Source organism: Kocuria flava (assembly GCF_001482365.1).
GTDB classification, from domain to species: domain Bacteria; phylum Actinomycetota; class Actinomycetes; order Actinomycetales; family Micrococcaceae; genus Kocuria; species Kocuria flava.
Map to the genome: position 1 here is coordinate 2,569,330 of NZ_CP013254.1, position 57,671 is coordinate 2,627,000.

At 67.3% G+C, this 57,671-nt stretch carries 49 protein-coding genes and 2 pseudogenes (1 of these 51 running past the window's edge); 17 read left to right on the top strand and 34 right to left on the bottom strand.

Features of this window, described 5'->3' with window-relative positions:
- Both AS188_RS11470 and AS188_RS11475 read left to right on the top strand, forming a co-directional pair.
- On the top strand, positions 1 to 491 hold the 3' portion of the coding sequence (locus AS188_RS11470) for a malonic semialdehyde reductase (protein WP_058858969.1). Its footprint begins 148 nt before the window's first position; only the last 491 of its 639 coding nucleotides appear in the window; its start codon lies beyond the left edge, outside the window; the stop codon is at positions 489 to 491.
- 117 nt (positions 492 to 608) lie between these two features.
- Entirely contained in the window at positions 609 to 827 is a 219-nt protein-coding gene (locus AS188_RS11475; RefSeq protein ID WP_058858970.1) for a hypothetical protein, read from the top strand.
- A 357-nt stretch (positions 828 to 1,184) separates the two neighbouring features.
- Here AS188_RS11475 and AS188_RS11480 read toward each other — a convergent pair whose 3' ends face one another.
- On the bottom strand, positions 1,185 to 2,648 hold the full coding sequence (locus AS188_RS11480; RefSeq protein WP_058858971.1) for a protein adenylyltransferase SelO: 1,464 nt from the start codon (positions 2,646 to 2,648) through the stop codon (positions 1,185 to 1,187).
- 10 nt (positions 2,649 to 2,658) lie between these two features.
- A complete protein-coding gene (locus AS188_RS11485) occupies positions 2,659 to 3,267 on the bottom strand; it encodes a class I SAM-dependent methyltransferase (protein WP_058858972.1) in 609 nt (202 codons plus the stop codon).
- A 208-nt stretch (positions 3,268 to 3,475) separates the two neighbouring features.
- On the opposite strand from AS188_RS11485, the gene AS188_RS11490 reads away from it, so the two are divergent.
- The 8 genes from AS188_RS11490 (at position 3,476) to AS188_RS11520 (ending at position 13,090) form a co-directional block, all read left to right on the top strand.
- Entirely contained in the window at positions 3,476 to 3,955 is a 480-nt protein-coding gene (locus tag AS188_RS11490) for a DUF2975 domain-containing protein (RefSeq protein WP_058858973.1), read from the top strand.
- A complete protein-coding gene (locus AS188_RS11495) occupies positions 3,955 to 4,161 on the top strand; it encodes a helix-turn-helix domain-containing protein (protein ID WP_058858974.1) in 207 nt (68 codons plus the stop codon). Before AS188_RS11490 ends, AS188_RS11495 begins: the two co-directional genes overlap by 1 nt.
- Before the next feature lie 120 nt (positions 4,162 to 4,281).
- Positions 4,282 to 4,461, top strand: a complete 180-nt coding sequence (locus AS188_RS11500; protein ID WP_058858975.1) for a hypothetical protein — start codon at positions 4,282 to 4,284, stop codon at positions 4,459 to 4,461.
- A gap of 676 nt (positions 4,462 to 5,137) precedes the next feature.
- Entirely contained in the window at positions 5,138 to 6,877 is a 1,740-nt protein-coding gene (locus AS188_RS11505; protein ID WP_169797998.1) for an HNH endonuclease signature motif containing protein, read from the top strand.
- 233 nt (positions 6,878 to 7,110) lie between these two features.
- The gene (locus AS188_RS11510) at positions 7,111 to 7,464 is read left to right on the top strand and encodes an MmcQ/YjbR family DNA-binding protein (protein WP_058858977.1); all 354 of its coding nucleotides are present in this window, start codon (positions 7,111 to 7,113) and stop codon (positions 7,462 to 7,464) included.
- Positions 7,465 to 7,588: 124 nt separating this feature from the next.
- Positions 7,589 to 8,209: a dihydrofolate reductase family protein gene (locus AS188_RS11515; RefSeq protein WP_058858978.1), complete on the top strand. Its 621-nt coding sequence runs from the start codon at positions 7,589 to 7,591 to the stop codon at positions 8,207 to 8,209.
- 695 nt (positions 8,210 to 8,904) lie between these two features.
- Entirely contained in the window at positions 8,905 to 9,600 is a 696-nt protein-coding gene (locus AS188_RS16550) for a Hachiman antiphage defense system protein HamA (RefSeq protein ID WP_229745277.1), read from the top strand.
- Positions 9,593 to 13,090, top strand: coding sequence for a DEAD/DEAH box helicase (locus AS188_RS11520; RefSeq protein ID WP_058858979.1), 3,498 nt, complete (start codon positions 9,593 to 9,595; stop codon positions 13,088 to 13,090). The genes AS188_RS16550 and AS188_RS11520 overlap by 8 nt, the downstream gene beginning before the upstream one ends.
- A gap of 289 nt (positions 13,091 to 13,379) precedes the next feature.
- Here the strand turns inward: AS188_RS11520 and AS188_RS11525 are convergent, their stop codons facing one another.
- From AS188_RS11525 to AS188_RS17850, 11 genes and pseudogenes are all read right to left on the bottom strand, one after another.
- On the bottom strand, positions 13,380 to 14,114 hold the full coding sequence (locus AS188_RS11525; RefSeq protein WP_058858980.1) for a DUF1192 family protein: 735 nt from the start codon (positions 14,112 to 14,114) through the stop codon (positions 13,380 to 13,382).
- Between the two features lie 64 nt (positions 14,115 to 14,178).
- A protein-coding gene (locus tag AS188_RS16555; protein ID WP_371212492.1) for an IS5 family transposase occupies positions 14,179 to 14,987 on the bottom strand; the annotation gives its coding sequence in 2 pieces (ribosomal slippage) (positions 14,179 to 14,666 and positions 14,666 to 14,987; 810 coding nt in all).
- Between the two features lie 20 nt (positions 14,988 to 15,007).
- Positions 15,008 to 16,855, bottom strand: a complete 1,848-nt coding sequence (locus AS188_RS11540) for an AAA family ATPase (protein ID WP_058858981.1) — start codon at positions 16,853 to 16,855, stop codon at positions 15,008 to 15,010.
- The gene (locus tag AS188_RS16560) at positions 16,852 to 18,657 is read right to left on the bottom strand and encodes an ATP-dependent nuclease (protein ID WP_236944975.1); all 1,806 of its coding nucleotides are present in this window, start codon (positions 18,655 to 18,657) and stop codon (positions 16,852 to 16,854) included. Before AS188_RS16560 ends, AS188_RS11540 begins: the two co-directional genes overlap by 4 nt.
- Before the next feature lie 39 nt (positions 18,658 to 18,696).
- Positions 18,697 to 18,792: pseudogene (locus AS188_RS17845) on the bottom strand (hypothetical protein); the annotation flags it as partial.
- A gap of 921 nt (positions 18,793 to 19,713) precedes the next feature.
- On the bottom strand, positions 19,714 to 20,676 hold the full coding sequence (locus AS188_RS17780; RefSeq protein ID WP_083529421.1) for an AEC family transporter: 963 nt from the start codon (positions 20,674 to 20,676) through the stop codon (positions 19,714 to 19,716).
- 39 nt (positions 20,677 to 20,715) lie between these two features.
- Positions 20,716 to 21,261: a CGNR zinc finger domain-containing protein gene (locus AS188_RS16570; RefSeq protein WP_083529422.1), complete on the bottom strand. Its 546-nt coding sequence runs from the start codon at positions 21,259 to 21,261 to the stop codon at positions 20,716 to 20,718.
- Between the two features lie 36 nt (positions 21,262 to 21,297).
- Positions 21,298 to 22,227 carry a ketopantoate reductase family protein gene (locus tag AS188_RS11560; protein ID WP_058858985.1) on the bottom strand — a complete coding sequence of 310 codons (930 nt, stop codon included), beginning with the start codon at positions 22,225 to 22,227 and terminating at the stop codon, positions 21,298 to 21,300.
- Positions 22,224 to 23,489, bottom strand: coding sequence for a beta/alpha barrel domain-containing protein (locus AS188_RS11565; RefSeq protein ID WP_058858986.1), 1,266 nt, complete (start codon positions 23,487 to 23,489; stop codon positions 22,224 to 22,226). Before AS188_RS11565 ends, AS188_RS11560 begins: the two co-directional genes overlap by 4 nt.
- Positions 23,490 to 23,821: 332 nt before the next feature.
- Positions 23,822 to 24,979, bottom strand: a complete 1,158-nt coding sequence (locus AS188_RS11570; RefSeq protein ID WP_058858987.1) for an IS30 family transposase — start codon at positions 24,977 to 24,979, stop codon at positions 23,822 to 23,824.
- 292 nt (positions 24,980 to 25,271) lie between these two features.
- Positions 25,272 to 25,523 (bottom strand): Lsr2 family DNA-binding protein, encoded by a 252-nt coding sequence (locus tag AS188_RS17850; protein ID WP_083529423.1) that lies wholly within the window; start codon positions 25,521 to 25,523, stop codon positions 25,272 to 25,274.
- Positions 25,524 to 25,545: 22 nt separating this feature from the next.
- Between AS188_RS17850 and AS188_RS16580 the strand changes: the two genes are divergently transcribed.
- Together AS188_RS16580 and AS188_RS11585 are read left to right on the top strand one after the other, a co-directional pair.
- Positions 25,546 to 26,354 (top strand): IS5 family transposase gene (locus AS188_RS16580; RefSeq protein WP_371212492.1). Its coding sequence is split into 2 segments (ribosomal slippage): positions 25,546 to 25,867 and positions 25,867 to 26,354, totalling 810 coding nucleotides; the frame shifts between segments, so codons are not numbered across the junction.
- A gap of 62 nt (positions 26,355 to 26,416) precedes the next feature.
- A complete protein-coding gene (locus AS188_RS11585) occupies positions 26,417 to 27,598 on the top strand; it encodes an IS701 family transposase (RefSeq protein WP_058858988.1) in 1,182 nt (393 codons plus the stop codon).
- A 163-nt stretch (positions 27,599 to 27,761) separates the two neighbouring features.
- On the opposite strand, the gene AS188_RS16585 is transcribed toward AS188_RS11585, so the two are convergent.
- From AS188_RS16585 to fdhA, 10 genes are all read right to left on the bottom strand, one after another.
- Positions 27,762 to 27,923, bottom strand: a complete 162-nt coding sequence (locus AS188_RS16585) for an Lsr2 dimerization domain-containing protein (RefSeq protein ID WP_083529424.1) — start codon at positions 27,921 to 27,923, stop codon at positions 27,762 to 27,764.
- A gap of 175 nt (positions 27,924 to 28,098) precedes the next feature.
- The gene (locus AS188_RS16590; RefSeq protein ID WP_169797999.1) at positions 28,099 to 28,305 is read right to left on the bottom strand and encodes a helix-turn-helix domain-containing protein; all 207 of its coding nucleotides are present in this window, start codon (positions 28,303 to 28,305) and stop codon (positions 28,099 to 28,101) included.
- Positions 28,306 to 28,387: 82 nt separating this feature from the next.
- Positions 28,388 to 29,656 (bottom strand): tyrosine-type recombinase/integrase, encoded by a 1,269-nt coding sequence (locus AS188_RS11590; RefSeq protein ID WP_058858989.1) that lies wholly within the window; start codon positions 29,654 to 29,656, stop codon positions 28,388 to 28,390.
- Between the two features lie 365 nt (positions 29,657 to 30,021).
- A complete protein-coding gene (gene nrdF / locus AS188_RS11595) occupies positions 30,022 to 31,020 on the bottom strand; it encodes a class 1b ribonucleoside-diphosphate reductase subunit beta (RefSeq protein WP_058858990.1) in 999 nt (332 codons plus the stop codon).
- Between the two features lie 83 nt (positions 31,021 to 31,103).
- On the bottom strand, positions 31,104 to 33,281 hold the full coding sequence (gene nrdE, locus AS188_RS11600; RefSeq protein WP_058858991.1) for a class 1b ribonucleoside-diphosphate reductase subunit alpha: 2,178 nt from the start codon (positions 33,279 to 33,281) through the stop codon (positions 31,104 to 31,106).
- On the bottom strand, positions 33,260 to 33,745 hold the full coding sequence (gene nrdI, locus AS188_RS11605; RefSeq protein WP_058858992.1) for a class Ib ribonucleoside-diphosphate reductase assembly flavoprotein NrdI: 486 nt from the start codon (positions 33,743 to 33,745) through the stop codon (positions 33,260 to 33,262). The genes nrdE and nrdI overlap by 22 nt, the downstream gene beginning before the upstream one ends.
- 90 nt (positions 33,746 to 33,835) lie before the next feature.
- A complete protein-coding gene (nrdH, locus tag AS188_RS11610) occupies positions 33,836 to 34,072 on the bottom strand; it encodes a glutaredoxin-like protein NrdH (RefSeq protein ID WP_058858993.1) in 237 nt (78 codons plus the stop codon).
- Positions 34,073 to 34,418: 346 nt separating this feature from the next.
- Positions 34,419 to 35,939 carry an aldehyde dehydrogenase family protein gene (locus AS188_RS11615; protein WP_083529425.1) on the bottom strand — a complete coding sequence of 507 codons (1,521 nt, stop codon included), beginning with the start codon at positions 35,937 to 35,939 and terminating at the stop codon, positions 34,419 to 34,421.
- A gap of 118 nt (positions 35,940 to 36,057) precedes the next feature.
- Positions 36,058 to 37,128, bottom strand: coding sequence for an App1 family protein (locus AS188_RS11620; RefSeq protein WP_058858995.1), 1,071 nt, complete (start codon positions 37,126 to 37,128; stop codon positions 36,058 to 36,060).
- 134 nt (positions 37,129 to 37,262) lie between these two features.
- Positions 37,263 to 38,483, bottom strand: coding sequence for a formaldehyde dehydrogenase, glutathione-independent (gene fdhA, locus AS188_RS11625; RefSeq protein WP_058858996.1), 1,221 nt, complete (start codon positions 38,481 to 38,483; stop codon positions 37,263 to 37,265).
- A 668-nt stretch (positions 38,484 to 39,151) separates the two neighbouring features.
- Here fdhA and AS188_RS11630 point away from each other — a divergent pair.
- Complete coding sequence (locus AS188_RS11630; protein WP_236944977.1) at positions 39,152 to 39,457, top strand: helix-turn-helix domain-containing protein; 306 nt, start codon at positions 39,152 to 39,154, stop codon at positions 39,455 to 39,457.
- 55 nt (positions 39,458 to 39,512) lie between these two features.
- On the opposite strand, the gene AS188_RS11635 is transcribed toward AS188_RS11630, so the two are convergent.
- The 7 genes from AS188_RS11635 to mobF form a co-directional block, all read right to left on the bottom strand.
- The gene (locus AS188_RS11635) at positions 39,513 to 42,059 is read right to left on the bottom strand and encodes a S8 family peptidase (protein ID WP_058858997.1); all 2,547 of its coding nucleotides are present in this window, start codon (positions 42,057 to 42,059) and stop codon (positions 39,513 to 39,515) included.
- Positions 42,052 to 43,017: an AAA family ATPase gene (locus AS188_RS11640; protein ID WP_034228238.1), complete on the bottom strand. Its 966-nt coding sequence runs from the start codon at positions 43,015 to 43,017 to the stop codon at positions 42,052 to 42,054. The genes AS188_RS11635 and AS188_RS11640 overlap by 8 nt, the downstream gene beginning before the upstream one ends.
- A gap of 549 nt (positions 43,018 to 43,566) precedes the next feature.
- Positions 43,567 to 43,947, bottom strand: coding sequence for a hypothetical protein (locus AS188_RS11645; protein ID WP_005049385.1), 381 nt, complete (start codon positions 43,945 to 43,947; stop codon positions 43,567 to 43,569).
- 154 nt (positions 43,948 to 44,101) lie between these two features.
- Complete coding sequence (locus AS188_RS11650) at positions 44,102 to 45,856, bottom strand: ThiF family adenylyltransferase (protein WP_005049384.1); 1,755 nt, start codon at positions 45,854 to 45,856, stop codon at positions 44,102 to 44,104.
- A complete protein-coding gene (locus tag AS188_RS11655) occupies positions 45,853 to 46,848 on the bottom strand; it encodes an SMODS domain-containing nucleotidyltransferase (RefSeq protein ID WP_005049383.1) in 996 nt (331 codons plus the stop codon). The genes AS188_RS11650 and AS188_RS11655 overlap by 4 nt, the downstream gene beginning before the upstream one ends.
- Entirely contained in the window at positions 46,845 to 47,951 is a 1,107-nt protein-coding gene (locus AS188_RS11660) for a CBASS cGAMP-activated phospholipase (RefSeq protein ID WP_005049382.1), read from the bottom strand. Before AS188_RS11660 ends, AS188_RS11655 begins: the two co-directional genes overlap by 4 nt.
- A 44-nt stretch (positions 47,952 to 47,995) precedes the next feature.
- Positions 47,996 to 51,547 carry a MobF family relaxase gene (gene mobF / locus AS188_RS11665; protein ID WP_058858998.1) on the bottom strand — a complete coding sequence of 1,184 codons (3,552 nt, stop codon included), beginning with the start codon at positions 51,545 to 51,547 and terminating at the stop codon, positions 47,996 to 47,998.
- A gap of 123 nt (positions 51,548 to 51,670) precedes the next feature.
- Between mobF and AS188_RS11670 the strand changes: the two genes are divergently transcribed.
- Together AS188_RS11670 and AS188_RS11675 are read left to right on the top strand one after the other, a co-directional pair.
- Positions 51,671 to 52,273 (top strand): TetR/AcrR family transcriptional regulator, encoded by a 603-nt coding sequence (locus AS188_RS11670; protein WP_058858999.1) that lies wholly within the window; start codon positions 51,671 to 51,673, stop codon positions 52,271 to 52,273.
- Positions 52,274 to 52,358: 85 nt separating this feature from the next.
- Complete coding sequence (locus AS188_RS11675; RefSeq protein ID WP_058859000.1) at positions 52,359 to 53,546, top strand: MFS transporter; 1,188 nt, start codon at positions 52,359 to 52,361, stop codon at positions 53,544 to 53,546.
- 18 nt (positions 53,547 to 53,564) lie between these two features.
- On the opposite strand, the gene AS188_RS11680 is transcribed toward AS188_RS11675, so the two are convergent.
- Positions 53,565 to 53,768: a hypothetical protein gene (locus tag AS188_RS11680; RefSeq protein WP_058859001.1), complete on the bottom strand. Its 204-nt coding sequence runs from the start codon at positions 53,766 to 53,768 to the stop codon at positions 53,565 to 53,567.
- Between the two features lie 304 nt (positions 53,769 to 54,072).
- Here AS188_RS11680 and AS188_RS17855 point away from each other — a divergent pair.
- Positions 54,073 to 54,402, top strand: a pseudogene (locus tag AS188_RS17855) (DNA cytosine methyltransferase); the annotation flags it as partial.
- 91 nt (positions 54,403 to 54,493) lie between these two features.
- Positions 54,494 to 54,991 (top strand): hypothetical protein, encoded by a 498-nt coding sequence (locus AS188_RS17540; protein WP_236757706.1) that lies wholly within the window; start codon positions 54,494 to 54,496, stop codon positions 54,989 to 54,991.
- A 265-nt stretch (positions 54,992 to 55,256) separates the two neighbouring features.
- On the opposite strand, the gene AS188_RS11685 is transcribed toward AS188_RS17540, so the two are convergent.
- The 3 genes from AS188_RS11685 to AS188_RS11695 are packed head-to-tail and all read right to left on the bottom strand — an operon-like array spanning position 55,257 to position 57,590.
- Positions 55,257 to 55,703 (bottom strand): CueP family metal-binding protein, encoded by a 447-nt coding sequence (locus AS188_RS11685; RefSeq protein ID WP_236944978.1) that lies wholly within the window; start codon positions 55,701 to 55,703, stop codon positions 55,257 to 55,259.
- Positions 55,704 to 55,731: 28 nt separating this feature from the next.
- A complete protein-coding gene (locus tag AS188_RS11690) occupies positions 55,732 to 56,928 on the bottom strand; it encodes an FAD-dependent oxidoreductase (RefSeq protein ID WP_236944979.1) in 1,197 nt (398 codons plus the stop codon).
- A 5-nt stretch (positions 56,929 to 56,933) separates the two neighbouring features.
- Complete coding sequence (locus AS188_RS11695; RefSeq protein WP_058859003.1) at positions 56,934 to 57,590, bottom strand: TetR/AcrR family transcriptional regulator; 657 nt, start codon at positions 57,588 to 57,590, stop codon at positions 56,934 to 56,936.
- Positions 57,591 to 57,671: the final 81 nt, after the last annotated feature.

Here is a 57,671-nt window from a genome sequence, read left to right on the forward strand (position 1 = left end):
CCGTCTACGAGCTCACCCGGCTCGGGCCGACCATGATGAACAACCAGCCGCTGCGCATCACCTGGGTCCGCTCCCCCGAGGCCCGCGAGGAGCTGGTCGGGCTGATGGCCGCCGGCAACCAGGAGAAGACCCGCACCGCCCCGGCCGTGGCGGTCCTCTCCTACGACACCGAGTGGCACGAGCACTTCGCCACCTTCTTCCCCCACGCCCCGGAGCGGCGGGCCATGTTCGAGTCCGACGCGCAGGCCCGTGCCGGGATCGGCCGGGACAACGCGTGGATGCAGGCCGGCTACTTCGTGCTGGCCGCGCGCGCCGTGGGCCTGGCCGCGGGCCCGATGGGCGGCTTCGACGCCGCGGGTGTCGACGCGCGCTTCAACGCCGGGACCTCCCGCCGGGCCTTCCTCGTCGTGGCCGTGGGCCGGCCCGCCGAGGATCCCCGGCACCCGCGCCTGCCGCGCCTGGGCGCCGAGGTCGCCACCGAGACCGTCTGACCGGGGCCGTCCGGCTCCGCGCGGCCCGTGCGGAGCCGTTCACCGGCCGGTCACCCTCCGGCAACGCCGCCCGGCGAGGATGGTGCGGACACCCCGCACGACCGAGGAGGAGCTGCGATGACCGAGGTGAGCACGGCCGGTGCCGGGACGACGGCGGTGGACTGGGAGGACTTGGAGCCCGGGACGGAGATCGAGGTCTCCCGCGCGGGCGAGGTGGTCCACCGCGGCGTCGTCGAGGAGGCCGCCGCGACCCTGCGCGTGGCGTGGATCCGCGACAGCGCGACCGGGGAGCGGCGGCTGATCGGCGGGGAGATCCTGACGCTGCACCGCCGGTGAGCCCGGACCCGCCGGGCGGGATCACCCCGGGGGCCAGCTCCGCCGGGACGCTCCGGCGTCCCGCGAGCGCGTGCCGTGGGCACTTCCGGGACGAACGGCGCGGGCCGTGGCGTGCGCGCAGGACGTGCCGGTCCCATGGGCACGGCGTGCCCACGCCCGCCGGGACGCCGCGGAGGTCCGCCGTGCGCGGGCGCACCGGGACGACGACGGGCCACCGGTGCACGCCGCCGCGCCGTGAGCACCCGCCCGCCCGCGGCGGACGTCGCACGGACGGCGCACGCCGCGAGCGGACGCCGTGCGCGCGGCACTCCGGCCGGGCGGGGGCCGTCCCGGACGCGCCGCGGAGCCCGGCTCGGCTCAGGTGCCGCAGAAGGTTTGGTAGCTCGCCCCGAAGTCGCCCGGCGCCGGCTCCGCGTACCGCTCCAGGCCCGGGCGCGGTTCGAACGGCCGGGTCACCGCCTCGAGCAGCCGCCCCAGCGGGTCGAGGTCACCGGCGACCGCGGCCGCGAGCGCCTCCTCGACGAGGTGGTTGCGCGGGACGTAGACGGGATTGACCCGGTCCATCAGCTCCGCGTCGGGGCCGAGGGAGCGCCAGCGCTCGGCCCACGCGTCGAAGCGGGCCAGGTCCAGCACGAGGTCCCGGGCGGGCCGGGCGTCGCCGCGGGCGGCCGCGCCGAGGCCGCGGAAGAAGGACGTGTGGTCGACGTGGTTGTCCCGCAGCAGCGCCGAGAGCTCCTCGAGCAGCGGCGCCACGTCGTCGTCGTCGGCCCCGGGCACCCCGAGCTTCGCGCGCATTCCGTCGGTCCACGCCGCCCCGTACCGGGCGGGGTAGGTGCCGAGGACCTCCTCGGCGAGCGCGACGGCACGGTCCTGGTCCTCGTCGAACAGCGGCAGCATCGCCTCCGCGAGACGGGCGAGGTTCCACTGGAGCACGACGGGCTGGTTGCCGTAGGCGTAGCGGCCGCCGAGGTCGATGGAGCTGTAGACGGTGGCCGGGTCGTGGGCGTCCATGAACGCGCACGGGCCGTAGTCGATGGTCTCCCCCGAGATCGTCGTGTTGTCGGTGTTCATCACCCCGTGGATGAAGCCCACGTGCATCCACTGCGCGACGAGCGAGGCCTGGGCGGCGACGACGGCGTCGAACAGCGCCAGGTGCGGGTGCTCGGCCGCTGCCGCCCCGGGGTGGTGGCGGGCGATGGCGTGGTCGGCCAGGCGGCGCAGCAGCCCCGTGTCGCCCCGGGACCGGGCGTACTGGAAGGTGCCCACGCGCAGGTGCCCGGCCGCGACGCGGGCGAGCACCGCCCCCGGCTGCACCGTCTCGCGGCGCACGGGCCGGCCCGTGGCCACCACGGCCAGCGACCGGGTCGTGGGGATGCCCAGGGCGTGCATGGCCTCGCTCACGACGTGCTCGCGCAGCATCGGGCCGACCGCCGCGAGGCCGTCGCCGCCGCGGGCGAAGGGCGTGCGCCCCGAGCCCTTGAGGTGGAGGTCGCGCACCCGGCCGGCGGCGTCGTGCAGCTCCCCGAGCAGCAGGGCGCGGCCGTCGCCCAGGCGCGGGGACCAGGCGCCGAACTGGTGGCCGGCGTAGGCTTGCGCCACGGGGGCGGCGCCCTCCGGCAGCAGGTTGCCGACCAGCAGGCGCACGCCCTCCGGGGTGCGCAGCCAGGCGGGGTCGAGGCCCAGCTCCGCGGCCAGCGGCTCGTTGAGCACGAGCAGCCGCGGATCGGGGACGTCCTCGGCCTGCCAGGAGAGGGCCAGCTCCGGGAGGTCCCGGGCGAAGCGGGAGTCGAAGGTCAGGGTGGACGGAACGGTGGCGTTCACACCGTCCACGCTACCGGTCGGCGCGCAGCACGGCCACGAGGAAGTCGCTGTCCGGACGGAAGGGCCGCAGGTCCCAGGTGGACAGCAGCAGGTCCGGGACGAGGCCGGCGTGCTCGGCGTCCGCGAGGAACTCCGGGAAGGGGTAGCCGCGCCCGGCGCCGAAGCCGACGGCGGCCCGTCCCCCGGCCGCGAGGTGACCGCGCAGGCGGCGCAGCACCTCGGTGCGGGTGCTCGGGGCGAGGAAGGCCATGACGTTGCCGGCGCACACGATCGCGTCGAAGGGCTCGGGGTGCCCGCGGGCGGGCAGGTCCAGCTCGGCGAGGTCGCCGACGAGCCAGTGCGGGCCCGGGTGGTCCTCCTGCGCGGCGGCGATGAGGGCGGGGTCCACGTCCACCCCGACGACGTCGTGGCCGCGGCGGTGGAGGTGCCCGCCCAGCCGGCCGGGGCCGCACCCGGCGTCGAGGATCCGCGAGCCGGGCGGCACGAGGGCCTCGACGAGGCGGGCCTCTCCCACGACGTCCTCGCCGGCCGCGGCCAGCGCCCGGAAGCGCTCCACGTACCAGGCGGAGTGCCCCGGGTCCGCCTCCACCTGCTGCATCCACCTGCTCTTCTCGACCACCGGACCAGCCTACCGCCGAGGTCGGACGGGCCCTCAGGCGCAGCTCGGCGCACGGGTGCCGGAGCGCCGGGGACGGCCCGCGGCACCCGGCGGGTCCGGTGTGCGGCCGGCCGGCCCGGCGTGCGGTCGGCCGGCCCCGCGGCCCGGCGAAGGCCGCCAGCGGAGAACGTCTATTGATTTTCGATAGGTATCGACCGATACTCGATGTATGACCACCGAGCGCTGGGCCGTCGCGGCCCTCAGAGTCTTCCTCGTGCTGCTGTTCGGCATCCTCCTCGTCTTCCAGTTCATGTCGGTGCCCGGACAGTTCGCCCACATGGCAGAGGAGTCCCCGGGCTCGGCGCACCTGCGCTGGCCGCTGACGGTGCTGTTCGGGTTCTGGATCCTGTGCGTGCAGGTCGTCGTCGTCGCCACCTGGAAGCTGCTCACCCTGGTCCGCGAGGACCGGATCTTCAGCGACGCCGCACTGGTGTGGGTGGACGCGATCGTGGCGGCCGTCGGGGCGGCGTGGGCCGTGCTGCTGGGCGTGTCCGTGCTCGTGGGCCTCGGCGCCGACGACCCGGGCCCCGTTCTGGTGGTCGTGCTGGCCACGACCGGGGTCACGGTCCTGGGACTGCTCATGGTGGTGATGCGTGCCCTGCTGCGGCGGGCAACGGCGCTGCGCACCGACATGGAGGCGGTGATCTGATGCCGATCGTCGTGCGCCTGGACGTCCAGCTGGCCCGGCGGAAGATGAGCGTGGGCGAGTTCGCCGAGGCCGTCGGCATCAGCCCCGCGAACGTGGCCGTGCTGAAGAACGGGCGGGCCAAGGCGGTGCGCTTCTCCACCCTGGAGGCGATGTGCCGGGTGCTGCAGTGCCAACCCGGGGACCTCCTCGAGTACGTCGAGGAGTGAGCCGCGCAGCGGTCGGCCGGCCCGGTCGGCGCCGACGCCCATACCCGCGCCGTCGCGCAGGAACGGCACGGCCTTTCGTGCCGCACCCCGACGGCGCCCCCCTCCCCGAAAGGCGCCCCCGTGACCTGGTTCCTCGCTCTCCTGGCCCTGCTCGCCGGCATCGCCGGTCTCGCCCTCGGGGAGGCCGACGACTCGCCGGGGCTCCAGCTCATCGGCGCCGTGCTGGTGCTGACGGCGGTCGTGACCGTGGTCCGGCACATCCGGCACGTCCGGCACGTCCGGCGCGGTCGGCGCGTCTGACGCGAGCGGCACGTCCGGCGCGAGCGGCACGTCCGGCGCGAGCGGCGCCGCCGGCCCCGGGGTCCGCTCCGCGCGGCCGCCCGCAGCGCGGGGACCGAGCGCTCCGCCGGCCCTGCCCGACGCGCCGCGGTGCGACCCGCTGCACAGGCCCCACCGGTCCGCGCGACGGGCCCGGATCCGGGGACACGTCGCGCCGTCGCCGACGCCCCGGGCGGATCGCGTGCCCACGTCCCCGCACGGACTGCGGCACCGGCCGCACCGTCGCCGGGAGCACCGCACCCCGCACGCTCCGAGGCCCCGCGAGTCGTCTCGGACCGGGTCCTGGGCATTCCGTGCACCGCACCCAGCCGTCGGGGCACGGTTCCTGAGCGTTCACGGCCCTGCTCCCGGGCGCTCCGGGCGTCACGCCCGAGCGCCCGCGGACCGCTCCTGAGCCGTCCGCGCCACCTCGTCCGGGCACCGTCGGCACGGCGCCGCATCCGGAGGCGACACCCCCGGGCGGGTCCGCCGCCGAGCACGTGGGCTCGCCACAGCGGCGGGGCGCGGCGCCGACGCCACCGCTTACGACGTCGGAGGCGCCGCGGACAATGACCTCATGACGGGATCGGTCCGGCTCCGCGCACCCGACCCGGAACCCCGGCCGGGGTTCCGGGCGGGCGCCCCCGGCCCGGTGCACGTGGAAGAGCTCCCGCATCTCCAGGACGAGGCCGGGGACCACCGGCAGGGGATCCGGACCGCCGCGGCCCAGCTCGTCGAGGCGCGGGTGGCCGAGTCGCGGGCCGTGGCGGCGCAGGTGCGCTCGATCCACCGGCTGTGGTCGGCGGCGCAGGCGGTCCGGACAGCGGCCCGGTTCGCCGCCCTGGCCGAGGCGGAGACGTCGCCCGGGTCTGCGCGCCCCGATCCCCTCGGCCCCCTGGCCGAGGCGGAGCACGAGCTGGTGCTGGACGTGGCCGCCGAGGTCGGCGCGGCGCTGCACCTCTCCCCGGGAACGGCCCGCCGGCGCGTCGAGGACGCCGTCCTCCTCGCCGAGATGCTGCCCCAGGTCCTCGCCGCCCTGGAGGAGGGCCGGATCGGCCCGCCCCAGGCCGCCGTGCTGGTCGAGCAGTGGCGCGAGCTCGTCGTGGAGGCGCCCACGTGGACGACCCGCGAGCGCGTCCCGCCGCCCGTCGACGCCGTTCTCCGGCTGGTGGCGGAGCTCCTGGAGCGGGCCCCGCGGGCCACGGCGGCCCAGCTGCGCGCCGCGGCCCGCTCCCGACGGACCGTCCTCGTCGCCGACGCCGAGGAGCGCAGCCGGCGCGCCGCGCGGAAGAACCGGTCGGTGTGGGTCGAGCCCGCCCCCGACGGCACCGCCTACCTGCACGCGCTGCTGGACGCCCACGTCGCGCTCGCGGTGCACGACCGGCTGGAGGAGCTCGCCTCCCGCCTCGGGGAGAGCGTGCCGGCGCCCGGTCTTCCCGGACCGGGCTGCCTGCCCCGCCCGGAGCTCCCCGAGGACGCCGAGCCGCGCTCGGCCGGTGAACTGCGGGCCGACGTGCTCGCCGACCTCCTCCTGGACGGCGTCCTCCCCGAGGAGCCGGACTTCCCTCGCGGTGTCAGGGCCCGGGTGAGCGTCCTGGTGCCGGTGTCGGTGCTCGCCGACGCGGTTGCCGGGGCATCCGCCGCCGGAGGCATGGGGACCGGCGCGCCGGTGCTCTCGGGCTACGGGCCCGTCGGGGCCGAGGTCGCCCGCCGGCTGGCGGCCGGGGCCGGCGCGTGGCACCGGATCCTGACCCACCCCGGCACCGGCGTGGTCCTCGATCACGACCGCACCGTCTACGCCGTGCCCCGCGACCTGCGGAGGCTCGTGGAGCTGCGCGACGGGACGTGCCGCTTCCCCGGCTGCCGCCGCCGCGCGGAGCGCTGCGACCTCGACCACACCGTCGCCTGGCAGGACGGCGGGACGACCGCCGAGCACAACCTCGCGGCGCTCTGCCGGCACCACCACCGCCTCAAGCACCGCGACGGTCCGCTCGGGCGGTGGTCCGTGCGGAGGGTCGCCGTCCCTCCCGGTCCGCGGCCGCACCGCGGTCCGCCCGGTGCGGACCCGGCGCCGGGCGCCACCGCCGTGCTCGAGTGGGTCTCCCCCGCCGGACTGGTGCACCGCACCGAACCCGAGCACGCCATGTGCCACCGGGGATCGGGCCGCCCCGCGATCCCCGAGGCCGCCGGGGACACCGGTCAGGCGGTGGAGTCCTGGGCCGCGCGGGGCACCGCCGGCTCCCCCCGTGGTTCCGGTGACGTTGCGCCTGCCGCCGTCCCGGGCGACCGCCTCCCACGCCACGCCGCGGCAGCCGCTCCGCCGCCCGCCGAGCAGAACGTCGCCTGTCCGCCCACCGGCCCTCCGGCCCGCTCTCCCGACGACCCGCCTCCGTTCTGAGAGCTCGGTCGCTGCCCGTGTGCGGATCGGCGGTGCACGTGCCGTCCTCCGGCTGCCGGTCGACAACCGGTAGAAGCGGGCAGAACAGGGCAGGCAGGGCAGGGCAGGGCAGGGCAGGGCAGGCAGCGCGGACCCACGGGCACGGACGGGGAACCCGGACCGGAGCAGTGCCTGCAGGTGCAGGCAGGATCATGGACGGAACGGACGGCGGACGCCGCGGAAGGAGCAGCACCATGGACGGAAGAACCCTCCAGGAGGTGGCCGCCCTGGCCGCGGCCGCGATGCCGGGGGTGTCCCTCACGCACCCCTTCGGCCCGGAGCACGACGTGTACAAGGTCGCGGGCAGGATCTTCCTCATGACCACCGAGGTGACCGGTGAGCCGCTCGCGACGATGAAGTGCGAGCCCGAGCACGCCCTGGCGCTGCGTCAGGAGTTCCCGTCGGTCCGGGCCGGATACCACATGAACAAGCGGCACTGGATCTCGGTCGCGGCCGGTGCGGGCATCACGCAGGAGCTGGTCGACGAGCTGGTGCGCAACGCCTACGAGCTCGTCGTCGAGGCGCTGCCCCGGGACCGGCGGCCGTGACCCGCCGGGCGGAACCTGAGGTCATGCGGCCGCCAGTTGTTGACCGGGGCACGCCGCGGGGTCAGGGTGATGGCCCAGGCATCCCGCACAGCACGCACCGTGCACGGCACACCGGAGGACCACCGTGGGCATCGTCCAGGTCGATCTCTTCCTCACGCTCGACGGCGTCTACCAGGCACCGGGCGGGCCCGACGAGGACCGCACCGGCGGTTTCGAGCACGGCGGCTGGCAGGGGGCGTACTTCGACGACGCGTCCGGTGAGTCGATCAGCGCGGAGATCGAGCGCCTGGACGCGCTGCTGCTCGGCCGCAGGACCTACGACATCTTCGCCGGCTACTGGCCCGGCCACGGTGACGACGACCCGATCGCCGCGAGGTTCAACGCGGTCCCGAAGTTCGTCGCCTCCCGCTCGCTCACCGCGGCGTCGTGGGAGGGGACCACGGTGCTGTCGGACGTCGCGGCCGAGGTGCGGGAGCTCAAGGAGCGCTTCGCGCGGATCCACGTCATCGGCAGCGGTGACCTCGTGGTGAGCCTGGTGCGGGAGGACCTCGTCGACCGGCTCAATCTCCTGCTCTACCCGCTGGTGCTGGGGTCGGGCAAGCGCTTCCTCGGCCACGGCGCCGTCCCCGCGGCGTTCTCCCTGGCGGGGCCGCCCCGGGCGTTCCCCAAGGGCGCGGTCTCGCTCGTCTACGAGCGCTCCGGCGTGCCCGTCACGGGCATCGACGTGTCGCAGCCCGCGCCGTGAGCCGGTGCCATGGGCGCGGAACGCCGCCTGTCGGGACCGGGACCACGGCGAAGCCCCTGGAGAAGGATCTCCAGGCGCTTCGCCGTGGTCGTGCTGCTCCGCCCGGGATCCCGGCGGACCGGTTCCGCGCTCGCCGGGATCCTGTGCGGTGCTCCGTCCCCGGCGGGGACGGAGCACCGGTCGTCGGCGCCGAGCTCCACCGGCGGGTTCAGGGCGCCGGGCTCAGAAGTCCCAGTTCTTGCTCTCTCAGGATGCCCAGTCCTCGTCCTCCCTGATGAGAGGCGGAAATCCTGCGGCTCCTCCAACTCCGATGGCCGCTCGTGCCATCCGCGTGCCACTCGCGATCGAAGCCGCTCTCGCCGACCAGATCGCTGCCGTCGCACATGCCCAGCTTACCGCCGGACGGCTCCGTCTGCACGGGAACTTGCGCGGCCCACAGGCAGCACGTCGCACGCTCTCCCTCCAGTTCAGTGCCCCTCCCGGGTGGGTCAGTGGCTCGTCCCACCGTTCGGAGTACCATATGCCGCGTCTGCCACCCCGTCGCCAGCTGAGCAGCAAGCTCACGTCCCCCTCGCCCCAAAGGTCAACCATTGAGTTCAGAGGCTGAGACCTCTGGCACCATTGATGACATGGCACCACTTTCATCGTGGACGACTTCCACACACGAGCCGCTTAATCGGCACACGATGGTGCACATGGTTGCCCCACCGGCGACCATCGGATCGGGAGTCGGCTGGGCTGCGTCACAGATCCCGAACCAATACACGGATCCGGATCGCGTCGCCACGATCCTCGCCAAGCTGGGGAAACCTAAAGCGGCTAAATACCTTAAGGGGAAGCTCCCTACGAGCAAGCGCACCCGCTCGGGCGACCTCGGAGAGATCATCGGAGCGCAGTACGCAACGCTTGAGCTGGGCTTTCGAGTGGTGGAGCGGTTGCGGTGGAAGGACCACCGCGAGATGTCGATGCGTGGCGATGACTTGGTTGGTGTGCGCGCGAGTACGAACGGAACGCTGGAACTGTTGAAGGGTGAGGCAAAGAGCCGCGTAAGGCTCGGAACTGCAACGGTCACGGACGCAGATGATGCACTTAAGCGCGATCGGGGACGCCCATCGCCTCATGCTCTCAGCTTCGTCGCTGACCGACTCCACGGACTCGGTGAGCACACGTTGGCAGAGCTCATCGACGACGCCCAGTTGATTTCTGGGATCAGTCAACGGCAGGTGGTCCAGCTGCTTTTTACTTTCACTGGAAATGATCCGCGGGCCCTCCTCCGCGCAAATACGACAGCGTACCGGGGACGTGTAAAGCGCCTCGCCGTCGGTCTGCAGGTGTCAGAGCATCAGGCGTTCATCGCGAAGGTGTATTCGAAGGCGATCGCTGATGCCTGAAACAGTTGATGAGATTGAGGCCGCGATCGGGGAGGCGACGACCCCCGGATTTCGTGAACAGCTTCTCGCGCGAGGAGAGGCCCGGTCGATGATCTGGCGGGACGGTGTCCTGCCCGAGGACGCGCCCGCGTTCGATGAGCTGCTCAGCTACGACCTTCTATCCTACGGCTATTCGCTCCTGGGCCTGGGGCTACGTCTCGTGGAGGCGGATGGGTCGCGGAGCCTCGCCCAACGCGCCTTTGAGGGCGCAGCTACGGCCATTGAATCAGTCATCGCCAGAGGAGCTAACTCGCGCGAACGAGGCTTCCACCGTGTCGTCGCAGCAGCCGCCTACCACCTCGGCAGCTTCTCCGCGCGGGCGTACTCACTGCTTCAGACTGCGCTCGATTCCGGTGAAGTCACGACTAGTGAGCGATGCCTCATCCACATCATCCGCAGAGAACTCGACACCCTGGCCGCGCTCATCCTGAGTCACCGCGACGAGGACGCGGCAGCAGACGCCGACCTCGTCGAGACGTTGCGCGGGCTCCTCGAGCCCGCCAGCGATGAGGAACAGGACGATGACAGCGGCGACACCGATGTCATCGACGTCGTCGACCTCGCACTGACCGACGCGTTCGTCGGCGCAATCAGCATGGCGCTGCTCGCATTCGAACGGGGCGAGGGGGCGCTCCTGGAGGAGGCCCTCAGCACACTGCAGGTCGGTCTCAGAGCCGCCAGCGAACTGAACCTAGTCCCCCAGTGGTGGTGCCATCGACTCGCGATTCACCTGCTCCGCGGCCTGTGGGAGGCCAGTTTCCACCGCCTGCTCCCGGACGACCCAATCGACGGCGGTGGCGACTGGGCACGACTGCGTGCGACGTTCATCGCATCTCTCTTCCGAAGGCGACGCTCGGAGATCGACCTATGGCCGTCGCAGCTCGCCGCCGCAGAACGGGTGCTGAACACCAGCGAGAACCTGGTGCTGTCTCTCCCAACAAGCGCCGGCAAGACCCGGATCGCCGAACTTTGCATCCTCGCGACCCTAGCCGAGGGTCGGCGCGTTGTCTTCGTGACCCCATTGCGGGCGTTGTCAGCCCAGACTGAAACGGCTCTGCAGCGGACCTTCACCCCTTTGGGCAAGACCGTCTCGTCCCTCTACGGCGCGATCGGGGCCAGCAGCGCCGACGAGGATTTGCTACGAGAGAGGGACATCGTCGTCGCCACTCCCGAGAAGCTCGACTTCGCTCTGCGCAACGACCCAACGCTCCTCGACGACGTGGGGCTTGTCGTGCTCGACGAGGGGCACATGATCGGGGCGGATGAACGCGAGGTCCGATACGAAATTCAGGTACAACGACTGTTGCGCCGTGGGGATGCAGCCACCAGACGTATCGTTTGCCTCTCGGCGATCCTGCCAGACGGAGACGAAGTCGAGGACTTCGTGAACTGGCTCACCGATGACCAGCCCGACGGTCTCATCGCAAGCTCGTGGCGGCCGACTAAGCTTCGTTTCGGCGAAGTGATTTGGCAAGGCGATCGAGCCCGCCTGAGCATCATCGTGGGAGACGAGGAGCCCTTCGTCCCCCGGTTTCTCGAGCCCTTCGTTCCCCCGAACGGCCGCAGGACGACGCAGTTCCCCAAAAATCAGCAGGAGCTGACACTGTCCACAGCCTGGCGGCTCGTCGATGACGGCCAGACCGTCCTGATCTTCTGCCCACGGAAGGACTCGGTAAATGCTCTTGCCAAGGTCATAGTCGACCTTCATAGGCAGGGAGCACTCCGAAGCGTCTTCGAAGGGGATCCCGGCGACCTCGCCTCGGCCATCACGATCGGCGAGGAGTGGTTCGGGCGAGAACACCCGATCCTCGCGTGTCTGCGACTTGGAGTGGCGATCCACCACGGCTCGCTGCCCGCGCCCTATCGAAGAGAGATCGAGCGACTACTCCAGCAAGGAACGCTGAGGATCACTGTCTCCTCACCGACTCTTGCCCAGGGGCTCAACCTTTCGGCGAGCGCTCTCGTGATGCACAGCCTCTGGCGCAACCGGGAACTGATCAAGGCGTCCGAGTTCCGTAACGTTGTCGGCAGGGCCGGGCGAGCATTCGTGGACTCCGTCGGCCTCGTCGTCCACCCGATCTTCGAGAAAGTGTCCTCAGGTAGACGGAACTGGAGGCAGCTGGTCGAGGACACCGCTCTGCGCGACATGGAAAGCGGCCTACTGCAGCTGGTGGTAAACCTGTTCCGCCGGATGCAGGCGAAGCACGGTCTCCAGGACCTGGATGCACTGCTGGAATACGTCGCCGGCGTCGCGGCGTGGGATTACCCAGAAGTCGCGGCCGAGAGCGACAAGGAAGCCGAGCGCTCCCGAACTGCGTGGCGCTCGCAACTCGCTAGCCTCGATAACGCCCTTCTCAGTCTGCTCAACGACTCTGCGATTACGGAGGACGGAATCGAGGGGGCTCTCGATGACGTGCTCGCCTCGTCGCTTTGGACCAGGAGCTTGGCTCGACGGCAGGAGCCCGTGCAGACAGCGCTTCGAGCCGGCCTGACCGCGCGGGCACGCTTCCTCTGGAGCCAGTCGACCCCGGCACAGCGCCGAGGGTACTTCCTTGCGGGGGTCGGCCTAGAAACCGGACGCCAACTCGACGAGCACGCCAGCATCTTGGAACAGTACCTGCACAACGCGGACGAGGGCATCCGAATCGGCGACCCCGGTGCCGCAATCGACGCCCTGACCAGCTTCGCCAGGATCGCATTCGGCATCTACCCCTTCGCGCCCCGCACCCTTCCTCCGCAATGGGAAGACATCCTCGCCGCATGGCTTCGCGGCGAGGATGCCGCACAGATGGCACGCGAGGAGATCACGGATACACTGGAATTCATCGAAGACTCGCTGACCTACAGGCTGCCATGGGCGCTGGAAGCGGTCCGGGTCCGAGCAACCGCCAACGAGGACCCGGTCGGCAATCTTTGGGCGCTCCTCACCGATGAGCACGGACTCGCAGTTGCAGCGCTAGAGACAGGGACGCTGAACCGATCTGCCGCGCTGCTCATGCAGGCCGGATTCTCCTCCCGAGCCGGTGCCCTCGCCGCCATCGCAGCCGGAGGCGGCACCTTCACAACCGTGTCGGAGCTTCACCAGTGGCTGAACTCGGAGGAGGTGCGGCAACATGCGAACGACCCGCACTGGCCGACCGTGTCATCGCACGATCTCTGGGTCGATTTCATCAGCCGTAGCACTGCTGCACCGGAGAGAACCTGGATCAACACAGTCGAGGATGCCGCGGTGACGTGGCTTCCCGATCACCAGCCGAGTAGCGGGACTCCCTATCGAGCCGTGTCCCTTGCGAACGGTGAGACCATCCTCCAAGCCGCGGACGGTCGACGAACCGGTTCGCTTGAGGAACCACTCAATCCGAAAAGGCGCGGGTTGCTCATAGTCACTGGGACAAGCGCCGCCAACAGCGTCGAACTCCGCTATCGAGGCCCAGCCGACCTTCATGCATAACAGTGTTGCATGATTCTCAGATCATGTTCGGATTTCTACGGGACAAGGGGATTGCAACGAATACCACATGCTGTATCTGACACCACTACCCAGCGGATCTGGACAGGGCTCCTACTCCCGGGCACCGCGGGCGGCGCCCGGGAGTAGGAATAGGGCTGCCCGAGCGAGCAGCGTGAGCATGGTGTCTACGCTCCCGTCCGTTCGGTGCGCATCGAATGACGGTGTGGGAGTACACGAGCGGATCACGAAGAGCCAGGTAGTCAACCTGCGCACGAGGATGCTCCAAGTCTCACTTCTTATAACCCTTAATCCTTCTGACCCATTCTTTGAAGCGGACCAACTCTGCTTCGAGTTCGTCGGGCTCCGGTGCGATGAAGTTGGTCTCTGGAGCCTGATCGTGGCGAGGCGCCCACTCGGATGCCTTGGCGTAGCCAGATTGGTAGTCGTTGTCGTCCTGTTCGGTGATTCCTACGAGCATCTTGAACATGCGTGGCCGCACCTCGTTGGTACCGCGATCCACCAGCTCGTTCACAACATCGAGGTTGACTGCGCGTTCCCATGCTTGAGACAACCGCCCGCCCCACTCCTGAGCACGCCGCGTGTACTCATCGGAGTCGAGCTGGCCGCGCTCCTTCTTGAGTCGTGCGATCTCGGTCTCCAGGTGGTTGATCCGCGCTGGGATATCTTTGACGCTCCAGGGATGCTTGTCAGCAGTAAGCCCTGGACGCTCGCCCTGTCGTAGAATTGCGCGCTCAGCGACGTCGACCCCAAGGTCCCGTGCCGCCTTGTTAAGGGCGTTCGCGAAAGTTGCCTCGTGCGTGAAAACAATGACTTGTCTGGACTGTGCCAGTTCGGTGAGGCGGCGGGCCACGCGGGAACGGCGGCCGGCGTCGAGCGACGACACAGGGTCGTCGAGTACAACAGCTGACTTCGACTCGTCAAACTCGACTTCGGTGAGGAATCCGGCCAGCCCGAGAGCGGTCTGTTCGCCCTCGCTCAGTACGTTCTCGATATCGGCGTCCAAGATGGCTCCGAGTAGGCGGGGCCGGTGCTCAAGCGTGACGTCGCGTCTACCTTTAGACCTGGTCTCATAACTCTTCTACCTGACGCAGTCGGCGGAAGTTGATGAGCGTGACGGCGAGCAAGAGCAGCGGGAGCAGCGTGGCTGCAGTGCGGTCGTAACGGATCCCGAGACGCTTGAACCGCAGGACCCAGGAGATGGTGCGCTCCACGACCCAGCGGTGCCGGCCCAGGTGGGTCTTGGCCTCGATTCCGCGCCGGGCGATCCGGACCTTGATGCCTCGCCGGTGCAGGTAGCGGCGGCACCTCGGGTAGTCGTAGCCCTTGTCCGCGTGCAGCTTCTCCGGCCGGCGGCGGGGCCGCCCCGGACGCCTTCGCCGGCCACGCACACTCGGGTTGGTCTCCAGCAACGGCTCGAAGAGTTTGCTGTCGTGGACGTTTGCGGCTGAGGCCAGCACATGCAGGGGCAGCCCGGCCGCGTCGGTGAGCAGGTGGTACTTCGTCCCCGGTTTCCCGCGGTCGGTGGGGTTCGGGCCGGTCAGCTCGCCCCCCTTTTGGCACGTACGGACACCGCGTCGATACTGGCCCGCGACCAGTCGAGGATCTCCTGCTCGGAGAGCTCCTCGAGCACTGCCCGGTGCAGCTTCTCCCACACCCCGGCCCCCTGCCACTGCCTGAGCCGGCGCCAGGCGGTGTGCCCGGACCCGCAGCCCAGGGCCGGGGGCAGGTCCCGCCAACGGCACCCGGTGTGCAGCACGAACAGGATCCCCTCCAGTGCCGCCCGGTCCTCGATCCGGGGTCGCCCCCCGGGCCCTCGAGGTGGTGGCTGGGGTGGGATCAGCGGGGCGATCAGCTCCCACAGACGGTCATCGACCATCCACGACTGTGTCCTCGTCGTCATGCAGGCACTGTGGACCGTTCCCAGGCAGGTGGGCAACGACCGATCAGGTTTTGAGACCAGGTCTTAGTGGGATCGAGTGTGACCCGGCGCAAGTAGAGCTGCTCAGTCTCGCGAGTGAACTGGTCTCGAACGATGCTCGTCACGTAAGCCGTGGTTAGGGCCGTTGCCTTGCGGGTAATCCCAGTAGTGTCAGTGAGTCGGCGAGCTTCTTCAATCTTGGTTCTCGCCTGGAGCCGCACCACTTCTTTGACGAGATTGTCTTTGGCCTTCGCAAGTTGCTCTGTCGCTTGGAGATCGGCAACCTCGGCTTTCAGCACTCGGACAGACTCGTTGAAGCTTGTCGAATCGATATCCGCGCTGGCAGTGATCAGCGTTTGTCGCCTTTCACCGATGGCGGTGCCCGGCGACATTCCAGAGGTTGTCGGACGCTCCTCTCTGGTGCCGTCAACCCACGCAACTATCTCAGTGGCGACCGTTGCCGCTTCGGTCATCCATGTCTGACTCGCTGTGACATCCTCGCCACCAGCCTGCAGCTGGCTCAACGCGGTAGTCACAGCCGCCGGCGCGGACTGGAGACGAGCAATCTCATCGCGACGCTGAACGACGCGACGCTCGGCAGCATCGGCATCACGCGAGGTGGTGTCCTTTATGAAGGCATCGAATCGCCTCAATCGGTCTGATCCATCCGGGCTCAGTGGTTGCTGGCATAGAACACACACGGCGGCATCGGTAGTGACCGGGAAGTCGTGCTCGTGATACGCCTCGGTCGTCGAATACCGACGTGCCGCATCCCAGAGGGCTCGCCACGTCGCCGACCCGACACCAGGCAATGGCTCTGCGTCGAAGTCCTTCGCTGACGCGATCTTTGCCGCTTCTCGTAGGTTAATTGCACTCTTCGCGAGCGCGGCCACATTGTCGAATGACTGGTTCGTTACGTCCTCAGCCAGTTGATCGATATGACTCTTGACGGTCGCCCAATGGGCCGCGAGCTGAGCGAGGCGTGTCTTCTCTGCATTGGGATCGCTGGCTTGCAAGCGCGTGAGTTCCCGCAGTTTGGCAGAGAGCGATATGTCGTGATCCGGGGACAGCGTCGTGGCCTCGTCGATCTGCTCACGCGTGGTGGTAGCACTGAGCTGATCAAGGAACTGCTTTGCCTTCGTGCCTTCCCCAAGGAGCGGAAGTTCCGTACGGAGGGCCGCATTGTCACTCAGGCGCTGTGAGAGAGCTTGCCGCACCTGATCGCACGCGGCCGAGAGCCGATCGAGCAGAGTAAGCGCGGATGGACGATAGCTGATCTCTGAGGCCGCGGTGACATAGGCATCGCCGCACTCTTCGTCATAGAACCGTACCGATGACAGATCGCGGCTGGTCTCCTCTGTAAGCGCCCAGGTCGCAGCCGTAGAGCCAGCCACGTACTCGAAGACGGCCTTCTGATCGTGCAAGCTCTTTGCGAAGACATCACCGAGAAGATCACCCTTGACTCGGGCAGTAACGGCCTGCCGAATGAGACGGGCGTAGCCGGACTTCCCACTGGCATTGTCGCCGTAGATGCTCGTCAGGCCCGTGCTGGCGAAGGTCAACCGCTGGCCCGTGATGAGCGCGTTCACGCCCTCCACGTCGGCTACGGCTGACAGCCGTACCGACTCTCCGCTCTCGGAAGTACCAGGGACATCGGCAGCGGTGATGGCGGCGACGGATGGATACGTCCCTGCGATCAGGTGATCGGCGATCTCGTTGACGGCGTCTTCAGACAGATTCTCGTTCCGGCAGAAGCGCCCGACAATGTCCTTCTGCCAGTCGGTGCGTTCGGCCACCCAGGTCGCCAGGTCGTTCGCGAGTGTCACGGTGTGATCCCCAAAGCGGTGAGTAGCGCAACATGCGCCTGTTTCAGGGTGAGGATTCCCTGCGGACTGAGCGCCACCTCGTCGAGTTCAATGAGGTGGTTCGCGATCTCCTGCTTCGTCGGTGCCCGCCATCCCTGGCTGGCAGCCCAGGCTTCCAGAGTCGTGGACCACGGTGCTGCCGCCGCATCGGGCAGGCTTGGTGGTTCACCTATGGTGACTCCGGCGTTGACGTCGCGGAGCAGCGCGGTAAACGTGTGCAGGTAGAGATCCGAGTCCAGGGTGTTCTCAATGCCGTGCACGTCGAGGGCGACGATCCGGTCACCAGGTATGGCGCGACCGATCGTCTCGGCGAGCTTTTGTCCCCCGCCGTCGCCGTCGACGAGGAACGCGACCTTAGCCGCCTGGAAGTCGAGCTCCGGGTAGGAATCCTTCGGCATCTCTGAGAGGCCGGGTGCCACCTGATACGGCAGGCTGTCTTGTCCTATGGCGGCGCGCATTAGGGTCGGAAGGAGGATCATGTCGGTGGCGCCTTCCGCGATGACCGCGCAGCGTGCTGGTGTAAATGCTGCGGCCGAGGCACCCATCGCGAACATCAGGGAGGTGAACCCGCCGCCCTCTTGTCGCCAGAAGCTGTTTTCTACGTGGCTCGTCTCGTCGCTGTCGGGAACGACGGCACGGATACCGACACCAAGATCGGCGGGTAGACAGCCCGGCGAGTGGGTGGTGTAGATGATCTTGTCGGCTTTGTCCTGTTTGGCGAACATCTGCACGAGATCGGCCTGCGCGTCGATGTGAAGGTGGGTTTCCGCCTCATCGATCAGGAGGATCGTCGCGCGTCCACTGTTTCGCGCAGCGAGGAAGGAGTTCAAAGCGACGAACATCCGCAACCCAGCGCTTCGTTCGTCGAACACGGATGCGTGTACGCCATCTTCGACAATGCCGATTCGGAGAAGCTTGTTCTCGACGTTGACTTCGACCTTTAGGTCGGACTGCTGCCATGCGTTTTTGAAGTAATTGGCGAGTGTGATGTTCGCCTTGTTCTTGATTGTGTCTCGTCGGGATACCTGTCCGGTCTGCACGGCCTGGGTTAGAGCATTCAGGTCAAGGCCGGCCAATCGCGCCAGGTTCGCAAGCGCTGTTGGCACGTCGCCAAGCAGTGCGTCATCAAGGGTGTAGGTAGAAGCCAGCGTGCGATCGACCTCAGTGAACATGACTACGTCGGGGGTGAGATTCCAGAGTGCCTTCTTGGTCCTCTCCGTGGGGTCCTCACGATCAACCCACGCTCCGAGTGAGAGAAGCAGCCGTTGCAGGACGTCGGTTTCGGCGAATGCACTCAATGCCTCGACGTCTTTGTCAGCGCGTTCGCGCAATGCGTCAATCGGTTCTCGCTCGCCGACCGGGGTAGCGAGGTGGGTATCGAGATCTTGTCGCAGCAGGCGAAGTTCATCGAGCAACGGCGAACCATCCGGGGGCTCTGGTATTTCGTCTTCCTCGGCCGTTTCGATGGGAAGCGGTTCTAAGACGCTGATCGCTGACAGGGATTCACCCAAGTCGACTGCCAGTTGCTTCAGCTGCGCCTCGGACTTGCGAGGTGCGGGCTTGACCGTGAAGTTGGGTCCATCACCGTCGGCACGACGACTAACGAAGAACTCGATTGGAGTGTCCTCGAGTTCAAGGTCCTCCAACTCCTTACGGTCCTCGTCGCTGACGCGGTAACGCAAGCTGACGACCGGGGTGGAGTCGGCGATGCCCGTCGATGCGCGCGACCGCTGTGCCGGAGCGAGAGCGTCGGAGGCGTCCACATAGGCAAGTGCCTTGAGGAGCGTCGTCTTACCTGCCTCGTTTGGCCCAACGATTGCGACAAGCTTCTGGTCTAGCTTGATCGTGGTATCAAGGAGCCGGCCGGCACCACGCACTCGTGCAGAAACAAGCCTCATGCAGCATCCCCCGATCCGTTGCGCTGGTAAGTCGCATCCTCTCGATCGGCGGCGTCGACACTCAGCTGGTCCTAGCCTCGATGGGTGACCCCAGAGCGTCGGCTCTGGAACCTCGTGGCTCTCTGAAGAACTCTACCGGCTAGGTCCGACTCAGCGATGCATCTCTGCGCACTCGGTGCTGTCGTTCCGCACGGGCATCGCTGACAAGTCATCCGCACGGCAAGGCTCTCGACCGGCCGACCCCGCGCTCGACCGGAAGGTGCGATCGTGACACTCCGTGCCATACCGAACGGGTAATGATGTTCATCGGTGCTGTCCTCAGTCCTTCGGACGGAGACACGAAAAAAGAGGCCGGACCTGCAGAAACCTGCAGGTCCGGGCCTTCCATCAGCCTTTTCGGGCCTTGAGCAAGCTCTAAGCTTTCAGAAGTCCCAGTCCTCGTCAGGTCCCCCGGAATCTTGCGGTTTTCAGTGGCTAGGTCGGACTCGTGCCCTCTACGTGCCAGGGGCTGCTGCACGAGTAGGTGACATCTGGGACTGCTGCATGGACAGGTGACCCTGACACCTATCCGTGCAGCAGTCCCGCACGTTAGATGTGTGGCTTCGCGATCAGCAGCGTCTTCGGGTCTCAGTACCCAGCCGCACGTCCTATTCCTCGATGAGCCGAGTCAGGATCCAGGGGGTATCCGTGATTGGTGCCTCAAGCCTATCGAAGTCGGGCTCGCAGCGTAAGAGTTCCGGCAGAAACATGGCGAAGCGGAAGGTCGCCGTTCGCAGGTCCAGACAGTGCAAGCTGTTTCGCGATCGAGCGAGGGGGCATCGGGACCATTGCGTCGGTGTAGAGGCATCGTATTGCTAAGGCATGAGCGCCGCTTCACGTAGGAGACGACGGATATATGGGTTGATACATCCCGATGATTCTCTAGAGCACGAACCACGAAAGCGCGAGCGGGATGGTCGCCACGCCCACTATGGAAGAGACCGCGATCATGCTGGACACGATCCGTGGATCGGCGTCTTCCTGTTGGGACAAGACATACGCGGTCGCAGACGTTGGCATCGCTGCCATCAGGACGAGTGTGCCCGACCAGAGCGACCCTAAAGAGGGGGCAAGCAGCGCCACGATGACGACGGTGAGAATTGGCAGAAGGACCATCTTGATGATGGTCCCAAGGATCAGAAGAAATCCTGGAACCGAACCGTCTCTGAGCCCCTTTACAGCAGCGGGCAGAGTCAGTCCGACCGCGAACATCGCTAACGGAACCGCTGTTTGCCCAAAAAGACCCAGGGTGTCGGAAACGGGCGACGGTAGAGGCACATCCACGAGAGCAACAACGATACCTGCCGCGACGCTTAGAGTGATCGGGTTAGTCAAGAGCGCCTTTTTGACGGCGATCCACATTTGCCTGGATACGGGCGACTCCCTGGAACCGCCCGACGAGAGAGCTCGTACTGCCGGATAGCCAAGCATGAACATGAGATTGTGGATCAGCTGTCCCATTGCGGCCGCTAGACCGGCTTCAGGCCCTAAGATGCTCAAGGCGATGGGCACTCCCAGGTACCCGACGTTTCCGTAGCTCGCTGCTAGGGCCAGCGGCGCAGCGAGCGGCCGGGTACGTTTTCCCGAGAAGCGACCAGCGGTCCAGGTCAAGACTGACACGAGAGCCGTTACTCCGAAAGCGATAAGAGCGAACGACCAGGGGACGCCCTCGCTGACGGGGGCCGTGGCTACTGCGTCGAACAGAAACGCTGGCAACGCGAAATAGAGAACGAAAGCAGTCAGGGATGACTCTGCCGCCCGCATCTTGGGCATAAGACTCGCTATCCCGCCGATCGCAAGGACAGCAAATAAGGGCCCGATTGCTCCTAGCGCCTCAAGCATCATGCCCTTTCGAACAAGGCTGACCGGCGTCTCGAGAGACGCCTAGTCGGCCCCGCGCGATCGGTGAGCACGAACTCGCTCGCGAGTCTGACACCGAGGAGAGCAGAAGTGCTTGGTATGTGTCGGCGACTGATCGACCAACACGTCGGCGCAGGTGGTCGACTCGCACGTTCCGAATCGATCCTGCGGCGCTTGGTTGACGTGGCCAAGCAACGACGCGACGAGCATCGCCGACATAAGCCGCTCGGGATGCTCGATCGACCAATGCAAATGCACGGAATCGTCGCCTGCATCTACTCGAGGTGAGAGCCTGGCGCCGACGATGGCGTTGTTGAGATGGTTGGCCGTCGCATTGGGCCATGGCGCTGTGAAGATGGGATAGACATCGTCGCAGGCATGGGCGATTGAGCGATCGTCGGGCTCGGTGATGCTCGACGGCCAGATGTCCATCAGCTTCCGGCGTGGAGCGGAGTCCGGTCCAGGGTATCCGTTCCAAGGGCGCGTCGAGACCTCTTGTGGCGGGGTCGCCCACTCGTTGATGAGTTCGACCACGAGCTGGATGGGAAGCTGCGGGACAAGCAGTGGCATATCGTCCAGGATAGACGGCCAGGCTGCGAGTAGGCCTCATGGGTTTCTCCGAGCCTGCGCTTCACGGGGAGCCATCGACGCATAGACGAGGTCCAGCACGGGTGTGGCCACTCCCGCACGTTGCGCCCGGTGGACGACGGCGCCGACCTGGTCCTCGAGCTCGGACGGACGGCCTGCCAGGAGGTCGCGATGCATGGACGAGGTGGTCTGTGCAGAGAATCCCTTGAGGTAGATGTTCATGTCATCGGAGAAGTCGGACTCGGTGAGGGTGACTCCTTCAGCGTCGGCGACGGAGAAGACCTCGGACATGGCTGTGGTGACAAGTCCTCGTGCACGGGTGTCCTCTCGTGTCTGTCCCACGTTTGCATCGAGGGCCGCCCCGATTCCTCCGTAGGAGCAGATCAGGGCGAGCTTCTTCCACAGCGCTGCGGCGATATCGTCAGTCCATGTCGTGGAAACCCCGGCCGCGGTCAAGGCACTGATGAGCTCGCTCGCCCGTGAAGCTGGCTGGTTGGCCGGACTTCCCACGGTCAAGGAGGCCTCCGGTCCGATGGTCCGGACTTCGAGGGGGCCTGTGCGTTCTGCGATAACGACTACAGTGCTCGCGAAGACCTGGTCATTGCTCAAGAACGTGGTGGCCCGGGTCGGCGCATCGATTCCGTTCTGGGTCGTCAGAACGGGTGCGTCGGGCGGGAGCACTGCGCTCATGTCACGAGCGGCATCTTCGACTTGCCAGGCCTTGGTGGTGATAATCGCCGCGTCGGCCTGGATTCCGTCGAGTGAGTCGACGACACGGATGCCGTGCACTTCTTCGGTCGCGCCGTCACCGGTGATGCTCACCGGCTCGTTCTTGCCCCGCAGGGCAGCGTCGCTCCGTGCCTTGAGGATGACCTCCTGGCCGGCCTGAGCCAATCGTGCGGAGAAGTACAGGCCGAGTCCGCCGGCGCCGTAGACGAGGATACTCATCGGTGCGCCTCCACGAGTTCGGGGGCCGTGACGGGCTGCTCCTGCAGCACTTGCTTGGCGGTCTCGATGACCTCAGGGAGCCTTACGATGTCATCGTGGAAGGCGCGGATCTGGGCGACCAGACGCTCGTATTCGGCGAGCTTGGACGTGTACTGCCGATCGAAGCGTTCCTGCAGCTTGTTGTAGACCTCCTCGATGACCGCGGGGTTCAGTGCGTCTTCGTTGAGGCCGCCCTCAACGAGGATCTGCCGCAGGTACGTGGGGAAGAGTCCGATGCGGTTGAGGAAGTAATCGACGGTCCGGGAGACGCCAAGGTAGTCGGGAACATTCACGATTCCGGCGTTCTCGTTCGTGACCAGGAACCCGCTGACAGGTCGGTACGGAGTGGGCACGGTCAGATAGATCTGTTCGGAGAATCTCGCGGCATCGATAACTCGGTCCACATCAACGGGGCCTGAGTCGACACGAATATTGTTCTCTTCAAAGCAACGCGTGATCGACTCCAGTTCGGCGAGCCCGGCCCGGTTGCCGACTCCTGCAACACCACCTTCGATGATCTGGAAACCGTGCAGCACGCTCACCAGCGAGTTGGCCGTTCCGAGCCCGCGATCGTTGTGGCCGTGGAGGTAGAAGGTCGTGTCCGGGTTGTCATGGACCAGGTTGGCTGCAAGGACGGCCGTGGAGTCCGGATAGAGCGTGCCGACTGAGTCATTGATTCGGATGAGATCGATTCCGATGTTGCGCGCTCGTTCGATCTGGGACATGAGGTGGGCGTACTTGTCTTCGTCGATTTCCGTCGAGAAGGCGTTGAGGAGGCTGGAGCGGAGGCGACCGACTCCGATTTTCCGGAGCCTTTCGGCTACGTGCTCGAAAAGGTGGCGGTCTGAACCGATCTCGATCATCCCGATACTGACGTAGATGCGCTCCAGGAGCGCGCGCGGAACGTCCTTCTCCAGACGCTCAACGAGCGGCTCCCACGTCTTGAGGGTGAGGTTGAAGGAGAACGTAGTGTCGTCAGTGATGGAGTCGAAGGATTCCTGGGTGAGGAGGAGTTTGCGGAGGAACTCTGCCTCGTGCATGCCGGAGCCGACGTCGATGTCCTTGATTCCCGCCTGGGAGAGCTTCTCGACGAGGCGGATCTTGTCGGTGTCTGAAGCTCCGTATAGTGCCCGCTCTCCTCCTTCGCGGATGGTCTCGTCAGAGATGGCCTGGATCGAGAAGTCGCTGTAGCGAGGAGTGTGTCCCTTGGGGAACGTAAGCATGGTCTGCCCTTACTGCCGGTGGAGTGATGTAACGCACATACTGCCATATGAGCGTTACCTAGAGTCAAGCCCTGCTCGCGTTCGTGTCGCGAGTTCGTCCAGGGCCACCTGGCTTGCACGTGAGCAGTCGGTGCCTAGCGCTTGCATGCACCGTTCGTAGCGGGACGACGCGGGTTCGGCGGCCGTGGTGCTAACACGCAGTGCTAGGACGAGTATTGCTGTGTCGGTCCTTATGTATTACGTATAATGACGACATTTGATCTCTTGTAGGTGTCGATCCCCGCTTCGGTGCGGGGCAGACTGAACTCTCACGAGTTTTCAGACGGGCGCATTCAAGCGGTGGGCGCAAGGAACTCTGCGAGCTTCTCTGATGGTGTCAGATAGCCCAGCGTCTTGCGGGGGCGTCCGTTGAGGCTGTCCTGGATCGCGTCCAACTCCTCGCGGCTGACGACGCTCAGGTCGGTGCCTTTGGGCAGGTACTGGCGCAGCAGGCCGTTGGTGTTCTCGTTGCTCCCCCGCTGCCAGGGCGAGTGGGGATCGCAGAAGTAGATCGGGATTCCTGTGGCGATGGTGAACGCGGCGTGCTTGGACATCTCCGCGCCTTGGTCCCAGGTGATCGTTCGAATCAACGAGGACGGCAGCTTGCTGATTGCGGCGCGCATCGCGGCCTCGACCTGCTCGGCGCTCTTGCCGTCGGGCAGGTGCAGCAGCAGTGTCATTCGCGTCGAGCGCTCAACGAGCGTGCCGATGGCGCTGTGGCTGCCCTCGCCGAGGATGAGATCTCCTTCCCAGTGGCCTGGCACGGCGCGGTCGTCGGCTTCTGCGGGGCGCTCGCTGAGCATGATCATGCCGGGGATGCGGCCGCGACCGTCCGTGGTTCCGCGGGGCTTGCGGGCCGCTCTTCCGGACCGCAGGCACCGCGCCAGCTCACGGCGCAGTTCGCCTCGGCCCTGCACGAACAGCGACTGGTAGATCGTCTCGTGGCTCACGCGCATCTCCGGGTCGTCGGCGTGATCCAACCGCAGCCGCGCTGCGATCTCCTCAGGTGACCACAGTTGCTCCAGCCGGCTGGCGACCTCCTCGAGCAGCCGGCCCGACGCAAGCTTGAACGGCTTCGGTCGACGCGCCTTATCGCGGGCACGTTCATGACCACGCCACGCCGAGTAGCCGCAGCGACCCCCACCGCGCTTCACCTCACGGCTGACGGTCGACACCGCACGCCCCAGCTGCCCGGCGATCGCGGTGAAGGTATCGCCGCGATTGATCCCGAGCAGGATCTGCTCGCGCTCATCGATCGTCAGACAGCCCTGACGTGGCTCCCACCCAAACGGCCTGGCGTCAAGGTGCCTGCCGGTGCGGGCCATGATGCCGCCCAGCGGCGCGCTGCAGCCGATCTCCTTCGCGATATCAACCAGCCGCCAGCCCTTCCCGTGCAGCCTGAGCGCGAGCTGCTTCTGCTCCCGGCTGAGATGACCGTGCCTGCCCTGCATCCGGATCCTCCTGTGATCAGTGACTGCCTCATCTCACAGGACTCGTTGCACTGACCGCTTGAATCCGCCATGCACGCGGCGTCGAACGCGTGCAATGTCAACGTGCAGCACAAGCCACTACTGAGGTCTCAGACGGAGACGAGTCAAACCCCGCCGCGACGAGTCCACAGAAGGATCCCGCGGCGTCGTGACCTGCTCGGCCAATTGAGCTGCGCCATCTGGTTGGGACGGCATCGCGATAGGCGTGCCGACGCTGGATCGTGCTCGTACCCTCTCGGCGAGGTCGTCCGGCTCAGTGTGCGACGTTGTAGGCGTCGATGGCGGCGTTGGGGACCCTTCCGCGGGCAGGAACGTCGTGCCCGTTCTCTTGAGCCCACCGGCGAATTTCGCTGAGCTTGTAACCGCTGCGCTGTCGCGTGTCCGCGCTACGTGCACGCGAGGACGCTTGACCCTTCACAGATCGCGCCACGCGCAAGTAAGACCTGGTCTCAAAACCTGATCGGTCGTTGCCCACCTGCCTGGGAACGGTCCACAGTGCCTGCATGACGACGAGGACGCAGTCGTGGATGGTCGATGACCGTCTGTGGGAGCTGATCGCCCCGCTGATCCCACCCCAGCCACCACCTCGAGGGCCCGGGGGGCGACCCCGGATCGAGGACCGGGCGGCACTGGAGGGGATCCTGTTCGTGCTGCACACCGGGTGCCGTTGGCGGGACCTGCCCCCGGCCCTGGGCTGCGGGTCCGGGCACACCGCCTGGCGCCGGCTCAGGCAGTGGCAGGGGGCCGGGGTGTGGGAGAAGCTGCACCGGGCAGTGCTCGAGGAGCTCTCCGAGCAGGAGATCCTCGACTGGTCGCGGGCCAGTATCGACGCGGTGTCCGTACGTGCCAAAAGGGGGGCGAGCTGACCGGCCCGAACCCCACCGACCGCGGGAAACCGGGGACGAAGTACCACCTGCTCACCGACGCGGCCGGGCTGCCCCTGCATGTGCTGGCCTCAGCCGCAAACGTCCACGACAGCAAACTCTTCGAGCCGTTGCTGGAGACCAACCCGAGTGTGCGTGGCCGGCGAAGGCGTCCGGGGCGGCCCCGCCGCCGGCCGGAGAAGCTGCACGCGGACAAGGGCTACGACTACCCGAGGTGCCGCCGCTACCTGCACCGGCGAGGCATCAAGGTCCGGATCGCCCGGCGCGGAATCGAGGCCAAGACCCACCTGGGCCGGCACCGCTGGGTCGTGGAGCGCACCATCTCCTGGGTCCTGCGGTTCAAGCGTCTCGGGATCCGTTACGACCGCACTGCAGCCACGCTGCTCCCGCTGCTCTTGCTCGCCGTCACGCTCATCAACTTCCGCCGACTGCGTCAGGTAGAAGAGTTATGAGACCAGGTCTAATACTACAGTCGCGCTTGTGAAGGGGTTGTGGCCCGGCTCATCATGGTGTGATGAGCGAGGACGTGGCGGTGGCCGAGGTTCGGCAGTGGGCCGAGGGTCTGGAGGAAGTCGCGGAGCTGATCGGTGGGCGGTTCGCGAGGGCGGAGCCGCGGGCCAACGCGATGGCCTACCTGCAGGGGTTGCTCTCAGGTGCGGAGCGGAAGAACTCGTGGACGATCTCGGAGCAGGCCGGCCACGCCACCCCGGATGCGATGCAGCGGTTGCTCTCGACCACGGACTGGGACCCGGACGCGCTGCGCGATGACCTGCGCGCCTACGTGGTGTCCTATCTCGGGGACTCGGACGGGGTGCTGGTGGTGGACGAAACAGGGTTCCTCAAGAAAGGAACCCGCTCGGCCGGGGTCGCCCGGCAGTACTCGGGCACGGCAGGGCGGACGGAGAACTGCCAGGTCGGGGTGTTCCTCACCTACGCCACCCAGTCCGGGCGGACGTTCCTGGACCGGGAGTTGTATCTGCCCAGGGCCTGGACCGAGGACTCCGACCGTTGCGCTGCCGCGGGCATCCCGGAGGAACGGGGCTTCGCCACGAAGCCGGAACTGGCCGCGACCATGCTGGAACGGGCGGTGGCCGCCCATGTACCGGCCGCATGGGTGACCGCCGATACCGTCTACGGCCAGGCCTGGGCCTTCCGCCGGGCCGTGGAGGAGACCGGGCTGCACTACGTGCTGGGCGTGCCGGCCAGCCAGGCCGTGTGGCCGAAGGCCGGGCCCCTGGCCTTCCACCAGGTGCGGGCCAGGGAGCTGATCGCGTCCTTGCCGGCCCAGACTTGGCGGGTGCGCGCGGCCGGGGACGGCGCCAAAGGGCCCCGCCGCTACGGATGGGCCCGGGTGCGGGTCAACGGGATGCTCGACCCGGTCGGTGAGTACTGGCTGCTGGCCCGCCGGTCTCTCACGGATCCCACCGAGCTCGCCTACTACCTGTGCTTCGCCCCGCCCAGGGTGAGCCTGGCCGAACTGGCCCGGATCGCCGGAACCCGGTGGGCCATCGAGGAGACCTTCCAGACCGCCAAGGGCCAAACCGGACTCGACCAGTACCAGGTGCGCCAGTACACCGGGTGGTACCGCCACATCACCTTGGCGATGCTCGCCCACGTTTTCCTCACCGTCACCCGCGCCCGGGCAGCGGCAAAAAGGGGGGCCACCCCGGCGGAGACAGCCAGCTCATCGCCTTGAGCCTGCCCGAAATCCGGCACCTGCTCGTCCTGCTGATCTGGGCCGCACCACCAGAACCACAGATCGTCCTGAACCGTTCCCGCTGGCGCCGCAAACACCAGCATCGCGCCAAAGAACACCACTACAGAGCGCACGGCCATGCCTCACAAGTGCGACTGTAGTACTAAGGGGGCAGTGCGTCGTGTAGCTTTTGAGCGTGACTGCTGGAGAGGTCAATCTCATAGATCCGCTTGTCGAGCCCGAATGTGACTGTCGTCCCCTCGCCGGGTTCGGGCACCGTGCCGTCGAGATCGTCCACGAGTAGTTCGATGGTCTTCCTACTCATGGGAGGAGTCTATGCTCCCGGCGATCCCGGCCATCGCGGCGCCTCCTCATTGAGACTGGCTCTCTGGTCTGAACTGGATGGGATGGAACTCGTGTGGTTCCGAATCCGAGACTTTGCGACCCGCCGCACGAGTGAGGGGGCGGGCCCAGACGCCCCGCCCCCTCACTTGCCTTTCTCATCTCACCGACGGGATCTCGACGAGTAGGCGGTCATGCAGCTCGTCCAGGTCAACACGGATCAGGCGTCCGACCCGATAACCATGGATGGTTCCGTCTGCGATTCTGCGCCGCAGCGTCTTGACCGAGACGCCAAACTGGTCTGCCGCTTCCGTCAACGACACCAAGTCGGGTCTCGACGATTCTGATCGACTGCGAATGTCCATCACTTGTCCTTTCAGCTAGCGAGTTCCCCTCCCTTCACAGGTGTCCATCGGTGTCCGGGGAGGACTCTGCTGACTCGCTCTTCTAGGCGGCAAGCTGAGCATCGACGCGGTCACTCATCCGATTGGCCAGCTCCCGGTCACGAGTCATCGTGGAATGCTGGTAGCGGAGCACGACCCGCATGTCAGCATGGCCGCCTCGGCGCATCAACTCAGCCAGCGTCGCACCCTCTTGTGCAAAGAGGGTCAGGCCGGTGTGCCGAAGGTCATGGAACCGGAATCCCGGCGGCACGCTCTTGGCCGTATCGCGGGCGTCACCCCAGAGATGCCCCCACTTGGTGTGTGACAGCGGCACGCTGCCGCGGACGTTGGTAGGAACGACTGGAACCTTCGCTTCGGGCGCGACGTTGTCTCGCAGATGTTCCTTGAGACGCTCCACCATGATCCGCGGAACGCTCAAGGCTCGCTTGCCAGCCTCGCTCTTCGGATCCGACATAGCGCCCGTGTTCGCGTTGAACTGCCGGCGCACATGCAGAGTGGCGGTTCCGTCGTCATGCCACTGGATGTCCCGGCGCTGCAGTCCGAGGCACTCGCCACGGCGCAGCTGGCACCAAGCGGCAAGCAGGACCATGATCGAGTACAGATCCGGCGTCGCCTCGTAGAGGGCTTCGACCTGTTCCGGACTTGCAACGTCATCCTCTGGATCATGATCGTGATCATGCCGTACCGATTCCTGCTTGGGGATCGAAATGGGAGGTGCCGCCGGAATAATCCCGTCTCGAGCTGCCTGTCGCAGGATCATCATGAGCACGATCAGCACCGGACGGGTGATGCCGTTGAACTTCGACTTCGGATTCAGCGGCGCCGGAATCTGATCCAGACGATGGGTCATGACCCGAATGCGAGCCAGGTCAATGTGTCGGATCTCCGTGTCGCCGAACTCGGGAATCAGGTATCCGGTGACCTTGCTCTTGTAGGAACGCACCGTGGCGATCGCCCGCTTCTTTCCCCCGCGTGTCGGTTCGAGGCGAATGAATTCGATCCAGCGCTCGGCGTACTCGGTGAAACCGATCGACCTCGCTTCCTCGGCTTCCGCTTCCGCTCGACGCCGAGCCGCGACGACCGAGGGTGGCTCCCATTCTCCCTGCGCGATCTTCGTGTGCACGCTGGCGAGCCACGTGCGAGCGTCGGTCTTGGTGAGGAACGTCAACGGCTTGTCGTCCTCCGTGCGGGCCGAGTGCATCTGCCCGTCTGGGGCCGGGTAGCGCGCCTGCCACCGTCCTGACGGGAGCTTCCGAAGGCTCCCCCAGGTCTCGCGCTTCGGCGCCGTCTCACGCTTCTTCGTGGTGCTCATCGTGCCCTCCAGGTGCCGCGAATGGACTCACGCGGACCGTCGTGCCACTCCGTGCCACTAGGTCGCGCAGTCCCTTCAAACCGGCCTCTCACCTGGCCTTTTACGGACCTCGACGCGAGCCCAATGGCACGCTGTGGCACGCAGCTGGTGGCACGCAGCCCCCAAATTTCGGGCTTCGAGCCACCCCGCGCTTGGCTGGAAGGTGCGCTCGTGCCACCCCCGTGCCATACCGAACGGATACTGATGTTCATCTGTGCTCTCCTCTGTCCTTCGGATGGAGGCACGAAAAGAGGCCCGGACCTGCAGAAACCTGCAGGTCCGGGCCTCCCGTCAGCCCTTTCGGGCCTCGAGCAAGCTCTGGGGTCTTAGAAGTCCCAGTCCTCGTCCTCCGTGTTCACGGCCTTGCCGATCACGTAGGAGGAGCCCGAGCCGGAGAAGAAGTCGTGGTTCTCGTCGGCGTTCGGGGACAGCGCCGAGAGGATGGCCGGCGAGACGTCGGTCATCTCCTTCGGGAACAGCGCCTCGAAGCCCAGGTTGTTCAGGGCCTTGTTGGCGTTGTAGTGCAGGAACTTCTTGACGTCCTCGGTCCACCCGACGCCGTCGTAGAGCGACTCCGTGTAGCGGACCTCGTTCTCGTAGAGCTCCTCGAGGAGCTCGTACGTGTAGAACTTCAGCTCCTCCTGGCGCTCCGGGGTCTCCAGGGCCAGGGCGCGCTGGAACTTGTAGCCGATGTAGTACCCGTGCACGGCCTCGTCGCGGATGATGAGGCGGATCAGGTCGGCCGTGTTCGTCAGCTTCGCCCGCGAGGACCAGTACATCGGCAGGTAGAAGCCGGAGTAGAAGAGGAAGGACTCGAGCAGCGTCGAGGCCACCTTCTTCTTCAGCGGATCGTCGCCCTTGTAGTACTTGACGATGATCTCGGCCTTCTTCTGCAGGTACGGGTTCTCCCGCGACCACCGGAAGACCTCGTCGATCTCCTTCATTGAGCACAGCGTCGAGAAGATCGAGGAGTAGGACTTCGCGTGCACCGACTCCATGAAGGCGATGTTCGTGAGCACCGCCTCCTCGTGCAGGGTCGTCGCGTCCGGGATGAGCGAGACGGCCCCGACGGTCGCCTGGATGGTGTCGAGCAGCGTCAGGCCCGTGAAGACCCGCATCGTCAGCTGCTTCTCCTCCTCCGTCAGCGTCTTCCAGGACGGGACGTCGTTGGAGATCGGCACCTTCTCGGGCAGCCAGAAGTTGGCGGTGAGCCGGTCCCAGACCTCGTCGTCCTTGGGGTCCTCGATCCGGTTCCAGTTGATGGCCTGCGCCTGGTGGTGGAGCAGGTCGACCTTCTCGAAGGTCTCGCTCTTCTCCATCGTCATGTCGGTCTCTTCCTCGCTGGGGTGGGGCCCCGGGTGCGCCCTGCGGGCGCACCCGGGGAGTTCGTGGTGGTGCCGGGGACCGGTCAGAGCATGCAGGACACGCAGCCCTCGACCTCGGTGCCCTCCAGCGCCAGCTGGCGGATCCGGGAGTAGTACATCGTCTTGATGCCCTTGCGCCAGGCGTAGATCTGCGCCTTGTTGATCTCGCGGGTCGTGGCGGTGTCCTTGAAGAACAGGGTCAGGGACAGGCCCTGGTCCACGTGCTGGGTGGCCGCCGCATAGGTGTCGATGATCTTCTCGTAGCCGATCTCGTACGCGTCCTGGAAGTACTCCAGGTTCTCGTTGTCCATGAAGGGTGCCGGGTAGTACACGCGCCCGAGCTTGCCCTCCTTGCGGATCTCGATCTTCGAGGCGATCGGGTGGATCGAGGAGGTGGAGTTGTTGATGTAGGAGATCGACCCGGTCGGCGGCACGGCCTGCAGGTTCTGGTTGTACATCCCGTGCGCCATGACCGAGGCCTTCAGCCGCTCCCAGTCCTCACGGGTGGGGATGTGCACGCCGGCGTCCGCGAACAGCTGCCGGACCCGCTCGGTGGCCGGGGCCCACTCCTGCCGGGTGTACTTCTCGAAGTACTCCCCCGACGCGTACTTCGAGCGCTCGAAGCCGTCGAAGGTCTCCTTGCGCTCCTTGGCGATCTCGTTCGAGGCCCGGACGGCGTGGTAGGTGACCGTGTAGAAGTAGATGTTCGTGAAGTCCACCCCCTCCTCGGAGCCGTAGTGGATGTGCTCCTTGGCGAGGTAGCCGTGCAGGTTCATCTGCCCCAGGCCCACGGCGTGGGACATCCGGTTGCCGCGCTGGATCGAGGGCACCGAGGTGATGTCGGACATGTCCGAGACCGCGGTCAGGCCGCGGATGGCCGTCTCGATGGAGCTCCCGAAGTCCGGGGACTGCATGGTCAGGGCGATGTTGAGCGAGCCCAGGTTGCAGGAGATGTCCTTGCCCACCTCCGCGTAGCCGAGGTCCTCGTCGTAGGCGGAGGGCTGGGAGACCTGGAGGATCTCGGAGCACAGGTTGGACATGATGATCTTGCCGTCGATCGGGTTGGCCCGGTTCACGGTGTCCTCGAACATCACGTACGGGTACCCGGACTCGAACTGCACCTCGGCGATGGTCTGGAAGAACTCGCGGGCGTTGATCTTCTTCTTGGTGATCCGCGCGTCGGCGACCATCTCGTAGTACTTCTCCGTGACGTTCACGTCGGAGAAGGGGACGCCGTAGACACGCTCGACGTCGTACGGGGAGAACAGGTACATGTCCTGGTTCTTCTTGGCCAGCTCGAACGTGATGTCCGGGATGACCACACCCAGCGAGAGGGTCTTGATGCGGATCTTCTCGTCCGCGTTCTCGCGCTTGGTGTCCAGGAAGCTGTAGATGTCCGGGTGGTGGGCGTGCAGGTACACCGCCCCGGCCCCCTGGCGGGCGCCGAGCTGGTTGGCGTAGGAGAAGGAGTCCTCCAGCAGCTTCATGATGGGGATGACGCCCGAGGACTGGTTCTCGATCTTCTTGATCGGCGCGCCCGCCTCGCGGATGTTCGTCAGCGCGAACGCCACGCCGCCACCGCGCTTGGACAGCTGCAGCGCGGAGTTGATGGAGCGGCCGATGGACTCCATGTTGTCCTCGATGCGCAGCAGGAAGCAGGAGACGAGCTCGCCGCGCTGCTTCTTGCCCGCGTTGAGGAACGTCGGGGTCGCCGGCTGGAACCGCCCGGAGATGATCTCGTCGACCAGGCGGGTCGCGAGGGTCTCGTCGCCGTCGGCCAGGTAGAGGGAGACCATGACCACGCGGTCCTCGAAGCGCTCCAGGTAGCGCTGGCCGTCGAAGGTCTTGAGCGTGTAGGAGGTGTAGAACTTGAACGCGCCCAGGAAGGTCTCGAAGCGGAACTTCTTCGCGTAGGCCCGCTTGGACAGCTCCTTGACGAAGTCCCGGCTGTACTTGTCCAGGACCTCGGCCTCGTAGTAGTGGTGCGAGACCAGGTAGTCGAGCTTCTCCTCCAGGTCGTGGAAGAAGACGGTGTTGTTGTTCACGTGCTGCAGGAAGTACTGCCGCGCGGCCTGCCGGTCGGCGTCGAACTGGATCCTCCCGTCGGCGTCGTAGAGGTTCAGCAGCGCGTTGAGCTCGTGGTAGCCGAGGCCCCGGTACTTCTCCGGGACGCGCTCGTCCTCGTGGCCGGGCTCCACGCTCAGGCCCGGAGCTGCATGCATTGTCGCCAAAACTGTTCCATTCCTCGAGTGACGTTGCGGACGTCCTCCTCGGTCCCCATGAGCTCGAAGCGGTAGAGGACCGGGACGTCGCACTTGGCGGCGATCTTGTCCGCTGCCAGGCAGAAGTGATCGCCGAAGTTGGTGTTGCCGGCCCCGATCACGCCCAGCAGGTGGCGGCGGTTGACCTCACGGTTGAGGAACCGCACGACCTGCGGCGGGACGGCGCCGGAGCCGTTGGGCCGCCCGTAGGTGGGGGCGACCAGCACGTAGGGCTCGTCCACGACGGGCGGCTCGTCCCCGGTGTGCAGGGGCAGGCGCACGGCGCGGCAGCCGAGCTTCGTGACGAAGCGGTGGGTGTTCTCGGAGACCGAGGAGAAGTAGACGACCAGCGGGCCGTCCTGCTCCGGCGGACCGGGGTCCTGCCGGGCGGTCCCGGCCGGTGCGCCGGGGGTGGTGGTGCTCATTGCTTCCGCGCTCCCAGGGGGGTCGGTGGTCGGTGGTGCTGCTGTGCACCCGGACCGGGGCGCCGCGGGGAAGCGGGCGGCGCGCCGGCCTCAGGCCGACAGCAGCATCGCCAGGGAGGTGATCTTGTCCGGACGGTAGCCCGACCAGTGCTCCTGGGGGGTCTCCACCACGGGGACCTGCTGGTAGCCCAGGGCGAGCACGTGGGCCAGGGCGGCCTCGTCCTCGGTGACGTCGACGACCGTGTACTCGATGCCCTTCTTGGTCAGGGCGCGGTAGGTGGCATTGCACTGGACGCAGGACGGCTTGCTGTACACGGTCACGGACATCGCGGTTTCCCCTTGGGTCGGACGGGCGTTCTTCGGGCGGAGGACCCTCGGTTCCCGGGCGCTGCGGCGGGGGAAGGGGTCTCTCCGGAGGACTGGCTTTCATACTACATCTAGTGCCCGGAAGGGGAAGTTGCCCCTAGATGCAGTGTTCGAGGTTCTCCACAGGCTCCCCCGAGATGTCCCCAGGAGGCCCCTGCGTCGTCCACAGGAGGCCCTCCCCGACTCGCGCGGGAATCCGCGGGGACCGCCCCGATATGCACAGCCTGTGCGTCCGGGGAGGGCCTCCGGCGGTGGAGGAAATTAAGTTTCGGCCACGGCGTGTCGGCCTCCTCCGGGCCCGGACGGCTCAGCCGCGGCGGGCGCGGCGGCGCCCGATCGCGGCCGCCGCGAGCCGGGCCCGCAGCCCCCGGTAGGGCGGGTAGACGACCCGCAGGGTGTCGGGGGCCTGCGGCTTGTCCAGGACCGCGCGGCGGTGGGAGAACGTCTCGAAGGAGTGCCTCCCGTGGTAGGCCCCCGTGCCCGAGGCCCCGACGCCGCCGAAGGGCAGCCCGGGGTGGGACAGGTGCAGCAGCGGGGCGTTGTAGGACAGCCCGCCCGAGGACGTGCGGCGGGCGAAGAGCTCCCTCACCGCGGGGTCCTCGCTGAAGACGTAGAGGGCCAGCGGCTTCTCCCCCGCCGTGATCAGCCCGACGGCCGCCTCCGCGGAGTCCACCGGCACCAGCGGCAGCACCGGCCCGAAGATCTCCTCGGCCATGAACGGCCCGTCCGGGGCCGAGCGCACGACCGTGGGTGCCAGGTAGCGCTCCGCGGGCTCGGCCTGCCCTCCGCACACCACGTCCTCCGCCGGGACCTGTCCCAGCAGGCGGGTCAGCCGCTCGAGGTGGCGCTCGGTGACGATGCGCCCGTAGGAGCCGCTGCGGCGCGGGTCCTCCCCGTGGAACTGCCGGACGGCCCGCACGAGCTCCGGCTCGAGCGCCGCCAGGGCCTCGGGGGTGCCCAGGACGTGGTCGGGTGCCACGCACGTCTGGCCGGCGTTGAGGTACTTCCCCCACACGATCCGGCGGGCCGCGGTGCGCAGGTCGGTCGTGGCGTCCACCCACGCCGGGGACTTCCCGCCCAGCTCGAGGGTCACGGGGGTCAGGTGCCGGGCGGCGGCGGCCGCGACCACTCGTGCGACCCGTGCGTTGCCCGTGTAGAAGACGTGGTCGAAGCGGTGCTCGAGCAGCCGGGTGGTCTCGGGCACACCACCCTCGACCACGCTCGTGCAGTCCCCCAGGTGCTGCTCGAGCAGGCGGGCCAGCACCCGGGCGACGGACGGGGTGACCTCGGAGGGCTTGACGACGACGGTGTTGCCGGCGGCCAGTGCTCCCGCCAGCGGCCCCAGGACCAGCTGGACCGGGTAGTTCCACGGCGCGATCACCAGCACGGTGCCGAGGGCCTGGCGCTCCGTCCGGGCCCGGGCCGGGGCCAGGCTCAGCGGGACCCGGGTGCGCTCGGGCGCGGTCCAGCGCGGCAGCCCCCGGCGCAGGCCGGCGACCTCCTCGAGGGTGAAGGCCAGCTCGGTGAGCCAGGCCTCCTGGCGCGGCTTGCCGAGGTCCGCGGCGAGCGCCTCCTCGAGCTCCTCGCGGTGCTCCCGCACGAGGGTCTCGAGACGGTCCAGGCGGTCCAGGCGCGCCTCGAGCCCGAGGTCGGGCACGAACGCCGCCCGGGCGCGGGCCACGGCGGCGTCGACCGCGGCGGCCTCCGCGGGCGCGAGCTCCTGCACCGCTCCGGGCGTCCGGGCCCCGGAGGGCGCGGCCTCCGCACCGGAGGGAGCCGGGGCGGACGGTGCGGGCGGGGCGGCGGGTGCGGGGTGCGCGGCGGTCATTCCCCCAGGGTAGAGCGCCCCTCGGACGCCGGGGCGGCGGAGCGGTCGGGGCGGAGCCCGTCTGCACGTCCGCGACCGGACCGCGCGTCGCGCCGCCCGGGCCCGGAGCAGCCCTGGCTCAGAGCAGCCCGTGCTCCGCGAGCTGCCGGGACAGGGAGGCGCCGTCGTTGGCCTGGATCCACAGGACGCCCTCGGGGATGCGCACCCGCCGCTCCTCCGCGACGAGGGGGTGCCCGGCGAGGACCGCCTCCGTCGGCGAGAGGTTGCGGATGACGATGGCCGCGACGTGCTCCGGGTAGCGCTGGGCGAAGCCGCTGTAGATCTCGGGGTCGTGCTGGCCGTCGTCGCCGACGAGGATCCAGCGGACCTCGGGGAAGTTCGTCACCAGGCGCTCCAGGTTGTGCACCTTGTGCGCCGCCCCGGCCCGGAACCAGCGGTCGGTCGTGGGGCCCCAGTCGGTGAGCAGCAGCGCGCCCGAGGGGTAGGCGTTGCGGGAGAGGAAGCGGCGCAGGGTCGGCGCCACGTTCCACGCCCCCGTGGACAGGTAGAGGAACGGGGCCCCGCGGTGGCTGCGCAGCAGCCGCTCCATGAGCACGGGCATCCCCGGGGTCGCGCTGCGGGCGTGCTCGTTGAGGACGAAGGAGTTCCACGCGGCCAGCAGCGGCCGGGGCAGGGCGGTGACCATGACGGTGTCGTCGATGTCGGAGACGATCCCGATCCGCTGGTCGTCGGCCACCACGAACACCCGGGCCTCGACCACCTCCGAGCCCTCCGTCTGCATCCACACGGTGTGCTCCCCGGGGGTGAGGCCGACCTGGAGGTCGACGTCGACGACCCCGCCCTTGTCGGCGACGAGGTGGAACTCGTAGTCGTCGATCCAGACGTTGACGTGGGCGAAGGCGATGGGCACCGCGGTGAAGGAGCGCCAGCCGCGGATCGACTCGGCGCTCTCGTCCGTGGACTCGATCAGCCCGCGGGACTTCAGCAGCGCCCGGCCCAGGACCCGCACGTGGTGCTCCGAGCCGTAGCCCTCGAAGGCCACCATGACCGGGATGTCCCCGCGGGCCTCGGCCCGCCGCTGCCGGAAGCGGTGGAACCGCTGCTCGAGCCGGTAGCCGACGTTGATGGCCTCCTCGGTCACCTGGTCGACGGTCTGCTTGAGCTCCGAGCTGTCGGTCGTCGTGGCCATGCCGCCAGTCTTCCACAGCGCCCGCCCGTGCGCGGGCGCACGGCACGGCCCCGGCCGGCGCGCCCCTCCGGGGAGGAGGCCTCCCGTGGCGGGAGGTCCTCGTCAGGGGCGCGCCGGCCGGGGCCGCGGGCCGCTCAGGCGGTGGCCAGGTAGCCGTTCGGGTCCAGAACGTACTTGGTGGCGGCGCCCTGGTCGAACTCGGCGTAGCCCTGCGGGGCCTGCTCCAGGGGGATGGCTTTGGCGTTGACGGCCTTCGCGATCTGGATCCGGTCGTGCAGGATCGCCATCATCAGCTGGCGGTTGTACTTCATCACGGGGCACTGGCCCGTGGTGAAGGACAAGGACTTGGCCCAGCCGGTGCCCAGGCTGATGGACAGCGAGCCCTTCTTGGCGGACTCGTCGACCGCCCCCGGGTCACCCGTGACGTAGAGCCCGGGGATGCCGAGGGCACCGCCGGCGGCCGTGAGGTCCATCAGGGAGTTCAGCACCGTGGCCGGGGCCTCGTGGGAGGCGTCCTTGCCGTGCCCGCGGGCCTCGAAGCCGACGGCGTCCACGCCGCAGTCGACCTCCGGCACGCCCAGGATCTGCTCGATCTGGTCGCGCGGGTCGCCCTTCGAGACGTCGACCGTCTCGCAGCCGAAGCTGCGGGCCTGGGCGAGACGGCCCTCGTTGAGGTCGCCCACGATCACCACGGCCGCGCCGAGCAGCTGCGCCGAGGCCGCCGCCGCCAGGCCCACGGGTCCGGCCCCGGCGACGTAGACGGTCGAGCCGACGCCGACGCCCGCCGTGTAGGCCCCGTGGAAACCGGTGGGCAGGATGTCCGAGAGCATGGTGAGGTCCATGATCTTCTCGAGCGCCTGGTCACGGTCCGGGAACTTCAGCAGGTTCCAGTCGGCGTAGGGGACCATCACGTACTCGGCCTGCCCGCCGACCCACCCGCCCATGTCGACGTAGCCGTAGGCCGAGCCGGGGCGGTCGGGGTTGACGTTGAGGCAGATGCCCGTCTTGCGCTCCTTGCAGTTGCGGCAGCGCCCGCAGGAGATGTTGAAGGGCACGGAGACGATGTCCCCGACCTTGATGAACTCCACGTCGGGGCCGCACTCCACGACCTCGCCCGTGATCTCGTGACCCAGGACGAGATCCGTGGGCGCCGTGGTGCGTCCGCGGACCATGTGCTGGTCCGAGCCGCAGATGTTGGTGCTGATCGTCTTCAGGATCACCCCGTGGGGCACCTTCCGGCCGATGTTCGCGGGATTGATCCCCGGTGCGTCCTTGAGCTCGAACGTCGGGTAGTCCGTGTCGATGACCTCGACCTTGCCCGGTCCCTTGTAGGCGACCGCTCTGTTGCCTGCCATGCTGGCCTCTTCCGCTCGGACGGGCGCCGCCGCTGACGGCGCATCGGCGGCGAACGGTGACCAGATGTGGGACATGTCACGTTCCGCCGTGGTGCAGACGCTAACAGCGGTGCCGCCCCGGCGGAAGAGGCGGGTGCGAAGGGCCGGGAATGCGACACGGGGCGGGGGCACGCCGGTGCTGCGGCACGGCGGGGCGCGGCGGTGGCGGCAGCGGGGCGGATGAGCGCGCCGCGGGGACGGCAGCGGATCGGCGCCGTCCGGGCCGACGGCGCCGCGGCGACGGGACCGCACCGTCGACACGGGCGCAGCGGTGGAGACCGCGCGGTGGCGTCCGCGCCGGCAGGGTGGCCGCTGTCGGGTGCGGGACCGGTCCGGCGACGGACCCGGGCCCGGCACGCCCGGCCGGGACGCAGTGGCGACCGGCCACGGCACGACGACGAGCGGCGGGCCCGTCCTTCGTTTCCGAAGGACGGGCCCGCCGCTCGTTCCTGGTGGACCTCCGTAGAGAGTTCGAGAACCCCTGCCCGGCCTTGAAAACCGTGGCTTCTCGCAGGTCGCGGGGCGTCTACCGGCGGGACCGGAGGCCGCTGGAGCCGTCTGTAGTGGACGAGCGGGGGCGGATGGTGCGTGCAGTTGGGATGACTCAAACCTTTCTGAGCCCGGCGCAGGTGGACGAGCTGGTGGCCTCGTATGAGTCGGGCGCGACACTCGTGGAGTTGGGCGAGCGGTTCAGCATTCATCGCCGCACCGCGGCGGCGCACCTTGTCCGCCGCTCGGTACCGATACGCCAGCGGGGGCTCGATGAGTGCCATCTCGCCGAAGCGGTCGAGCTGTACGACGAGGGCCTTACGCTAATGGAAGTCGGGTTGCGGTACGGGGTCAGCCAGCAGGCTGTCCGACGCGCGCTGGCCGTAGAGGGCGTCACGATTCGACCGGCTGGTCGGCGCGCACAGGCCGTCGCAACGAACGTCTGAGCTGCGAGTCCGGCGGTGTTATCCGTTATCCGCGGGATTCGGAGCGAATCGGACATCACTCGATCGGAATCTCGATCGGGGTGTGGAGGAGGTTCGCCACTGGTGTGTACAGGTCGACGTCGGTGGCGTCGGTCTGGAGTGATACGACGAGGGCGTATCGGATCTTCCGGTCGACGCGTTCGCGGTTCTTGTTGTTCTTCCACCAGCCGCCGACGGGGTAGACGGCGATCTTTCCGGTGTCGGCGAGTGCTGAACCGTAGGTCTCCCAGATGTCTTGATGCAGTGAGCCGTACAGGCGTTGGTTGGCGCCAACGAGCCACGACACTTGTCCGCTTGCGGGGCGCCCGCCGGCTTCCTCGGTGCGGGCTTCACGGTTCACTCGCTGAATGAAATGGGCCTCAGATTCAAGGGGGTCTTGTAGCTCGAACCGGAGTCCGTGTGATGCGTACTTGTACCGCTGCCGCCATCCTCGTCGGGAAGCCGTCGGCTCGATGAAGTAGGAGAGGGTGACGCGCAGGGTCACGGAAGCGGAGCCCAGGTCTTGCAGTACTTCGCGCGGCCAAGGAAGGTCGTGTAGCCGGAACGACGGGACCTTGAACTCATCGCCCTCGAAAGGGGTGAACTCGTCCTGTACGACCAGGGTTACGGACCGATCGGAGGAGAACAACACGCGTTCCTCGGTCGGGACGCCCCAGCCGTATCGGCGTAGCAGCATCTGTTTGGCTTGAAGTCCGCTCTGCCCCGCACGATCGATTTCGTCGCGCATGATGGGTGTCCACTGCGCGGAGTGGACGAGGAGTGCTCGGATCGTCTCGGGCCAGTACTCGGGATAGGTGGCCATGACGAGGGCTGCGAGCCGGGAGGCTTGCGCGGTCGCGGCGCTGGTTGCGTTGGCCGACGCCAGAGCCTGGTCGTTTGTGTGCCCGGTGGTTCGCAGGGACAGCGCCGGGTGATTCGGCTCGAACATGGAGGCGGTGTCATGGAGGACGTTGCCGCCTTCCATGACGATGTCGGGCTTGATCGGCCAGGGCTTGTTCCCGAACGGCAGAGACGTGCGACTGTGGGGCGAGAGGTCGCCCTTCCGCGCGACAGGGGTCCAGCCTGCGAAGGCCGGATCGGTCGGGACCGCGTCGAGGTCGGTGTAGGCGCCGACGGTGAGTGCGTTCCAGGCTTGGCCGGGATCTCGAACCGGAGAGGTGTCGGATTCGGCGAGGTGGTCGGCGACGTAGCCGGTTACGTTTCCGGCGGACACGATCAGGAGTCTTGCTGCTTCGCTGTCTGGTGGCGCGAGTAGCCGGAGTTCGTCGCCGTTGCTGACGACGTTGGCGCCGACGGCCAGTGCGTCGACGGTGGCCGACCACAGCGTGGGCTGACCTGGGTTTCCGGGGGTGTCGGTACTGGTGCTGACCGGCATGCAGAACACCCGGCGCCGTGTCGCTGCGATTTCGGGCAGCGAGACGGCTTGGGCGGTGACGTCTCCGTACGCGCGGGGTTCGTGCGGCTTCTCGGTCTTGGTCGGAAGGATGCGAACCGACTCCAGTCGGTGTCGCAGCACAACGGAGTCCGATCCGAGCAGGTGGCGGTCGACCGCGGCTCCCAGCAGCGCGATGCCGGCCATCTTGGTGCCATGTCCGTCTTGATCGAAGCCGCTGACGCCGATCACGGTGTGCAGGTCCTGGGGTGCCAGGGACTGCTCGATGAGGACGTGAGTTCTCGCTACGCCCGTGTCGAGGTGGCAGACGGCGGGCTGGAGTTCGTCGGCAGGTTCCAGTCGCTTGGCCAGGTCGTCGACGTACTCGGCTTGCTCCTCGGCGGTGAGGTCTTCTATGGAGTCGATGAACTCCGGGCGCCGGATTTCGGCCAGCGGCACCGCGGTGAACGGTAGGACTTCAAGCTGCGCCCACGTCGCCTCGACCCACATGACGTCGCGGTCGACGAGCCGGAGGAGACGCTGCGAGATGGTCAGTCCGGAGGCTTCGGCGAAGCGCCGTAGCAGATCGGGGCCGTCAGCGTTTGGGCGTAGCCATAGTTCCCACCATGTCGTCGTACCTTCTGGCGGGCGACCCTCGGACTGCCAAAGGTCACCCAGGATGGTGGCGCGGATGCGTGCGATGTTCGCGACGAGTTCGTTGTTGCGAGGTTTGCCTTTCGGTGACTCCTTCGCCAGGTAGTCCTCGAAGAGCTGCAGGAACTTCGCACGGTAGTCGTCGCTGACCCAGACGGTCGCTCGCTCGGGGATGCCAGAACCCGAGTCCGCGGGGAGAACCGAGAGAAGGAGCCACTTGGGGCGCCTGCGCTGCGGATCGCGGTGCGAGGTGAGCTGTTGGAGAGTGTCGAGCTTGAGCGGATACGCGGGGTCAGAGCCCTCCAACGTGATGATGGTGCCCAAGGCACGTAGCTCGTCGTCTGGGAGTTGTTCTTCACGGGTCTCGTCACCGCTAGAGAACGCGGACTGCAACTCGTTCAGCCGCCCGCCGCCGTGACCGGCACGGTCTTCGACCGGACGAATCTTCGGGTCCGGTCCACCCCGTCGGCGAAACTCCTCGTCTGCCGCTCGATCTTCTACCAGAAGGTGACTGAGGTGTTCCTGCCCCTCAGCCAAGGCTCGCCGCCTGCCGCGATTTGAGCGACTGTCGAATGTCGTCGGCACTCACTCGTGTTCCGCCAGCGAGGATGACGCTCTTGGCGGCAGACTCCGCAGCCCTTACGAGGTCCGCATGGGAGAGCCCTGCCATGTGCTCTGCCAGTGCGGCCCAACGGACGCCCTTGGCGAGAGACCCGAGCCTGCCGCGCATCACGGCGGCGGCCTGTTTCGCGTCCGGCAGTGAGTAGTTGAGAACCATGTCGAAACGTCGGAACAGGGCCTTGTCCAGAATCGACCGGTGGTTGGTGGCAGCGATGACGATGCTCTCGGGAGAACTGTTCTCCAGGAACACCAGGAAGGAGTTCAGGATGCGTCGGGCCTCACCGACGTCGTTTCCTGCTCGGTCGCCACCGAGCGCGTCGAACTCATCGAACAGGTACACCCCGCGCTGCGCGCCCACTGCATCGAAGATGACGCGCAGCTTACTGGCGGTCTCGCCCATGAACTTGCTCAGCAGGCTGTCGAGCCTGATCGTCAGCAAGGGCAGAGAGAGCTCGTGAGCCAGGACTGCCGCGGTCATCGTCTTGCCCGTACCAGGCGGCCCCTCGAACAGGAGGCGATGCGCAGGCTCAAAGCCGTGATCCAGAAGCTGCTTGCGTTGGCGCTGTTCGCTGAGGACACGTCGCACCTGCGCGGCCAGCTCATCCGGCAGGACCAAGTCTTTCAAGCCAACGGCTGGGTGAGAGGCGATAACGAGTTCTGAAAGATCGCCTCGCGGTTGAGCGATTGAGGTGACCTTTTTCGGCCGCTCGACACGTGAGTGATCAACTGCGGCTTTGAGGTCAGCCGCGAGATGGTGGTGCCCCTGCCGAGCCGCCTGAGCGGCAACCTGTAGCGCGACTGAGTAGAACGCCTCGTCGTCGCCGCTCCCGTGGCTTCGTACGAGCGCCTTGAAGTGCTCTCCTGATCCGGCCACCACTCACCTCCCGCCGTACGCCGCGTGTTGTCCCAAGTCTACGGGCCAGGACCGTCAGAGCATCGCTGATCCCCCGCATGCCGACCACTCGGGTCAGCCAGCAGGCCGCCAAGCGCACTGGCCGGGACTGGCGCCGCGATTCGGCCGAGTCCACGCCGTGCTCAGGGTCAGCGCGTGAGGTGCCTTCCGCACGTGCACGGTCGGATCGTGGCGGTCAAGATGTCTGCCAACGTCATCCGGTCAGTGAGGGCGTACGTGCCACGATCGACCGCACAGACGCACACACCAGCAGTGTCGAGGTCTGCCAGGACGTGGGGGGGCAACGGGGATCGTCCGCCCGAGACGGTCCAGCCGCGCGATCACCAGGGCTGAGAACTTGCCGGTTGCAGAGTCAGCGAGCAGTCATGTCAGCTCCGAGCGATCGCCGGCTTCATCGCTGTATCTGCGAGTGACATCAAGGTCGAGGTCGCGGGCAGCGCCAGACAAGCGGTCTGCTGCCGCTCGTGCGCCTCGGAGGTAGGCGAGCGGCGTAGGTGTAGGTGGGGGCGTTCATCGGGCCGCCCCTACGGTCATAGGCACCTGGGACTCCGAGCGGTCGCGGGTGCCCTGCCGGTCGCGGTGCCGGGCAATGGCTTCCTGGGTCCGGGCGCGGATCAGGAGGATCAGGCTGACCGGTCCCATGACGATGAACTTCATCGCGTTCCACACCGCCCACAACACGACCAGATGCAACCAGCCTGGTGCCCCCTGGTCGAGGGCGTTGGTGCAGATGCTCGCGATCAGCAGGTAGGGCACCGCGAGGAGCGTCGCGGGGATGCCCCACTTAAAGTTGCGTCGGCGTCGGATCGCGTCGAGCAGCCGGTTGGTGGGCATGTAGCGGCGCAGGTAGTAGCGGGTGCGGGCGCTGAGCGTCCAGATAAGGCGGATCATGGCGGGCCTCTCGTCACACGTGTCTCTCCGTCGAGGAGGCAGTACGTGTATGAGCGCCCAAGCTGGGCCGTCCCGAAGGACCCGCAATCGAGGAGAACCTGCCTCGGCCCCCAACTTTACGCCCAAGCCCGGACAGACGTAAACCCGTGCTATCTCATCCGCGAGTGTCCGACGCCGCGGGAAGGAAGTGATGCCGTGGGCCGGCTGGTGCGTGTGGCAGGGCGATGAGGTGGGTCCCTGAAACAGGTGCCCCTGCCTGTTGGAGGTGCAGGCCGATCATGTTGACGAGTGTCGCGGCGACAGCAGCGAGGTCCGCGGCCGAGCCATGGAACGTGGGTACGGAGCATCCCCTCGTGGGAGTCAGTTCGTCGCCTTCGGCTGCGTCCTCCCAGAGCCGGTGGTACAGCTCTAATCCACCATCGGCCAATACCGAGCGGCCTGCCTGGTCGTCAAGCTCAGACGGCGTACAGGTGTCACCGGGCGCGCAGATGTTGGCGATACCGAGCGATCCTGTCCTGGCGTCGGTGGCGACCTGGGCGATGAGTGCCGTGCGGTCTTCGCCGGCGAGGGTGTCGAGGTAGGTGGTGATGCTGTGGCTGACGGTGGCGTCGATGATGAGGTCCGCGGAGAGTGAGACGGCTGGGTCGGGGACGCTTCCTTCTGCGACGGTCACGGTCAGGTCGTCGCGGATCGCGCGGAGGCGTGTGGCGAGGGCATCGGCCTTGGTCTGGCCGATGTCGGCCTCGGTGTAGTTCTGTCGCACGAGAAGTCCGCCGGTGATGGTGCCGGGGTCGCAGACGGTGATGGCGCTGGCTCCGGCGCGTGCGATGAACTCGGCGAGCCATGAGCCCAGGCCGCCGCAGCCCCAGATGTGGACGGCTCGTCCTTGGAAGCCGTTGACGGGACGGTTGTCGTCGCGTCGGGTTGTGACCTCTTGCCGTTCGTCGGACATGTTGCACCATTCGATGGGGATGTCGGCGTTGATGATCGCGGGGTCGAGGTTGACCGCTGTGCCGTGCTTCTTGGCGAGGCGTCGCAGGGCGTCGGCGGTAGTTGCGGGAAGGCGTCCGCCGAGAAGATGGTGCGGTCCACCTGCGGGGTGCGGAACGGCGAGCACGAAGTACTGCTCGGTGCCGTCAGGGTTTCGTAGAGCGCTGGCGAGGAGCGAGGTAAGGAAAGCGGGCGATTGCGGTGAGACCTCTGGCGGTCGTCCTTCGGCGCGGTCAAGATGCGGGTCGTCCAAGAGCGTCAGGAATAGCGCGAAGGTGGATGCCGCACCGAACGGGAGGTCCCTCGCGAGGACAAAGACGGGTGTGCGGTGTCCGTCGCGGTCGGTCGAGTAGGTGAGGTCGTAGCGGTGCGGTGAGCGGGCGACGAGCCGAGCGATCTGCTGCCGCTTCGGCGGCCCAGGTTCGCGGACGACGATGGTGGGTGTGTCATCGGCGTGGTGGAGCACTCCTCCGACAGCGTGGTACATCGCGGTCGAGGGATCGAACGCTCCGCCGGCAGCATCGGTGAGCCAGTCCCACAGTCGGCTGAGAAATCCGGCCATCCCGGCGGAAGGGCGCCACTCGCGGGAGGGGTCGAGATAGATGCAGAGCCGCTGCCCTTGGAGGACGTGCGGGAAACCGAGGAAGCGTGTGTGGTCAACCTCGGCGCTCGGGGGTGCGAACAGCGAGGGGCGAATCTTGACGATGAACTCCTCGTCGTCTCCAAGTCCCAGCCCACCGGGGCGATGAAGGATATCTGCGGTGTGGAGCCGAAGTCGGAGGGTGGCGTCGCCGTCAGAGTCGAGCCGAGGCTGCTCGACTATCCGCACGTCGCTGGGGTGCTCCCTGGCGAGTGACCTCAGCTCATCGAAGAGGTGCTTCTGCCAAGCCGACAGCGTGGCCCGGTTGCGGCGGCTCATCCCGCGCGGCCAGACCGCCCCACGGTGGAAGCGGCCGCGGGAGCTGCTGCCGGGAACTTCGCGCTGCTGGACGAGGTGGCCGGGGCCTTGAAGCCGTCACCGAAGATGCCCTGCCACAGCTCGATGCTGCGCTCCTTGTTCTCCTCCTCGTAAGCCTCCTCGATCTCGGCGGCGTGAACATGAATACGGTCCCGGAAGTAGCTGTAGGTCGACTGCTCCCACCGATGGTCGAAGGTGACCCCGGACCCGGACGGGTCCGGAATGGAGGGCTTGATCGGGCGCGCCTGGAGCCAGGCGTCGAGGTCCTTTACGAGGTGCAGGAGAGTCGTGGGGACGTCGCTGTAGTAGCCGGGGTCAAGCAGCGTGCGCAACTCGGTGACCTGCTCACCGAGCAGTGTCGTCAGGAGGATCGACCGGGTCCCGGTGAAGGAGTTCTTGTGGTCACGCAGGTACTTCATCAGCCGGATGACCTTGCGGAGGTTGCCCTTCGCGAGCGCGTCCTTGTCCCTCATCCAGTCCGTGAACCCCTGGGGGTCGGTCTGCTCCCAGTCGTTGTCGTCGCGATTGACGATGACTTCGCGTCCATCGGCGAGGTTGAGGTGCGGAACGATGTCCAGGTGCATGGAGTTCGCGTAGACAACTCGGACGCAACGGCACTTGCGTGAGTGCGGCATGTTTCCGTAGGTGCTGTGCCGGTGCAGAGCCGCGTAGACCTCCTCGATGTACTTCTTGGGATCGTCGGCCCAGTCCGCGTTCTCGCTCATGTCGAGCATGAAGTCCGCGTCGAACTCGTTGCTGCCCACCGGATTGATGATGGTCTTGTGCGCCCACGAGCCCTGGGGCGTCTTGCCGAGGATCAGGTGCCCGATCTGCTCGTCGGCCTTCAACGCCTTGTAGACCGCCTCGACGCGAGAGTCGAGCGAGTCGAGCTTCACCTGGCCAAGGTTGACGGTGTCCTTGAGCAAGACGTTGAAGTAGTCAGTGAGCTTCATCGGGAGACCTCCGTGGTCGACGTGCTGGTCGGGTCGCCGCGGTGTCGGTCTCCGATCAACGGTGTGTAGTCCGCCGCGCGATGATCTGCGAACCGCGCGGTGTAGATAGGGCTGAGCTCGCGGCTCACGGACGCGGCGAGGCCGGCGACATCGCTCGGGTCCGCCGAGTCGAGTGCGTACAGTCCGCTCGGCACGAGAGCATCGAACCTGGTGAAAGCGGCCTTGCCGATCAGATGTTCAGCGATGCCCTGTCCGCCACGGCTGCCGGCTGTGAGGATCAGTGGCGCGATCGGCTTCGCCCAGTTGAACAGCCCGCCGCGGTCGAGGCGCTTGGGGTGGTTCGTGAGCTGGTCGATGGTGCCGACGTTGAGCACCCTGATCGAGGCGAGCGGTACGTCGAGCATGCTCACGGCCTCGGCAATCGCGACGACGGAAGGGTTGTTCGCCCACACGCCGCCGTCAATGAGGCGGTGTCCATCGACACGCGCGGCAGGGAAGTAGAGCGGCGCCGCCGAGGTCGCCATCGCGATGTCCACCATCGGGATGCGCCAGTCTCGGGCGAGCCGTGTGTGGTGGGGCGTCTTGAAGATATGCACGGAGCCTCGTTGCACGTCCCACGCCGGGATGACCAACCGCTTCGCGCTGTCTCCCAGCAGCCTTTGGCCGAGCACTTTCGTCAAGGCAGTGCGCAGCGCATCGCCGTCGTAGATGGGTGCAGTGAGTTGGCGAGGCCGCCGCCACAGTCGCCGGCGCACGGCCGGGAAGACCGCCTCGACCAGTTCTTCGTAGTGCCCCACGATCTCGCTCGGGGCGAGACCGGCACCCAGCCCAAGCGCGACGATCCCACCCGCCGACGTGCCAGCGATCAAGTCGAACGAGTCCTTGATGCTGACGTCGAGGTCCTGTTCCAGCCGCGCCAGCACGTGAGCGGTGAACAGTGCCTTGGCTCCCCCGCCATCGAGGGCGAGAATCTGGAAACGATCGACGGATGGGGTGCTTGACTCGATGGTCGTGGATGGAGGGTCCTGCCGTCCGGGCGCGTCGGCCTGTCCGGTCGGCGTCTCGCCTCCGGGATCGGTCGAACTTGCAGGAACTACACCCATGTAACTATTCTACGCTGCCGCACCGACATTCCCTCGGGCTCAGATCACAGGCTCCGCCCGGGAGAAATTCGCTCGATCGAGCGACGCTCGGTGACGGCCGCGGATCGGCGGGCGGCTTCATTTACCCGTGCGAGTGCGCTTCTTGCGCGAGCCGCGTCGATCTTCTGCGCCGCGTTCTCCGGTTCCGGGCCGAGGGGCGAGTCATCGGTGATGCCGTACCGGTCGCGGTAGGCCGCGACGGTGTGGGCGTGCCGTCGCCACGCCGCTTCCTTGCGCGGATCACGGGGTGGCTCACCGAGCGGTGCCGTCCAGGGCTCGCCAGCCTGGCGTGCGGTGTCGAGCACCGCGTCGGCACGGGCTTCGATCAGCTCGCGCCGCTCATCAAGCGCCTGGCGCATATCGTCGGTCATCGGGCCGTCCGCGGATGGGATCAGCCCTGCGATCATTCGTGGTGCCTTACGGGTGCGACCCGAGCCAGCCGGGCGGGCAGTGGCACGAGCCACTCGGTAGTGCAGGACGGAGGCGATGTCGTCGGCATCGGCAAACCCGCGCGCCGCGACCAGCCGAGGGAACAAGGTGTCGAGGTTGTGGTGGTTGGCCTCGGCTCGGCGGAGCTCGGAGGTGAGTGCCCCGAACGCCTCGGACTCGATCGCGGTGTCGGCTTGCTCGGCAGTCAGACCAGAGGCACGGATGAGGGTGGCCCAGCGGTCTCGTTGGGCTGCGGCAGCAATCGTCTCGTACTCGGCGGCGAGCTGGGCGATCGAGCCCCAGTGCTCCTGTTCTGCGGTGATGGTCTCGTGCGCGGACAGCTCAGCACCGGTGTGTTGAAGCACCCCGAACAGGACGGATCGGCCAGTGGCGTCGGGGTTGTCGCCCGGATGTGGCTCGGCGTGCTCGTCGGCCCGGTCGAGGATCACGTAGGCGTTGTTGGCCTGCTTGCCGCGGGTCATCGCGACGTAGAAGTTCTCCCTCGTCGTGGTCGGCTCCACCAGCACATGCGCGGTGTCGACAGTGACGCCTTGCGCCCTGTGCGCCGTGACCGCATAACCCAGATCGACGTGATCGGCCACATAGGCGGCGGGCAGGACGATGGAGCCGCCGAACCTGCGGCCGGCCTTGCGGATCGTGACCGAGCCGTCGTCACGGACGCCGGTGATGGTCCACGTGTCACCGTTGCGCACCCAGTCCTTGCCGTTGCGCAGTCGGCGGTCGTTACGGCGGGTGATGATCGTGTCCCCAGCCCCCGCCGTGGTCCCGTCGTTCAGCTCGACCTCCCGACCAGGCTTCAACGCGCCGTCGAGAATCAGATCGGCGCGGGCGCGGGTGTTGAGGCCGGTCACGTCCTCGCGGGTCTCGGCGACCAGCACCGACACCAAACCTTGGTTCCGGTCCGCGCGCCACGCGGTGTAGGCGGCATCGGTCATCGCGTCGCCGTCGCCGTCGCGGATGCGGTCATGGTCGAGGTAGGTGTCGATCACCTGCGTACGGCCGTGCCGCAGGGCGAGGGACGCGGACTTCTCCCACTCGTGGATGAACCGGTGCACGTCGACCAGCTCGGGTACATCATCCCGGTCACCGACGAGGAGCCCGAACGCGCCGCCAGCATCCACCGACTGGAGCTGGGCGTAGTCGCCGACCAGCAACACCTTCGCGCCGGCTCGTTCGGCGAGCTGGGTGATGCGATCCAACGAGAGGGTTCCAGCGAGGGAGGCTTCATCGATAATGACGAGCTGACCCGCCTGGAAGTCAGTTCCGTGGACGAGGTGGTTCTGCCACCACTTCGCTGTGTTCTCCGTCGCAATCCCCAGGTCGTCAGCGAGGACCTGCGCCGCCACGGCGGACGGTGCCAGCCCGACCACGGACCCGGCGCCGTGTTCCTTCTCCCACGCCCTGCGCAGCGCGTTCATGGCAGTGGTCTTCCCGGCGCCCGCCGGGCCCACCAGCACATCGAGCATCCGGCCAGAGACCGCGATCTTCATGAGTGCGTCGGCCTGATCCTCACCGAGCATCCGCCCTTCACGATCAGGCTTAGTGGTGACGTTCTCGACCGTCGCCAGCGGCACGGTGGGAGCGGTCAGGGTGCGAGAGCGGTCGAGTAGCCGGTCCTCGGCCGCGAGCAGCAGCTCGGAGGAGAACACGGTGGAGTGCTTGGGCAGGAACACGCTGGTGCCGTCCGCCCGCCGGAACGCGACCGGGCTGGTGGCGAGGTCGGGCGGCGTCAACCGCAGCGAGGCTTGCTCGGCGGCGTCGGCGATCATCCCCACGACCGCTTCGCGGTCGTGCATGGTGGCGAAGCGCCAGCCCATCGTCTGCCGGGACGCCTCGGCCATCAGGTTCCACCTGCGCCAAGTGGAGCGCTTCTCGCCCACCATCTCGACCACGGTCTGGCCGAGTTCGCCAATCGCGTCCAAGGGCACGTCATCGGCTCGCAGCAGCAGCGGCTTGTCGTTGTCCATCACCCCACGTGCCCAGGTGGTGGCGTCGTGGCCGAGTACCCCGGTGGCGCGGGTGCGCCACTCGGCAGTCAGGTCAGCCATCGACCGCACCTCCTTCTCCGGGCGTGTGGCGAGGGTGGCTTGGGCGCGGAGCTTGATGATCGTGGCCGTGGAGGGTTGGCGGCCATGCCGGGCGACGTACTCGGCGATCAGCCGGTCCTTCTCGGCGTCGATGTACCTGGCACGGGTGGAGAACTCCCGGACCAACTCCTCCGGCACGCTGCTAATCGCCCAAGCCGGGTTCCGGTCCCGGCCCATATCGCGGGCCTCCCACTCAACGCCGAAAGTGCGGGTCATGTGATCAGCGAACACCGCCTCGTGCAGCTCCGAGAGCGCCACCACGGCGGCGTGCATCGGACGGCCATCCAAGCTCCGCCACTTGCCGTCGAACGCGGTCTGCACCTTGTTGGAGATGACGACGTGCGTGTGCAGATGGGGGTCGCCGGCGCGGGAATCGAAGTGATCGAACGCCGTCGCCACCAACCCGGTCACATCGACCTGCGCAACCGCACCGTCACCGGCAGTTGCACCCGACCGGGTGGCTGCAACCTCCCGCTCCATGAACGCAACCACCTCCGCAACCGCCGCATGATGCGCCTCACCAATCAACGCCTGCGTCCCGGCATCCGCGACCGCCCACAACGCCGAGGCCGACTTCGGAACCGAGAAGGTGAAGTCGAACCCCGCCACCGCCCGCCGCTTCCCACGTTCGGTCTCCTCGACCTCGATCCGCGCGACCGCCTCGCCCTTGGCACCCGGACTCAGGCTCGGGTCGAGGTCGGCGATCCGAGCCTCGATCCGCTCCGGCACCGACTTGTAGGCCGGGAACGCATGCCCGAGCGGGTCGCCGGTGATCGGGTCACGCCCCATCCCGACCAAGAGCTGGAGCTGGGCCTCCGACACCCGATCCCCGACCGCGAGCTGCCCCTTGCCGAGCGCGGCGACGCCAGAGCCGAGCCACTGGCCCGGCGGTGTGCCCACCTCGGCGTAGTAGCGCGTCAGAGGCGTCGACAACGAGCGGTCACCATCGGCAGCGGCGACTGAGCGCAGGAGGTACTTGTAGCCGTCCCCGGCGCTCATCACCCGCATCGAAACTGTCATACGAGCCAGGTGCGCGTCATGCGGGCAGCCCATTCAGCAACGGCTGCACCAGTCGATGCTGTGTCGGTTGCGGCCCGGGCTTGTTTTGTACTCCATAGTCCAGTATCTGCTAGCATCGCGAACATGGGTAGACCACGAACGTTTGACGAGGCGACAGTGCTGGATGCCGCGGCCGCGCAGTTCAGGGTGCATGGATTCGCGGACACCTCGACTGAGCAGTTATGCGCGGCAGCCGGGGTGAGGCGGAGCAGCCTGTACAACGCCTTCGACTCCAAGGATGAGCTGTTCGTTCGAGCACTTGAGCGCTATGTCGAGGTCACTGGTGAGAGCCAGGAGGCGGTGCTCGCCGATGCCGAACTGGATGGCTTCGCACGCGTGAGCGGCGTTCTGGATCTCATGATCGCCGAGGAGCACGAGGCGTCCACTGGGGGGCACGCGGCCGGATGCATGGTCGTGACGACACGCATGACCCCCGACCGCGGCAATCAGGACCCGCGCATCGCCCGCATCCTCGACCGCGCACTGGGGCGCCAGCTCGCGATGCTGGAGCACGCCGTCAGGGCTGGCAAGCTCGACGGCAGCCTCCGGCCGGACCTGGACCCTCGGGACACCGCGCTGCTGGTCGTCACCCTGATCTCGGGGATTCGCGTCATGGCACAGGCCGGCTCCGCACCCGAGGAACTGCGGCGGATCGTCACACTCGGCCTCAGTGCCCTGACACCCTGATACGCCACTACTGAGAACCCCGTGAGCTGTGGGGCTCACTCGCACGTTCATTTTGTACTAGAGAATCCAAATAGGAGACCGGTCAGTGAAGAGATACCTGTACGTACTGATGCTCACGATCATGGTGGTGATCATGAGCGAGTTCCAGACCGCGGGGATGATGCCGCAGATCGCCGCAGACCTGGGCGTCTCCACCGGGCAGGTCGGGACGGTGGTCACTTTGTACGCGCTCGGCATGGCGCTGGGAGGCCCGCTGCTGGTCTACCTCCTGCGGCATCGCCCACCCAAAGGCTCGCTGTTGATCGTCATCGGAACCTATGCCGTGCTGGAGGTCCTGGTCCCGCTGATCCACGAGTTCTGGTGGCTGGCACTGCTTCGCGTCCTGACCGGATGCCTCTCCGGCGCCGCCTATGGCATCGCCGTATCCTACAGCGCCCGACTGGCCCCGAGTCCGGAGAAGATCGGCGAAGCAGTGTCCATCGTGCTCGGCGGCATCATGGTCGGCACCGTCATCGGCCTGCCGCTGTCGCACTTCCTCGCGGCCCGCTGGGGCTGGCAGTCCAGCTTCTACATCCTCGGCATCGCGGCATTCGCCGTGTTCCTCATCAGCCTGCTCACCCTGCCCGCCCGTGAAGCCGCCGCACAGGAAGCCGCCGCACAGGACCTGCGCAAGCTGCGCTCTCCGAAACTCTGGTCCAGATACCTGGTCAGCCTGCTGACCATCGGCGCGGCCTTCGCCGGCTTCTCCTACTTCACCCCGCTGCTGGAGCAGAACGCCGGCTTCGCGACGAACACGACGACCCTGATCCTGCTCGCCTACGGGATCGTGTCCTTCATCGGCAACCTGATCGTCGGCAAGTTCGCCGACCAGCACGCCATCGGCATCCTGCGCATCGGACACACACTGCTATTCGTCTCACTCGCACTCCTCGGAGCCTTCAGCAACGCACAGCCGCTCGCGCTGGCCATGGTGCTCATCGTGGGCGTCGCCGGTGTGCCGATGAACCCGGCCATGGTCGCCCGCGTCGCCGAAATCGGAGGAACCGGGAACATGGTCAGCACGGTGCACACCTCCCTCATCACCATGGGCGTCGCCTTGGGATCAGCGATCGGCGCACTCGCCATCAGCCGAGCCGGCGACGACCCCTCCGCAGCCATGTGGATCGGCGCCGCCTTCGCCGTCTTCGCCACACTCACCCTTGCAACACAATCACGAGGCAGAAGACAACCTCTTCGACGGCCCCACGCAACTGAAACCGTAGATTCCGTCTGATCTGCTGATCTGCTCGAATCACATCCAATCGGCAGGCCCGTCGATCCCCTGGACCATCAAACAGACGCAGCTACTTTCGCATCGCAACGGCGTCCCCGCCTCCACGTAGTACCTGGTCAGTGGTGTTGAAAGAGCGCGGTCGCCGTCTGCGGCCGCGACGGTGCGCAGCAGGTACATGTAGCCGTCCCCGGCCGACATCACGCGCATCGAGACCGTCACCACGCCACCGCCTTTCGACGGTCAGGTGAGCGGGCGTTGACCGCGCGAACGCTCCGTCAACTTTGGTTGACAAACCTCGACCTGCAAGACGCGTGACAGCTCTGGAGGGGTGGCTGAGGAAGACGCGCGGAGACAGACTCGGCGGGTCGGGGTTCGTGGTTCGGAGCCGGCTTAGAGAGCCGCTGTTGGTGCTGCGGAGTGTCGGATCGTGGTGGGTGCTGTGGTCGTGCACCTGGCAGGTGATCGACCCGATGAAGGACGCCGCGAGGAGTCCGGGGATCGGGTTCGCCGACCTGCCGGAGCCCTCATGTACGACATCCCCTCGACCGACGACCGCCCGATCAAGATCGGTTCGCTCTTCTCTGGATACGGAGGCCTCGACCTCGCCGTCGAACACGCCACCGGCGGCCGCACGGTCTGGTTCTCCGAGCTCAACGAGCCCGTCGCCCGCGTCTTCTCCCACCACTGGCCGATACCCCGAACCGCGGCGACATCACCGCCGTCAGCTGGAGCGACGTTCAACCGGTTGACGTGCTGTGTGGTGGTTTCCCTGCCAGGACGTCTCGACCGTCGGCAAGGGAGCCGGCCTCGCACCAGGCACCGCTCCGGACTCTGGTCGTACATGGCAACCGCGAACGAGGCGCTGCAACCCCGCCTCGTGGCGATTGAGAACGTCCGGGGCCTCCTGTCCGCACCCGCAACCCGCCACCAAACGCAAGGAGCAGGCAATGACCGCAACCCCGACCGTGCAACCCCCGTCGCCGCAACCCTTCACGACCTGGAACCCGGAAGCGGGGTGCTGGGAGACGAGCCAGCTCGACCTCTTCGGGCACTCGGAGCCGTACTCGTCGATCTGGCCGACCTCCGGTACGACGCGCAATGGATCGGCCTACCGGCCTCCCTCGTCGGCGCTCCACACCCGCGCCACCGCATCTTCATCGCCGCTCACCGCCAGGGCACTGTTTCGGACACCACTGGCCTCGGACTCCTCACGCGGTGGCGAGACCCTGGACCAGGTCCGAGCTCGACGCGGCACGATCGCACTGAGTCACCGGGTCATCGACCTCGCCCTGAACGGGCCAGCTGGCTCGACCGGCAGGTGGAGCGAATCGGAGACCCTGTTCGCGCTCGTGGAGAACATCTTCGTCGCTGGGGGCGATACGCCGACGCCATCGCCCGATGGGAACACATCACAGGACGAGCCGCCCCCGCTCCCGCGATCCTGAACGAGGAGCGCGGCCCACGCCCCGCGCCGGAGTTCGTCCAGTGGCTGATGGGTCTACCAGAAGGCTGGGTTACCGAGTCCGCTCACGGTCTCACGGCGAACCAGCAGAACACAGCGCTGGGCAACGGGGTCCTGCCACTTCAAGCGCTCCTGGCCATTGATCCACTTGGCTACATCGATCCATCTCGTTAGGAGATGGAGCCATGTCACAGAGCGGGAGGGGCCGATGCCGCTCGGTACGCTCCGGCTGCCCTCCCGTCCTGCGTTCAAGTCAGTTGCAGGGTGGTGATGCAGCTCGGGTCGTCCTCGTCGGTCGTGGAGACCGTCGCGGTGCCGGACTGGCCTTCGTGTTCGATCGTGAGCGTCGCCTCGATGCCGCGGGGCACCCAGATGCCGACGAAGCCGTTGTCGTAGGTCTGCCGTGTTTCGTCGAGGAGCACCTTGCCGTCCTCGCCAGTGAGCGTCAGCTGAACCTCCGTGTTGGGGAGTTCCCCGAGACAGGTCGTCAGGCTGTGGAAGTGGCAGTCGTGGGTCTGCTCCCGGTAGGGGGCGATCGCGGCGCACCTGCTCTGGCCGCGCGAGCAGAAGGACAACGAGGCCGCCCCGACCGGTGTCGCCGCCGCAGAGCCGGTGATCAGTGATCGGGCGGTGCGCGAGGAGACCGAAGCCGCCGAAGGCACCCTCGCGGCGTGCCAGTGCGCCTGCGTGCGCACCGTCTGAACTCCGTTTGACGCGAGGGGCTCATACGTGCTGTCGCGTCACCGGCACAGTCGACTCTGTGACGGGGTCGGAGTGGTGCAGGCGGGGCATCAGCTCACGCAGGTGGCTGGCAGCGTCGACCCCGGTGAGGGCGACAAGCACGTCGCCGAGGTAGTGGGCTGTGATCAATGGCTCTTCGGACAGGACGCGGGTGCGTGTGCCCAGGGCGGGGTGTCCAACACCGGTGAGGGTGTGGCCGTGGATGCGTGCGGAGAACGTCGAGCTCGGCAGGTACTGGCCGGGATCGTCGGCCATGTCGAGGTCGTGCAGCAGCGTGTTCGCGGCGTGGATGCCCTGGGCGGCGGAGTCGTCCCAGTGATCGATCCGGTAGGAGCCGTGGCCGGGATAGTGATGGACCGCGATGCCGCCGGCGGCGTAGATCCGTTGCCGCGGGGCGTGCATGGAGCGCAGGCGGGAATCTACGGGGATGCCGTCGGGCCCGGTCCATGGTGCGGGGGCGGCGGGCAGAGTGCCGTGCGCGACGATCGCGAGGTCGCCTTCGACCTGGCTGCCGTCGTTGAGGGTGATGCTGATGCGGTCGGTGTGGGTGCGGATCGAGTGCACGGTGCGTTCCAGGTAGGCGGCGTGCTGGGGGCGGTGCAGGTCGCGTAGCCGCCGGGCGACGTGTTCGCCGATGGCGTTCGCTCCTGGGATCGCGGCGCGGGTGATGAGGGCGACGTCGTGGCCGGCGTCGGTGAGCAGCGAGGCGGTCTCGGAGGCGACGAGGCCGCCACCGAGCATGAGCACCCGGGCAGGCTGAGTGGTCGCGAGTAGATCGCGGACGCGGACGGCGTCGGCGGCCGAGTGCAGGGTGGTCAGTCTGCCGCCGCTGATGGCCTGGTCGCGGCCGATCACCTCCTCGTCGAGAGTGCGGGGCCGGCTGCCGGTGGCGATGAGGAGCGCGTCGTAGGCGTGTGTATCGCCGGAGTCCAGCCGCAAGCGCCGAGCCCTGGGGTCGAGGCCGCGCACCGTCTCCGACCGGAGGGCGGCCCCGGTGTCGGGCAGGGCCGCCTGGGCCGGTTCGAGCAGCCCGATCGCAATGCCCTTGTTGACCAACGTCCGGTTGAACGGCACCTCACCGTTCCGGGCGTAGAGGTCGACGTCGACACCGGAAGCGTGCAGGGTTCTTGCGGCTGCGGTGCCAGCGGCGCCGGCCCCGATGATCGCGATGCTGGGCATCCTCATCAGGCTCCTTCCCCAATGGTGGTGGTGCTGGTGGTGGCGGCGAAGGCGGGCAGCAGGATCGCCTGGATGAACCACGGCGCGTCGTCGGCGTCGAGGCGCCCGGCACGCACTTCTTCGGCGGCACCGTTCATCACCACGTGCGTAGTAGTCAGCAGCCAGGACACCGGCAGATCGACCCGGAAGACACCCTCGCGCTGGCCGCGCAGCAGCAGAGCCCGCATCCGCCCCTCGGCCTTCTCGTGCAGCTCGCGGATGCGTGCCGCAGGCAGTTCTTTCAGCGCGGCCGCCAGCAGCGCCCGCGACTGGTCGACCAGCACCCAGCTGGAGGCCACCAGTCGCCGGAACGCCTCGCCCGGATCACCATCCAGGGGCACCCCGCTGAGCACGTCTTCGCCGCGTTCGAGGCTGTCAACGAGGGCGGCCTCGATCAGCTCCGCGCGGGTCGGGAAGTGCCCGTAGACGGTCACTCTGCCCATCCCGGCCTCGGCGGCGATGTCGCCGACCGAAGCGTCGGGGTTCTTGCGGATCGCCGTCGCCGTCGCGGCCAGAATCCTTGCCCGGTTGCGCTGCGCATCCGCCCGCTGATTGGCCGCCCGGCCACCGCCGCCTGACGCACCGGTCGTCGTGCCGCGGGGCGTCGTCTTCTTCACCGTCATGATCCACCTCACAAGTCGTACTGGAATGTATGAGATAGTGTAGCTGTTACAACTCGTACACCGATGATCGAGTTCCGGCTC

Bases quoted from the DNA above. Each gene is read 5' to 3' on its own strand.
- AS188_RS11655 (WP_005049383.1), bottom strand. From the start codon at position 46,848: ATGAAGCTCACTGACTACTTCAACGTCTTGCTCAAGGACACCGTCAAC.
- AS188_RS16570 (WP_083529422.1), bottom strand. From the start codon at position 21,261: ATGCCACTGCTTGTCCCGCAGCTTCCCATCCAGCTCGTGGTCGAACTC.
- AS188_RS11520 (WP_058858979.1), top strand. From the start codon at position 9,593: ATGCCTGAAACAGTTGATGAGATTGAGGCCGCGATCGGGGAGGCGACG.
- nrdF (WP_058858990.1), bottom strand. From the start codon at position 31,020: ATGACGATGGAGAAGAGCGAGACCTTCGAGAAGGTCGACCTGCTCCAC.
- AS188_RS11620 (WP_058858995.1), bottom strand. From the start codon at position 37,128: ATGGCCACGACGACCGACAGCTCGGAGCTCAAGCAGACCGTCGACCAG.
- AS188_RS11475 (WP_058858970.1), top strand. From the start codon at position 609: ATGACCGAGGTGAGCACGGCCGGTGCCGGGACGACGGCGGTGGACTGG.
- AS188_RS11490 (WP_058858973.1), top strand. From the start codon at position 3,476: ATGACCACCGAGCGCTGGGCCGTCGCGGCCCTCAGAGTCTTCCTCGTG.
- nrdE (WP_058858991.1), bottom strand. From the start codon at position 33,281: ATGCATGCAGCTCCGGGCCTGAGCGTGGAGCCCGGCCACGAGGACGAG.
- AS188_RS11585 (WP_058858988.1), top strand. From the start codon at position 26,417: ATGAGCGAGGACGTGGCGGTGGCCGAGGTTCGGCAGTGGGCCGAGGGT.
- AS188_RS11650 (WP_005049384.1), bottom strand. From the start codon at position 45,856: ATGAGCCGCCGCAACCGGGCCACGCTGTCGGCTTGGCAGAAGCACCTC.
- AS188_RS11695 (WP_058859003.1), bottom strand. From the start codon at position 57,590: ATGACGGTGAAGAAGACGACGCCCCGCGGCACGACGACCGGTGCGTCA.
- AS188_RS11495 (WP_058858974.1), top strand. From the start codon at position 3,955: ATGCCGATCGTCGTGCGCCTGGACGTCCAGCTGGCCCGGCGGAAGATG.
- fdhA (WP_058858996.1), bottom strand. From the start codon at position 38,483: ATGGCAGGCAACAGAGCGGTCGCCTACAAGGGACCGGGCAAGGTCGAG.
- nrdH (WP_058858993.1), bottom strand. From the start codon at position 34,072: ATGTCCGTGACCGTGTACAGCAAGCCGTCCTGCGTCCAGTGCAATGCC.
- AS188_RS11660 (WP_005049382.1), bottom strand. From the start codon at position 47,951: ATGGGTGTAGTTCCTGCAAGTTCGACCGATCCCGGAGGCGAGACGCCG.
- AS188_RS16590 (WP_169797999.1), bottom strand. From the start codon at position 28,305: ATGGACATTCGCAGTCGATCAGAATCGTCGAGACCCGACTTGGTGTCG.
- AS188_RS11560 (WP_058858985.1), bottom strand. From the start codon at position 22,227: ATGAGTATCCTCGTCTACGGCGCCGGCGGACTCGGCCTGTACTTCTCC.
- AS188_RS17850 (WP_083529423.1), bottom strand. From the start codon at position 25,523: ATGCAGGCACTGTGGACCGTTCCCAGGCAGGTGGGCAACGACCGATCA.
- AS188_RS11645 (WP_005049385.1), bottom strand. From the start codon at position 43,947: ATGATCCGCCTTATCTGGACGCTCAGCGCCCGCACCCGCTACTACCTG.
- AS188_RS11510 (WP_058858977.1), top strand. From the start codon at position 7,111: ATGGACGGAAGAACCCTCCAGGAGGTGGCCGCCCTGGCCGCGGCCGCG.
- AS188_RS16550 (WP_229745277.1), top strand. From the start codon at position 8,905: ATGGTTGCCCCACCGGCGACCATCGGATCGGGAGTCGGCTGGGCTGCG.
- AS188_RS11690 (WP_236944979.1), bottom strand. From the start codon at position 56,928: ATGCCCAGCATCGCGATCATCGGGGCCGGCGCCGCTGGCACCGCAGCC.
- AS188_RS17780 (WP_083529421.1), bottom strand. From the start codon at position 20,676: ATGATGCTTGAGGCGCTAGGAGCAATCGGGCCCTTATTTGCTGTCCTT.
- AS188_RS11570 (WP_058858987.1), bottom strand. From the start codon at position 24,979: ATGCAGGGCAGGCACGGTCATCTCAGCCGGGAGCAGAAGCAGCTCGCG.
- AS188_RS11565 (WP_058858986.1), bottom strand. From the start codon at position 23,489: ATGCTTACGTTCCCCAAGGGACACACTCCTCGCTACAGCGACTTCTCG.
- nrdI (WP_058858992.1), bottom strand. From the start codon at position 33,745: ATGAGCACCACCACCCCCGGCGCACCGGCCGGGACCGCCCGGCAGGAC.
- AS188_RS11670 (WP_058858999.1), top strand. From the start codon at position 51,671: ATGGGTAGACCACGAACGTTTGACGAGGCGACAGTGCTGGATGCCGCG.
- AS188_RS11615 (WP_083529425.1), bottom strand. From the start codon at position 35,939: ATGACCGCCGCGCACCCCGCACCCGCCGCCCCGCCCGCACCGTCCGCC.
- AS188_RS16585 (WP_083529424.1), bottom strand. From the start codon at position 27,923: ATGAGTAGGAAGACCATCGAACTACTCGTGGACGATCTCGACGGCACG.
- mobF (WP_058858998.1), bottom strand. From the start codon at position 51,547: ATGACAGTTTCGATGCGGGTGATGAGCGCCGGGGACGGCTACAAGTAC.
- AS188_RS17540 (WP_236757706.1), top strand. From the start codon at position 54,494: ATGACCGCAACCCCGACCGTGCAACCCCCGTCGCCGCAACCCTTCACG.
- AS188_RS11590 (WP_058858989.1), bottom strand. From the start codon at position 29,656: ATGAGCACCACGAAGAAGCGTGAGACGGCGCCGAAGCGCGAGACCTGG.